The sequence below is a fragment of the Nioella sp. MMSF_3534 genome (assembly GCF_030732985.1).
Taxonomy (GTDB): Bacteria; Pseudomonadota; Alphaproteobacteria; order Rhodobacterales; family Rhodobacteraceae; genus Nioella.
This window is the reverse complement of sequence record NZ_JASHJX010000004.1, coordinates 1-56,660: the sequence shown is the minus strand read 5'-3', so window position 1 is coordinate 56,660 and position 56,660 is coordinate 1. Positions and strand designations below refer to the sequence as shown.

Here is a 56,660-nt window from a genome sequence, read left to right as displayed (position 1 = left end):
CATGATCGAGATGCCCTCGGGCAGCCGCCTGATCCTGCTGTCGGAAGGTCGCCTGCTGAACCTCGGCAACGCCACCGGCCACCCCTCCTTCGTGATGTCGGCAAGCTTCACCAACCAGACGCTCGCCCAGATCGAGCTCTGGACCAAGGGCGACCAGTATGAAAACAAGGTCTACGTCCTGCCCAAGCAGCTGGACGAAAAAGTCGCCCGCCTGCACCTCGCCAAGATCGGCGCCAAGCTGTCGGTTCTGGCGAAAGAGCAGGCCGACTATATCGGCGTATCGCAGGACGGCCCGTTCAAGCCGGAACATTACCGTTACTGAGGGCGGATTACTCTACGGATTTGGAGCACCGGCCAGCGCGAGTTGGCCGGTGTTTTTGTTGTGTTGTTGGGGGGAGTGCAGACCTTCGCCGTGGACGCGAAACTGCCGTCCACGCCCATTCGTAGCGGACATCTGTTTGCCTGATGACAGACAAGGGGACGAACTCAACCACGAGTGCAATGATGCTCTCACGAGTTCATCACGAATCCTTATCGAGGGCACCGCCATGAAGGGCAAGTATCTCACCCTCAAGATCAGGCTCCATTTCCATTCCGGTCATGCACTTATTAAGCCATCCAGTGTCGCGGATGCGTGCGATTGCTGCGCCGTAGGCTTTTCGCGCGGTATCCCCGTAGGCGCCTTCGGCGATATCCCACGCTTCGTCAGGGATCGGTCCCCAACGTGAGATCATCATCGACAAATCGAGAATGTCGCGGTTGAGAACCGCTTTGTCTGCCCAGCGATCGGCATTCGCGAGCAGTTTCTCTGCATACATGTAATCCCGCGTCAAAACAGGGACGCCGAAGCGGTCATCCATTTCACCGGCAAGCTGGATTCGTGCCTCGCGGACGATCTCAAACTTGATTGCTACATCCGCCGCGCCGATCAGAGTGCGGATGCCGTATTGATCAGTTCTAACATCGCGCAATGTTTGTAGTTCCGCGCCTGGGAGCAGGAGGCCGGTGAGGTCAGACTTGCCCCAAAGAGCTTGGCGAATCTTGCGGTATCCCTCCTTAGAGGCGCAGAGGAAGTCGATGTCCACGCTTTCACGATACTCACCAAGGTTTAAAACAATCGCCGTGCCACCGCCGAAATAGCATTCGGCATCGAGGAGCAAATCTCCATTGAGGCATCTGAGAATGCCAAGGATATCGTTATGATGTTTGCGCTTGAACAAGGCCGCACCCTGCGGCTCAGTATTCAAGCGGCCAGAAAGTGCCCGTTGCCGCACTCAGCAACAAGGCGATCCAGAAGCTTCTGTTCGCGTGGTGTGATCGCATCTTGATCGACAAAACGCCAGTTGCGCTCATAGAGAGCGAGCGCAGTTTCGCCGTCCACAACTGCATCGTCGGGACGGTTCCAGCATAGCTGGCGTAGCTGCGGGTATGTGTTCACTCTGACGTTCATAGCATCCTCGGGTATCGCATGATCACCCACACCAGTTAAATATAGGTAACTTTGCGGGAGTTGCAAAGATTCTCCGAGTGTAAGGTCAACGACGAGCACCTAAGCCGATGCTCAACACTAAGGCAGGCCAATGAAAAACTCGCGCCGAGTAACACGGGCGACTCTATACATACAGGATTGCATAACATAATTCCACACGCGCACAGCCGACTTAGCTCCGAAGGTAGCGGTACATGTTGCGACGAATAGCGGCTTCGACAAGCCGCGCTGCAGCATCCTGAGCTGCGGTCGAACGTCCGCACAGGGTTGTTTCCCCCTCAAAAAGCCACGCCCTCGCCGACCCGCGGGGTGGGGAACGACCCCTGAGCGGCGCGCTTTATCTCTCCGCCACGAACACCCCAATTGCTGCGCGGAACCTAACCAATCGTCGCCCCGGGGGCGGGTCGGCGATCGCGCGGCGGCTTCGCCTTGAGTCCGCGCGGGGGCATGACCAACCGCCCCCTCACTCCTCCCCCCGTCGCGTCTTGAGCCACGCATCGCCTTCCTCCATCATCTGGTCCGTCCAGCCCCATTTCGGTCGCTTGCGCGGCCCGCTCTTCTCCTGTTCCTTGAACTGGTCGATGGTCTCATCCCCGTGCAGCAGCCCCATCAGCCGCGCCCGCATGAAGGCCTTCAGCACGTCATTCATCCGGGGGCCATAGTCGGGCCCCATGGAACGGAAGAATTTCAGCACGTCCTCATCCACCCGGATCGTCACCCGCTTCTTCGCGGGGCTGGGTGAGGTCGCGATCCGCACCCAGTCATGCGGCACGCGGTGGTGGATCATGATCCGGTTGTGCAGGTCGTAGTCGATGCGCGCCATCGCGTCGATCAGGTAGTGGTGATGTTCCCGCTGCTTCGCGGTCAGCGGTTTGCCATCCAGGTTCATGGCCGGTCCTCGATTTGGGAAAGTGCCGGGCAGTCTGGCAGGATTTTCCTAAAATCCCGTCAATGGCGCGGCTTTGTCTGCACGGGGGGTGTACGGGGGGTGTACGCCCGGTGCACGGGTGGCGACAGGCCGCCTGCGCCCGCCTTGGGGCGTTTCCGAATCGAGCGGGGGCGTGCTATCCCTTGTGGCATGGCTTATCCCGACCCCAAGATAGGCGGCTCTGCGCGCCCTCGGATCCGTCAGCTGGACGAAACGGTGGTGAACCGCATCGCGGCGGGCGAGGTGGTGGAACGCCCTGCCTCTGCCGTCAAGGAACTGGTTGAAAACGCGATAGATTCCGGTGCCGACCGGATCACCATCGAGGTCGCCAACGGCGGCAAATCCCTGATCCGCGTCACCGACAATGGCTGCGGAATGACCCCCGAAGACCTCCCCCTCGCCCTCGCCCGCCACGCGACGTCCAAGATCGATGGGAAAGATCTGTTGAATATCAACAGCTTCGGCTTTCGCGGCGAGGCATTGCCGTCGCTCGGATCGGTCGGGCGGCTGGTAATCACGAGCCGGTCCGAGACCGGAGGAGATGCCCATACCATCGCTGTAACCGGTGGAAGACATTCGGTTATTCGCCCTGCGGCCCTGTCGGGCGGCACCGTGGTAGAGCTGCGGGATCTGTTCTTCGCCACCCCCGCGCGGCTCAAGTTCCTGCGCACGGATCGGGCCGAGATGCAGGCCATCGGCGACGTGGTGAAACGGCTGGCGATGGCGGAACCCGGCGTCGGCTTTACCCTGCGCGACATGACCGATGGTCAGAACCGGATGATCTTCCGCGCTGATCCCGAACAAGGGGATCTTTTCAATGCGTTAGGGGCCAGGCTCGGGCAGGTGATGGGGCGCGATTTCATCGAGAATGCCCTGCCGATAGAGGCCGAGCGCGAAGGCGTCCGCCTGGTGGGCTATGCCGCCCTGCCGACCTATTCACGCGGCTCCGCGACCGCGCAGTACCTGTTTGTTAACGGTCGTCCGGTAAAAGACAGGCTGCTGGTCGGGGCCTTGCGCGGGGCATATGCGGATTTCCTCAGCCGGGACCGGCACCCGGCGGTGGCGCTTTTCGTCGACTGCCCGCCGGAGCGGGTCGATGTGAACGTGCACCCGGCCAAGGCCGAGGTCAGGTTCCGCGAACCGGGTGTCGTGCGTGGTCTGATCGTGTCGGCCCTGCGCCATGCGCTGGCGGAGGCCGGGCATCGGGCATCCTCGACCGTGGCCGAGGCGACGCTCGGCGCCTTCCGCCCCGAACAGCAGGGACCTGCGCGGGTCTATCAGATGGACCGGCCCTCTCAGGGGTCGCTCCGCGCCGCGCGGGACTGGCAGGCCCCAGCCATGGGATTTGCCGAAGCACCGGAGGATTTCACCTCGACCTCGGCGCGGGTGGAACCGGTCGCCGACGCCCACGAGGCCACAGGAAACCCGCTCGGCGCGGCCCGCGCGCAGGTGCATGAAAACTACATCATCGCCCAGACCGAAACCGGCATGGTGATCGTCGACCAACACGCCGCGCATGAACGGCTGGTCTATGAAAAGCTGAAACGCCAGATGGCGGAGAACGGGGTGGCGTCCCAGGCATTGTTGATCCCCGAGATCGTGACGCTCGGCGAGAACGATGCGGGCACGCTGCTCGACCTTGCCGATGATCTGGCGAAGCTTGGCCTGGTGCTGGAGCCTTTCGGACCGGGCACCATTGCGGTGCAGGCCACGCCCGCGATCCTTGGGCCGGTAAACGCCGAGGCGATGTTGCGCGATATATTGGATGAGTTGGACGATCTGGGCGAAAGCCTGACCGTGAAGGCGCGGATCGAGGCGATCCTGTCGCGCGTTGCCTGTCATGGGTCGATCCGATCCGGCCGGCAGATGCGGGCCGAGGAGATGAACGCCCTGCTGCGCGAGATGGAGGCGACCCCCCATTCCGGCCAGTGCAACCATGGCCGGCCCACCTATGTGGAGCTGAAGCTATCCGACATCGAAAGGCTGTTCGGGCGCACATGATCCAGCTTGGTGAGACCCAGATCAACCTGTCAGACCCGCTGACCCTGCTGGCGCTTGTCGGTGTGGCGGCGGTTGTGTTGCTGCTGATCCTCGTGATGCGCTCGATCGCAGCGGCGAACCGGACCGCGCGGGCGATGGAACCGCTGGCACAGCAGATGGGCGCACTTGGCAACCGGGTGCAGTCGCTGTCGGATGGTCAACACCAGCTATCGGGCGGCATCACCCATGTGAGCGAATTGCAGGCGCGCAGCCAGGCGCAGATGCTGGAGGTGATGGAACGGCGGCTGGAAGAGGTGCAGCGCAGCATGGGCGAGACCCTGCACGGCACCTCGACCCGCACCGCGCGCAGCCTTGGGGAGCTGCAACAGCGGCTGGAACAGATCGACAAGGCGCAGGCCAAGATCGAGAAGCTGTCGGGCGATGTTCTGGGCTTGCAGGATATCCTGTCCAACAAACAGACGCGCGGGGCGTTCGGGGAAATTCAGCTGAACGACATCGTGCACAAGGCGCTGCCGCCCGACAGCTATGCCTTTCAGGCGACGCTGACGAATGGGCGGCGGGCCGATTGCCTGATCCACCTGCCGAAACCTCCCGGTCCCATCGTGATCGACTCGAAGTTTCCGCTGGAACCCTACGAGGCGCTGCGCCGGGCAAAGACGCAACGCGACACGGACGAGGCCGCGCGTGCCCTGCGCACGGCGGTGCGCGGGCATATCAAGGCGATCGCGGACCGCTACATTATCGAGGGCGAAACCGCTGACGGGGCGCTGATGTTCCTGCCGTCCGAGGCCGTCTATGCGGAACTGCACGCGAACTTCCCGGAGCTGGTGCGAGAGGGCTTTGCGGCACGGGTGTGGATCGTGTCCCCCACCACCTGCATGGCCACGCTGAACACGATGCGCGCGGTGCTGAAGGATGCGCGGATGCGCGAACAGGCGGGTGCGATCCGCAAGCAACTGGCGATGCTGCACCGGGATGTGGAACTGGTGGTGGAACGCGTGGGCAAGCTGACCACCCATTTCGGGCAGGCCCGCAAGGATCTGGACGACATCACCACCGCCGCCGAGCGTGCAGGAAAAAGGGCGACACGACTGGACAGTTTCGATTTCGAGGAACTGGGCGGCAAGGACGAGGCCGAGGTTGTGCCACTTCCTCATCGCTAGATCGGGATGAATTCGGGCTGAATCGTTTGGGACGTCATACTCCTTCCCTTTGCTGATTCACCGCCGCCAACCACAAGATAGAGGATCGCGCGGCGGAACGGATGATGTCATTGGACGTGCGTGCACGGGTGGCCAACCTCCGCGCAAGATCGCAGATATCCGCCAGACCTGGTTGCGGGACCGGCCAAGGACGTCCCTTTCCTTGCGAGGGCCGGTGCCGGTGCTGACGGATCGCGATCTACGGGTCGCGCCGCGCTGTCCCGGCTTTCGTGCGCGGCACCGGGCACCCGTTCGAACAATCGCGCTCGCAGAGGCGCAAAACCGCCCCGTCGGGGCCACCGGTCGCCCTTGGCGGGTTGAGAACGGGGCCTCTGGTTTGAACGCCTGCCCGCCCTATCTTCCCGGTCATGGCCCACAAGAAACCTAACCTACCGACAAAGACCTGCGCCACTTGCGGGCGCCCATTTTCGTGGCGGAAGAAATGGGCGGCGGTCTGGGAGGAGGTGCGCTATTGCTCGGATCGGTGCCGGCGGGAAAAGACCGTCAGGCGAGCGTGACGCCTGCCCCGGCCATCCCCTCCAGCGCCGCTGCCAGTGACCCGTCGAAGTCAATCGCGCGGCAGAGGTCCTGGCGAACGGTGACGGTGAACCCCAACCGGGCCGCGTCGACGGCGGAGTAGTTCACGCAGAAATCGGTGGCGAGGCCGACCATGGTGAGCGTGTCGATGCCCCGCGTGCGCAGGTAGCCCTCCAGCCCCGTGGGCGTCGTCTTGTCGTTCTCGAAGAAGGCCGAATAGCTGTCGATGGCGGGGTTATAGCCCTTGCGGATATTGAGGTCCGCCCGGTCGGTCATCAGGTCCTCGTGGAAGGCGGCGCCGTGGGTTCCCTGCACGCAATGATCGGGCCACAGCACCTGCGGGCCATAGGGCATCTCGGTCAGGGTCATCGGTTCGGCCCCGTGGCTGGAGGCGAAGGAGGAATGGCCCGCCGGGTGCCAGTCCTGCGTCAGGATCACCGCGTCGAAATCGCCCATCAACGCGTTGATGCCGGGGACAATTGTATCGCCCTCTGGCACCGCCAGAGCGCCGCCGGGGCAGAAATCGTTCTGGACGTCGATGACGATGAGGGCATGCATGGGCGGGCTCCTTTCCGGGTTCCTTAAGGGGTAGTCAGGCAGGCGCTGCCCGTCAATGCACGTGCGGGGCTGCACCGGGGTGAACAGCGGCTGTGCGCGGGTGCGTCTATGTCGGGGAAGGGGGCCGCCATAGGCTGACGAGCAGACGCACGCAGGAGGACCCATGACCGAAACACCCATCATCGCCGCGAAAAGCCCGGCCAAGGTCGAGCTGACCGAGGGCGAAACCTATACCTGGTGCCGCTGCGGGCGGTCGAAGAACCAGCCCTTTTGCGACGGGTCGCATCGGGGCACGGGGATCACTCCCGTATCGTTCAAGGCCGAGGAAACTGGCACGGCTTTTCTGTGCCGCTGCAAGGCCACAGGGAACGCACCGTTCTGCGACGGGACCCATTCCAAGCTGGAGGGGCTGGAGCCCGGCGACGCCTCGCCACCGCCGAAAGGCGATGCGCCCAAGGCAGAACCCACACCAGAGGAGCCGACCGTCGCCCGTATCCACGCGCTGGCGCGCGATGGTCTCAGCCAGCTTGGCCATCACGGCGAGATGGGGGCCATGGGGGTGCCGCGAAAGGACCTGCCGCATTGGGACGATCTGCAGATCCTGCCTGCGCAAATGGCGCGCAAACCGCTGCTGGATGACGCGCCGGTATCGACCAAAGTGGTGATCGGCCCCCGCGCCGCGAAGCCGCTGGAGCTGGATATCCCGCTCTTCGTGTCCGACATGAGCTTTGGCGCGTTGTCGCTGGAGGCCAAGGTTGCCCTGTCGCGCGGGGCGGAACTGGCGGGGACCGGGATATGTTCGGGCGAGGGTGGCATGTTGCCTAAAGAGCAGGCCGAGAATTCGCGTTATTTCTACGAACTGGCCTCGGCCCGCTTCGGCTGGCGGCCGGAACTGGTGGAACGGGTGCAGGCCTTTCACTTCAAGGGCGGTCAGGGGGCCAAGACCGGCACCGGCGGGCATCTGCCGGGCAATAAGGTGACCGAGAAGATTGCCGAGGTGCGGGGGCTGGAAAAGGGGCAGGATGCGATTTCGCCCGCGACCTTCCCCGATCTGACAACGCCTGCCGATTTCGCAAAGCTGGCCGATGAGGTGCGGGAAAGGTCCGGGGGCATTCCCATCGGTTTCAAACTGTCCGCCAACCATATCGAGGCCGATATCGACTTCGCATTGGAGGCGGGGGCCGATTACATCATCCTCGACGGACGAGGCGGGGGAACGGGCGCTGCGCCTTTGATCTTCCGCGATCATATCTCGGTGCCGACCATCCCGGCGCTGGCCCGCGCCCGGCGGCATCTGGATGCGCGCACCGGGCGCGAGGTGACGCTGGTCATCACCGGCGGGTTGCGGGTGGCGGAGGATTTCGCCAAGGCGATGGCCCTCGGGGCCGATGCGGTCGCGGTGTCGAACTCGGCCATTCAGGCCGTGGGCTGCGTGGCCGCGCGCATGTGCAACACCAACAACTGTCCCGCCGGGATCGCCACGCAAAAGCCAGAGCTTCGCAGGCGTCTGGATGTGCAGGTCAGCGCCGAGCGGCTGGCGCGGTTCTTCAGGGCCTCGGTGGAGCTGATGCAGATGCTGGCACGGGCCTGCGGGCATGACAGCCTGTCGGGGTTCCGCGAGGACGACCTGACCAGCTGGAAGAAAGAGATGGCGGAGCTGAGTGGCGTGCGCTTTGCGGGCGTGGGCGTTTAACTTCGATTGACCGGCGGGCCGCACGCGTGTTCGGTGTCGGGCAGAGAGGTGCCCGACATGATCGCCAACGAACGCCCCGTCATCGCCGACAGCCTGTGGACCGCCACGGCAAACCCCGCGCCCGACTGCCCGCCTTTGGTGGGCGAGGTGGAGGCGGATGTGGTCATCGTGGGCGGCGGGTTCACCGGGTTGTCGGCTGCTCTCCATGCCGCTGAGGCGGGGCTTCGCGCCGTGGTGCTGGAGGCCGAAAGCCCCGGATGGGGTGCATCGGGGCGCAATGGCGGGCAGGTCGATCCGGGGCTGTATATCGATCCGGATGAGGTCGAGGCGCGGTTCGGCCCCGACATTGGCGCGCGGATGGTGGACTACATGGGGCGCTCGGGGCAGATGGTGTTCGACCTGATCGAGCGGCACGGCATCCAATGCGACGCCCGGCCCGTGGGTTGGATCAGGGCGGCGCATAACAAGGCTGCGTTGCAAGACATTCAGGGCAAGGTCGCGCAATGGCAGCGTCGTGGGGCCGATCTGCGGTTTCTGGACCGGGACGCGCTGGCCGGGATGCTTGGCACCGGGGTCTATGCTGGTGGGCTGATCGACATGCGGGGCGGTAACCTGCATCCGCTGAACTACACGCTCGGGCTGGCGGATGCTGCCATACGGGCCGGGGCGGCGGTGCATGGGCAGTCCCGCGTGATCAGCTCCGCGCGCGACGGGGATCGCCACGTTCTGCGCACGGCGCAGGGGTCTGTCCGGGCGGGCAAGGTCCTGCTTTGCACCAACGGCTATACGGACGGGCTGGCCGCACCCTTGGCGCAGGAGGTCGTGCCGGTCCGCTCGGTTCAAGTGGCGACCGACCCATTGCCGCCAGAGGTGGCGGCGAGCATCCTTCCGGGGCGGCAAGCGCCATCGGACTTGCGGCGGCTGCTGCTCTATTTCCGCATGGATGCGGCGGGACGGTTCATCATGGGCGGACGCGGGGCCTATGGTGACCGGGCGACACTGGCGCGGATGGAGGCGCTGCGACAGGTCAGCGTGAAGATGTACCCGCAGCTTGCGCCCTATGGCTGGCGGCATGCATGGGGCGGGTTCATTGCGGTCACGCCCGACCATTACCCGCGTCTGGTACGGATGGGGCCGGGGATGATGGCGGGGCTTGGATATAACGGGCGCGGCGTGGCGCAGGCCACGGCCATGGGCAGGCTGATGGCGGAGTGGGCTGCCGGACGGCCAGAGGCGGAGCTGGATTTCCCCGTGACCGGCCCGCAGCCGATCCCGTTCCACGGTCTGCGGCGGCTTGGGGTGGCGGCAACCGTTCTGAAGTATCGGATGCTCGACGGCTTGGGGCTGTAACCACTCCATCGGGCTATTTCCTTGCCAAATCGCGGGAAGTCCTCAATCCTTTCAAGGAAGGAGATTGAGTCACCCATGCGATTTGAATTCGCCGATTGCCTGCTGGATACCGAGAGCTTCAAGCTCTTTCGCAACGGCGATGCTCAGCCGGTTGAACCGCAGGTGTTCGACCTTCTGCGTGTGCTTGTCGAGAATGCGGGCAAGCTGGTGTCTCGGGATCAGCTGATCGAGGAGGTCTGGGGCGGGCGTATCGTGTCGGAGGCGACGATCAGCGCCCGGATCAATGCGGCCCGCACGGCGGTCGGTGACGACGGCAAGACGCAGGCGGTGATCCGCACCGTGCCGCGCCGGGGGATCGAACTGGTGGTGCCGGTCAGCGATGCCGGACAGGCAAAGGCACACATCCCCGCGCCGGACCCACCCGCTAGCCAGACGATCCGCTACACCACATCTGCCGATGGCACGCAGCTGGCCTATGCGATCTCGGGGAAAGCCGGGACGCCACCCGTTCTGAGGGCCTCGCACCACGTGACTCATCTGGAGATGGATTGGGCCAGCCCGTTCTGGCGGCCGTTTTTCGACGCACTTGGCGGGCAACACCGGCTGATCCGTTATGACATACGCGGCACCGGGCTGTCGGACGGGGCCGGAACCGACCACGACATGGCCCGGCATGTAGAGGATCTGGCCGCGGTGGCCGATGCGGCGGGGTTGGACCGTTTCCCGATCCTGGCCAATCTGAACAGTGCCGCGGTCGCCATCCGCTATGCCGCCGAGAACCCCGACCGGGTCAGCCGGCTGATCATCCAGCAAGGCTATGCGCGCGGGCGGGCCTTGCGGGGCGGCGCGTCCGAGCCGTCGGGGAATGACCCGTTCGTCAATCTGCTGCGCGGCGATGGCTGGGGCGATCCGCAGAACGGGTATATGCGGGCCTGGATGTCGATGACAGCCCCCACTCTGACCTATGACGAGGCCACTGCGATGATCGGGCTGATTGCTGAGGCGTCCTCGATCAGCGACGTGCTGGCCAGCCGCCAGACCATCGACCGCTTTGACGCGCGGCCCTATCTTGAGCAGGTGGAGGCCCCGACGCTGGTCATCCATGCCCGAAGCGACATCGTGCATCCGCTGGCCGAGGGCCGGGTGATCGCCGCCGGTATCCCCGATGCAGAGTTCCGCGTTGTCGAAAGCGCCAATACGCTTTGCGTGCCGTCCGATCCGACCTGGGCAGAGCAGACCGAGGCGATTCTGGATTTTCTCGCTCGCGACTGAGGTCTCAACCGTAGATGTGACCGCCGAGGTATTTCGCCCCGCTGTCGCAGGCGAAGGTGACGACGCGTTTGCCGGGGCCAAGCTCTTTCGCAAGCTGAATCGCGGCGACAACGTTCAGCCCGGTAGAGCCGCCGCCGAACACGCCCGCCTCTGCCGCCAGCCTGCGGCACATGGCAAAGGCGGTCTCCTGATCGATGGTTCGGATGTCGGATAGTCGCGCCCGGTCGAGAAAGGGCGGCTCAAATCCTACACCGACGCCTTCCACCTTGTGTGGGCCGCCCTTGCCGGTGGTCAGAAGCGGCGACTGCGCAGGTTCCAGCGCGATTACCTCGGGGGTTTGCCCTGCTTCGGCCAGCCCGTCGGCGGTGCCCATCAGCGCGGCCCCGGTGCCCACGGCAGAGACCAGAAGATCGACATGCCCCAGATCGTCGGCGATCTCCTGCCCCATGGGGGCGTAACCCGCACGCACATCGGGCGAGCCGAACTGATCGGCATAGAAGCTGCCGGGTTCCGCAGCCAAAGCGTAGGCGCGGGCCTTCATCCTCTGGATCAGCTCGGGTGTGATCGTCCCGTCGGAGGGTTCGACCAGAACCTCGGCTCCGAAGGCCTCCATCGCCTGCCGCTTGCTGTCGGAAAACGCATCCGAGAAAACCGCCGTGAAGCGCAGGCCGAGAACCGCCGCGACGAATGCCAGCGCCGTGCCGGTGCTGCCGCCAGTATACTCCACCACGCGGTCCCCGGGCCGCAGCGCGCCCCGTTCCATCGCGCGGGTCAGAACGGACACGGCCATGCGGTCTTTGTAGGACCCGGTCGGGTTGCCGCCTTCGAGTTTGATCCAGATCTCGGCCCCTGCTTCGGGTTCAAGCCCTTGCAAGCGCACCAACGGGGTTCTGCCGATCGCGCCAAGTGCTGTTTCAGACCGCATGATGTGCCCCTCCGGGTTGGATCGTTAAACTGTGCCCCTTGCGTCCCGCCCGATCAAGCGTGCCGTCTTGAACGCCCCTGCGCAGCGGGTGTATGGGAAGCGCATGTATACCGTTGCCGCGCTCTATCACTTCACCCGGTTCGAGGATCCCGACGCCCTGCGCGCGCCGCTGCGCGACCTGTGCGAGGCTGAGGATGTGCGCGGGTCGCTGCTGATCGCGTCCGAGGGGATCAACGGCACCATCGCAGGGCCGCGCAAGGGCATTGACGCGGTGCTCGCCCATATCCGCGCCCTGCCCGGCTGTGCCGATCTGGAATGGAAAGAAAGCACAGCCACCGATGCGCCCTTCGCCCGCATGAAAGTGCGGCTGAAAAAAGAGATCGTCACCATGGGCGTGCCCGGCGTCGATCCCAAGGCGAAGGTGGGCCATTACGTGCGGCCCGAGGATTGGAACGCGCTGATTTCCGCGCCGGATGTGGCGGTGATCGACACGCGCAACGACTACGAAATCGCGATCGGCACCTTCGAGGGCGCGGTGGATCCCGAAACCGCGACGTTCCGTGAATTTCCTGCCTGGTGGGAAGCGAACAAGGACCGCTTCCACAACAAGCGGATTGCGATGTTCTGCACCGGCGGCATTCGCTGCGAGAAATCCACCAACTACCTGATCGAACAGGGGGTGGACGAGGTCTATCATCTCAAGGGCGGCATCCTGCAATATCTGGAGGATGTGCCGGAAGAGGACAGCCTGTGGCACGGGGAATGTTTCGTTTTCGACGAGCGTGTCTCGGTCGGGCACGGGTTGAAGGAAGGGCCTCATCTTTTGTGCAGGGCCTGCCGTCGTCCGCTGCTGCCAGAGGACAAGACGCGCGCCGAATATGAACATGGCGTGTCCTGCCATCAGTGTCTGTCTGAACACACGGACGCAGATCGCGCCCGGTTCCGCGAGCGGCAGAAGCAGATCGAGCTGGCGAAGGCACGCGGAGAACGCCACCTAGCCGGTGGCCCGGTTTGAGTTCCGGCGCGACCCTGTTTCAAACGACATCCGCGCGCACCGCGCTTGCCCTGCTGATCGGCATCGGATCGGGCGTCTTCGCCTATCTGATCGGCATGCCGCTGCCCTGGATGCTGGGGCCGATGATCGGCAACACCATCGCCGCGATCCTGCATGCCCCGATCGCGCCGCCCGCCCGGCTGCGCCCCATCGTGATCCCCATTATCGGGGTCATGCTCGGGTCTGGCATCACGCCGGAAATCCTGGAGGCGGTTGGCGATTGGGCGATCAGTTTTCTCGTGTTGCCGCCCTTTCTGGTCGTAGCCGCCGGAGCGTCGTTTCTGTTTTACAGGCTGATCGGAAAGTACGACCCCGTCACCGCCTATTTCAGCGCCATGCCCGGCGGGCTGAACGAGATGTTGATCCTTGGCGCCGAACAGGGCGGCGATGAAAAGCGCATCGCGCTGGCCCATGCCAGCCGGATCCTGCTGGTCATCGGCTTCGTGGCACTGTTCTTCGGCTTGATCCTCGGCGTGACGTCTGGCGGGCAAGGTGGGGCCGTCTGGGTCGGGCTATGGGAACTGGACCTGACCGATTACGCGGTGCTTGCGGCTTGCGCGGTTGCGGGGGTCTATCTGGGAAAGGTGCTGCGCCTGCCCGCGGCGGCGGTGCTGGGGCCGATGCTGCTGTCGGGCATTGCGCATTTCTTCCACATCGTCGACGTGCCACCGCCCACGGTTCTGGTGATCGCGGCACAGGTCGTCATGGGCACGGTCATCGGCTGCCGATTCATCGGGGCGAGTGCGCGCGAGGTGGGGCATGACCTGTTCCTGGGCTTCTTTTCGACCGTCGGGATGCTGATGACCGGGGTGGGCTTTGCCGCAGTGGTCGCGGCGCTGACCGATACCGACCTGAGCCAGGCCTTCCTGGCCTATTCCCCCGGCGGCCTGACCGAGATGAGCCTGCTGGCCTTCGCCATGGGCGGCGACATCGCCTATGTCTCGCTGACCCATATCGTTCGGATCGTGATCGTGATCTTTTCCGCCCCGCTGGTCTTTCGCTGGCTTGGGCGTGGTGGCTAAGCCCTTCTCCACTTCCTGAGCTTTCCAAAAACGACATTCTCAGCGTCGCTTTTCTCCTTATTTTCAAGGGTGATGAAAAAACCTTTGACAATTTCACGGGCGCATTGTGAATGTTTCAAGCGAAATTTCACGGGCATCGACCGAACCATGCAACACCCCTCCCTCGGAGCTGACCTCAGATCCCTGCGCAAGCTGCGCGGGTTGACGCTGGAGGATCTGGCCGCACGGTTGGGCAAATCGGTCGGCTGGATCAGCCAGGTTGAGCGCGACATCTCCACCCCCCGCGTCAGCGACCTGCGCGAGATCGCCAGCATCTACGAAGTGCCCCTGTCGCTGTTTTTCGGCAAGGCCACCGGCCCGGAAAACGAGATGGGCCGCGTCGTGCGCGCCGCCAATCGGCGGAAAGTGGGCGAGCAGGATGGCGGGCTGGTCGAGGCGCTGCTGTCGCCGGACCTCACCGATTCCTTCGAGGTGGTGCATTCGACCTTTCAACCCGGTTCCAGCCGGATGGAACGGACCTCCCGCCCCACACAGGAACTGGCCTTCGTCATGTCGGGCAAGCTGGATATCTGGCTCGATGACGACGCTTTCACCATCCGCGCGGGCGACAGCTTTCGCGTGCGCGACCAGTCATACCGTTGGGCCAATCCCTATGAGGAGCCCGCCGTCGCAATCTGGGTGATCTCACCCCCCGTCTACTGAAAGGATCCGCCATGGCCGATTTCCCCACATCCGCAAAGGTCGTCATCATCGGGGGCGGTGCCGTTGGAGCATCCAGCCTCTATCATCTGGCCAAGAAGGGCTGGACCGACTGCGTGCTGCTGGAAAAGAACGAGCTGACCGCAGGGTCGACCTGGCACGCGGCGGGGAATGTTCCGACCTTTTCGACCTCTTGGGCCGTCATGAACATGCAGCGCTATTCGACCGAGCTTTATGCGCGCTTGGGCGAAGAGGTGGATTACCCGATGAACTACCACCAGACCGGGTCGATCCGGCTGGCCCATTCGAAAGAGCGGATGCAGGAGTTCGAACGCGCCAAGGGGATGGGGCTGCAACAGGGCATGAACCTTGAGATTCTGACGCCCGAGGAGGTGAAGGAGCGGTATCCCTTCATCGAAACGCATGACATCAAGGGCGCGCTATATGATCCGAACGATGGCGATATCGACCCCGCGCAGCTGACGCAGGCGCTGGCCAAGGGCGCGCGCGACATGGGGGCCAAGATCCTCCGTTTTTGCCCCGCGACGGGCGTGACGCAGAAAGAGGATGGCAGCTGGATCGTCCATACGGACAAGGGCGATATCGCCTGCGACTACGTGGTGAACGCCGCCGGATACTATGCGCAGCAGGTCGGCGAATGGTTCAAGCCCTATGGCGGGCGCACCGTGCCGATGATGGTGATGAGCCATCAATACGTGCTGACCGAGGAAATCCCCGAGATCGAGGCATGGTCGAAGGAGAACGGCCGCAAGCTGCCGCTTCTGCGTGACGTGGATGTGTCTTACTACTTCCGGCAGGAGAAGCACGGCTTCAACATCGGCCCCTATGAACCGAATTGTAAGGCGGAATGGGCTGGATCGCCCGATGAAGTGCCAAATGACTTCAGCTTCCAGCTTTGGACGGATGACCTGGAACGGATCGAGGAGATCGTTGCGGATTCGATGGAGCGCGTACCGCTCGCCGCCACCGCCGGGATCAGCCGCATCATCAACGGGCCGATCCCCTATGCGCCCGACGGGATGCCGCTGCTCGGGCCGATGCCGGGTGTGACAAACGCGTTCGAGGCCTGCGTGTTTACCTTCGGCATCGCGCAGGGCGGCGGCGCCGGAAAGGTGCTGGCCGAGTGGATCGTCGATGGCGCGACCGAATGGGACATGTGGGCCTGCGACCCGCGCCGCTACACCGACTACACCGACCACGACTACTGCGTCGCCAAGGGGATGGAGGTCTATGGCAACGAATACGCCATGCACTTCCCCTGGCACCGCTGGCCCGCCGCGCCGGACCGCAAGCTGTCGCCTGTGCATGAGAAGGTGAAAGCGCTTGGCGGTGTGATGGGCGACTATAACGGGTGGGAACGGGCCAACTGGTTCGCGCAACCCGGCGACGACACCAGCGAGGAAAGTACCCACACCTGGGGCCGCTCTGGCCCGTGGGAGCAACGGATCAAGGAAGAATGCAAAGCGGTGCGCGATGCCTGTGGCGTACTCGACCTGCCCGGCTTCTCTCGCTTCTGGGTGAAGGGCGACGGCGCGGATGAATGGCTGCGCGGTTACTGCACCGGGGGCATCCCCAAGGTGGGGCGGATCGGGCTGATCTATGTCTCTGACCATCGGGGCCGCATCCTGACCGAGATGAGCTGCATCCGGCTGGAGGAAAACAGCTTCGTCCTGATCACGGCGGCAACGGCGCAATGGCATGATGGCGAGCTGGTGAAACGGTCGGTGCCCGAGGGCGTGACCGTGACGGAAACCACCCGCGACCGGGACTGTCTGATCGTGGCTGGCCCCACATCACGCGATGTGCTGGCGGGGCTGACCGATGCGGATCTGACCCAAGGCTGGCTGACCCATCAGCACGCGACCGTCGCGGGCAAACCCGCTTTCCTCATCCGCGTGTCCTTCACCGGGGAACTGGGGTGGGAGGTGCATGCCGCGAACGAGGATGTGCCCGCGATCTACGAGGCGATCATTGCCGCAGGCGCCAAGCCCTTCGGCATGTGGGCGCTGAACAGCCTGCGGATCGAGAAGGGGTATCGCGCGTGGAAGGGGGATCTTTCGACCGATTACACCCTGTTCGAAGGCGGACTGGACCGGTTCGTCAAACTCGACAAGCCGCAGGATTTCACCGGCAAAGCGGCGCTGATGGCCGAGAAACAGCAGGGCGTGAAGAAGCGCTTCGTCACGCTGATCGTGGACGCGGGCGATTGCGATGCACCTTACATGTCCTGCCTCTGGCATGACGGGCAGATCGTGGGCGAAACCACGTCGGGGGCCTGGGGCTACCGGGTGGGGGCGTCGGTCGCGCTTGGCATGGTGCGGGCCGATCTGGCCGAGCCGGGTAAGGAACTGGAGGTGGAGATCTATGGCGAACGGTTCCGCGCGGTGGTGCAGGAAGACCGACCGCTATGGGACCCGGAAAACGAAAGGTTGCGGGCGTGACCAAGATCACCCTTCTGGACGGGTCTATCGGGCAGGAACTGGTGCACCGTGCCGGGGATCGCCCGACGCCGCTTTGGTCCACATCTGTGATGCTGGACCGGCCAGAGCTGGTGCGCGCTGTTCATGGCGACTACTTCAACGTCGGCGCGACCATTGCCACCACCAACACCTATTCAGCGTTGCGCGACCGGCTGCGCCCGGAGGGCCTTGAGGATCGCTTTGCCGATCTGATCGAGACAGCCTTGCGCGAAGCGGAAGCGGCGCGCGATGCCCATGGCGGTGGCAGGATTGCCGGGTCGCTTGGGCCGCTGCGCGCCTCCTACCGGCCGGATCTCTGCCCGCCGGAAGACGAGGCCGCCGCCGCCTATTCGGAACTGGTGCGCCTGATGGAAGGGCGGGTTGACCTGTTCCTGATCGAAACCGTGTCCTCGATCCTGCAGGCGCGGGGGGCTTTGGCGGGCTGCGCCGGGACCAAGCTGCCGGTCTGGTTGTCGGTGTCGGTCGATGATGAGAACGGCACGCGTCTGCGGTCTGGCGAGGAGTTGAGCAGCCTTGCCCCGGTGATGGATGAATTCCGGCCCGACGCACTTCTGGTCAACTGCTCCCGCCCCGAAGCCATCACCTCCGCCCTGACGATCCTGAAGCCGCTTGGCCTGCCCATTGGGGCCTATGCCAACGGGTTCACGAGGATCTCCGACGGCTTCCTTCAGGACCGCCCGACCGTGGATGCGCTAAGCGCCCGCAAGGATCTCGGCCCTGCCGAGTACGCCGATTTCGCCATGGGCTGGGTCGATGCCGGGGCCACGATTGTCGGGGGCTGCTGCGAGGTTGGCCCCGCCCATATTGCTGAACTTGCCCGGCGGCTGACCGCCGCGGGCCATAAGATCGTCTGAGGAACAAGTAGATGTCCAAGATCCCCTCCCACGCACGTGTTGTCATCATCGGTGGCGGCGTGTCTGGCTGTTCGGTCGCCTATCATCTGGCGAAACTGGGCTGGAAAGACATCGTGCTGCTGGAACGCAAGGTTCTGACCTGCGGCACGACCTGGCACGCGGCGGGGCTGATCGGTCAGCTGCGCGGCAGCCAGAACGCCACCCGGCTGGCGAAGTATTCCGCCGATCTTTACGTGAAGCTGGAGGAAGAGACCGGCGTTGCCACGGGCATGCGCCAGAACGGCTCGATCACCGTCGCGCTGACCGAGCACCGGCACGAAGAAATCCTGCGGCAGGCGACGCTGGCGCGTGCCTTTGACGTCGATGTGGCCGAGATCTCGCCCGAGCAGGTAAAGGAGATGTATCCGCATCTGAATGTCTCGGACATCGTGGGCGCGGTGCATCTGCCGCTCGATGGCCAATGCGACCCCGCGAATATCGCCATGGCCCTGGCCAAGGGCGCGCGGATGCGTGGTGCGCAGGTGATCGAGGGCGTGAAGGTTACTGGCGTGACACAGGCAAATGGCGCAGTCACCGGCGTCGATTGGGAAAGCGGCGGCGATGCCGGGCATATCAACGCCGATCTGGTGGTGAATTGCGGCGGTATGTGGGGGCGCGATCTGGCGGCCCGCTCCGGCGTGACCCTGCCCTTGCATGCCTGTGAACACTTCTACCTCGTGACCGAAGCCATCGAGGGGCTGAACCGCCTGCCGGTGCTGCGCGTGCCGGACGAATGTGCGTACTACAAGGAAGACGCAGGCAAGATGATGCTTGGCGCGTTCGAACCCAAGGCGAAGCCATGGGGCATGAACGGCATCCCCGAGGATTTCGAGTTCGACTCTCTGCCTGAGGATTTCGACCATTTCGAGCCCATTCTCGGCATGGCCATGAATCGGATGCCAATGTTCGAGACGGCAGGGATTCACACCTTCTTCAACGGGCCTGAGAGTTTCACCCCCGATGACCGCTATTACCTGGGCGAAGCCCCGGAACTGCGCGGGTATTGGGTTGCCGCGGGGTATAACTCCATCGGGATCGTATCCTCCGGCGGCGCGGGCATGGCGCTGGCGCAATGGATGGAGGATGGCGAGCCACCCTTCGACCTGTGGGAATCCGACATCCGCAGGGCGCAGCCCTTCCAGAAGAACCGCAAGTACCTCAAGGAACGGGTCAGCGAAACGCTCGGCCTGCTCTACGCTGATCACTATCCTTACCTGCAGGTCACGACCTCGCGCGGCGTGCGTCGGTCGCCGCTGCACGAGCACCTGAAGGCGCGCGGCGCGGTCTTTGGCGAAATGGCCGGGTGGGAACGGGCCAACTGGTTCGCCTTTGACGGGCAGGAACGCGAATACCGATACGACTGGAAAGGCCAGAACTGGTTCGAGAACCACAAGGCCGAGCATATGGCGGTGCGCGAGGGCGTGGGCCTCTTTGACATGACCAGCTTTGGCAAGATCCGGGTCGAAGGGCGCGACGCGCTGGCCTTCCTGCAGCGGCTATGCGGGGCCGATATGGACGTGGCGCCGGGCAAGATCGTCTACACCCAGATGCTGAACAATCGCGGCGGCATCGAATGCGATCTGACCGTGACACGCCTGTCGGATACGGCCTTCTTCCTCGTGGTTCCGGGGGCCACCCTGCAACGCGATCTGGCCTGGCTGCGGCGGCATCTGGGCGATGAGTTCGTCGTGATCACCGACATTACGGCGGCAGAGGCGGTGCTGTGCGTCATGGGGCCGAAGTCGCGCGAGCTGATGCAGGCGGTCAGCCCCGATGATTTCTCGAACGAGGCGCATCCCTTCGGATTGGCGCGCGAGATCGAGATTGGCATGGGATTGGCCCGCGCGCATCGCGTGACCTATGTGGGGGAGCTCGGGTGGGAAATTTACGTCTCCTCAGACATGGCCTGCCACGTATTCGAAGCGCTGGAAGAAGCGGGGGCAGATCTGGGCCTGAAGCTGTGCGGTCTGCACACGCTGGACAGCTGCCGGACCGAAAAAGCCTTCCGCCACTTTGGCCACGATATCAGCGACGAGGATCACGTGCTGGAGGCAGGGCTCGGCTTTGCGGTCAAGACTGACAAGGGCGAATTCATTGGCCGCGACGCGGTGTTGAAGAAGCGCGAGGACGGTCTTCAGCGCCGGCTGGTGCAGTTCCGTCTGGAAGACCCCGAACCGATGCTCTTCCATAACGAGGCGGTGATCCGTGACGGCAAGATGGTCAGCTATCTGACCTCTGGCAATTACGGTCACTATCTGGGCGCGGCTGTGGGGCTTGGCTATGTGCCCTGCGAAGGCGAAAGCGCGGCGGATGTGCTGGCGTCAAGCTACGAGATCGAGATCGCGGGTAAGCGGCACAAGGCGATTGCCAGCCTGAAGCCAATGTATGACCCCAAGGCAGAACGGGTGAAGGCATGAGGCTGACTGCCCGCCACGACAGGTTTGCAGAGCTGCATAGCGCGGGCTGTTTCGTGATCCCGAACCCGTGGGATATGGGCTCGGCGCGGATGATGGCGGCCATGGGCGCGCAGGCATTGGCGACGTCCTCGGCGGCGCAGGCGTTCACCCTCGGGCGGCCCGATATGGGCACGATCACGCGGGACGAGGCGTTGGCCCATGCGGAAGACATCGTCGCGGCGACCGGCCTGCCGGTGTCGGGCGATTTCGAGAATGGCTTTGCCGATGACCCTGACGGCGTGGCGGACACCATCCGGTTGGCGGCGGAGGTGGGGCTTTCGGGCTGCGGGATCGAAGATACGCAGATGGTGGCGGGCAACCCGGCCTATGCGTTCGATCTGGCGGTGGAGCGCATCCGGGCCGCAGCGTCTGCCGCGCGCGCGCTTGGCCGGCCCTTCGTGCTGGTGGCCCGCGCTGATGGCGTAATGAACGGCAGTTACGACCTGGCCGAAGGCATTCGGCGTTTGCAAGCGTTTGAGGCAGCGGGGGCCGATTGCCTCTACCTGCCGGTGCCACCGGGCAAGGCGGAACTGGCGCAGGTGCTGGCCTCGGTCTCTGCTCCGGTTAACGCGCTGGCCGCCGGACCCTTGCAGGACATGACAGTGGCCGAGCTGGCCGCCATGGGCGTGCGCCGTATTTCGACCGGCAGCCAGATCGCCCGCGTGACCCATGCCGCGATCCGCGATTGCATGGGCGCGATGCTGAACGACGGACATTTCGAGCCGCTGAAACGGGCGGCCTCGGGTGACGATATCGACATTCTGCTGAATGGAGGAATGGCAGATGACTGAGGCAATAGAACCCCAAGCGCGTAGCCGCCGATCCGGTGGCCGCGCCGCCCGCAAGGCCCTTCGCTCGGCACCGCCCGCAGAACACGCCCGGTCCATCCGGCCCGGTATGCCCGGCGGCACTTTGAAACCCCTGACGGATGCGAGTATCGAGCGCATCCACAAGGCCGCGCTTCAAGCTTTGGAAACCATCGGCCTGTCGGGCGCACCGGACTCGGGCATCGAGATCCTGACCGGCGCGGGGGCAATCCTGGGCGATGACGGCCGCATCCGCTTCCCGGCTGGCCTGGTCGAAGACACGCTGGCCATGGCGGCGCGTGACATCACCCTGTGTGGGCGCGATCCGCGATATGACATGCACCTGTCCGGCACCAACACCCATTTCGGAACCGCCGGGGCAGCGGTGCATCTGGTCGATGTGGAAACCAACACGTACCGTGAGTCCACCGCGCAGGACTTGCACGACGCCGCCCGGATCACGCAGGCGCTGGACAATATCCACTTCTTCCAGCGGCCCATGGTCTGCCGGGATATTCCCGACAATCTGGATATGGACCTGAACACCATCTACGGCGCGGTTGCGGGCACCACCAAGCATATCGGGACGTCCTTCTCCGATCCCTCCCATGTCGAGAAATGCTTTGAGCTGATCTATATGCTGGCGGGGGGCGAGGCGGCCTATCGGGAACGGCCCTTTATCTCGAACTCCAACTGCTTTGTCGTGCCGCCGATGACCTTTGCAACCGAAAGCTGCGAAACGATGGAAGCCTGCATTCGGGGCGGCATGCCGATCCTGCTGCTGTCTGCGGGCATGGCGGGGGCCACGGCGCCCTCGACCATCGCGGGGGCAATCACGCAGGGGGTGGCGGAATGCCTTGCGGGTCTTGTCTATGTCAACGCCATCGCGCCGGGGCATCCGGCGATCATGGGCACCTGGCCCTTCGGGCTGGACCTGCGCACCGGGGCCATGTCGATCGGGTCGGGGGAACAGGCGCTGCTGACGGCGGGCTGCGCGCAGATGCACCAGTTCTACGGCCTGCCCGGCGGCGCGGCTGCGGGGGCATCGGACAGCAAGCTGCCGGATATGCAGGCGGGATGGGAACAGATGTGTTCCAACGTCATGGCCGGGCTGTCGGGTGTGAACATGGTCTACGAGGCGGCGGGGATGCATGCCTCGCTGCTCGGGTTCTGCCATGAGTCGCTGATCCTGGGCGATGACCTGATCGGTCAGGCCCTGCGCTGCGTGCGCGGGATCGAGGTGGATGACGAGACGCTGGCCCTCGATCAGATGGCCGAGGTCTGTCTGGGCGGGCCGGGCCACTACCTTGGCACCGACCGGACTCTGGCGCGGATGGAATCGGACTTCGTCTATCCGAAATACGGCAACCGGATGAGCCCCAAGGAATGGGCAGAGGCCGGCAAACCGATGCTGCTGGATGCCGCGACGGCCAGGAAACAGGCAATCCTTGCCAGCGCGCCGAACCTGATCTCGCCCGAGATCGACGTCGCGGTGCGGGAGAAATTCAATATCGTGATCTGATCGGCGGCGCGGCCTGTCAGGGATGATAGGCTGCGTCCTGCAACCAGCCTTCAAAACCCGATTGCAAGACGACCACGTTGGTTCGCCCGGCCACGCGCAGCGCGAAAGTAGCCTGAGAGGATCGCGCGCCGGTGTTGCAGAAGAGGATGGTCATCCGGGTTTCGGGGATTTCGTCGATCCGGTCCAGAACCTCGCGCCATTCGATGTGGACCGCGCCGGGGATGGTCGCCTCGGCGTGCTGTGCGGCGCTGCGGGTGTCGACGAAAAGCGCATTGTCGAACACGGTCTGGTCGATCTGCTGCGGCAGGATGATGCCCGCAGTTTCCTCGGCGAACATCAGGTAGTCCTGCATTGCCTCAATGGCGGCGTCCTGTTGCGCGAGGGCAGGGGTGCCGGAGATGAGAGCGAGGCAAAGAGCGAGGCGGAGTGGTCTGATGGTCATGCGAAGCGCTCTCCTTTTCCCCTGGGATCGAGGAATGACAGACAGTTGCGGCCTGGCGGGCAAATTCCTTGCAAGGAATTTGAACCCTCTTGCAAGAGGGTTGGCCCCGCCCGACCGTTCGCCCTCAGAAATCGAGGTTCTCGACGCTCAGCGCGTTCTGCTGGATGAACTCGCGGCGCGGCTCCACCACATCGCCCATCAGCTTGGTAAAGATATCGTCGGCCTCGACCATATCGTCCACCTTCACCTGCAGAAGCGTCCGCGCCTCGGGGTCCAGCGTGGTTTCCCACAGCTGATCGGGGTTCATTTCCCCCAGACCCTTGTAGCGTTGCAGGGTCAGACCCTTTTCGCCTTCGGTCAGGATCGCTTCCAGCAGGTCCATCGGACCATGCACGATCGTCTCCCGATCCTTGCGGGACAGCCGCGCCGGGTCGCGATAGACATCGCGGGTCTGTTTCGACACTTCCGACAGCTTGCGCGCCTCGCCCGAGCGCAGGACAGCGCCATCGAGCGTGCGGATCTCCTCCACCCCTCGCAGCACGCGGGACAGGCGGATGCCGTGATCCTGGGTGATCCGGCCTTGCCAGCCGCGTTCATATTCCAGCGCCACCTTGTCCAGCCGGGCGGCCACATCGTCGGCGACGCGCTGCAGGTCGGCATCCGCACGGCCCGGATCGAAGGCGCCGGCAATGGCGGCCTGTTCCAGAATACGGCGCGGGTAATGGGTCGGGAAGGCCTCCAGCACACGCTTGAAACTGCGGGCGCCCTCGACCACGCGGGCCAGATCCTGCCCGGCGATCTCCTCGCCTGAGACAAGTCGCAGAACAGTGCCCTCGATCCCCATCTGGATCAGGTAATCCTCCAGCGCCGACTGGTCCTTGAGATAGACTTCGGACCGGCCCCGCGCGACTTTGTAAAGCGGCGGTTGTGCGATATAGAGGTATCCGCCTTCGATGATCTCGGGCATCTGCCGGAAGAAGAAGGTCAGCAGCAGCGTGCGGATATGCGCGCCGTCCACATCGGCATCGGTCATGATGACGATCTTGTGGTAGCGCAGCTTGTCGATGTTGAACTCGTCCCGCCCGATGCCGGTGCCGAGCGCGGTAATAAGCGTGCCGATCTCCTGACTGCCGAGCATCCGGTCGAACCGCGCCCGTTCCACGTTCAGGATCTTGCCGCGCAGGGGCAGCACCGCCTGATTGTGCCGCGAGCGGCCCTGTTTGGCAGAGCCACCGGCGGAGTCACCCTCGACGAGGAAAATCTCGGATTTCGACGGGTCTTTTTCCTGACAGTCGGCCAGCTTGCCGGGCAGGCTGGCCACGTCCATCGCTGTCTTGCGTCGGGTCAGTTCGCGGGCCTTGCGGGCAGCTTCGCGGGCAAGCGCCGCCTCGATGATCTTGCCAACGATGGTCTTGGCTTCGTTCGGGTGTTCCTCGAACCATTCCTGCAGTTTTTCGTTCATCAAGCCTTCGACGGCGGGGCGCACCTCGGACGAAACCAGCTTGTCCTTGGTCTGGCTGCTGAACTTGGGGTCGGGCACCTTCACGGACAGCACGCAGGTCAGGCCCTCGCGCGCGTCGTCGCCGGTGAAGTTGACCTTCTCTTTCTTGGCGATGCCGGTCGAGTTGGCATAGAGGTTGATCGTCCGGGTCAGCGCCCCGCGGAAACCCGCCAGATGGGTGCCGCCATCGCGCTGCGGGATGTTGTTGGTGAAGGGCAGAACCGTCTCGTGGTAACTGTCATTCCACCAAAGCGCGGCCTCGATCTCGATATCGTCGCGGATGCCGGTGATGAAGATCGGCTCTTCCATGGCCGAGGTCTTGGACCGGTCCAGATAGCGGACGAATTCCTTCACGCCGCCCTCATAGTAAAGCTCTGACTCCAGCGGTTCGGCGGGGCGCAGGTCGCGCAGGATGATGCGCACACCGGAATTCAGGAAGGCGAGTTCCCGCAGGCGGTTTTCCAGCGTCTTGAAGCTGTATTCGAGGTTGGAAAACGTGCTGGTCGAGGACATGAAGCGCACCTCGGTGCCCTTTTCGCCATTCGCGTCGCCCACAACCTCAAGGTGCTTCACGGTCTCGCCGCGTTCAAACCGGGCGTAGTGCTCTTTCCCGTCGCGCCAGATGCGCAGGTCCAGCCAGTCCGACAGCGCGTTCACCACCGACACGCCCACGCCATGCAGACCGCCAGAGACCTTGTAGGCGTTGTCGTCGAACTTACCGCCCGCGTGAAGCTGGGTCATGATGACCTCTGCCGCGGAAACGCCTTCCTCCTCGTGAATTCCCACCGGAATACCGCGCCCGTTGTCGCGGACCGAGACGGAACTGTCGGCGTGGATCGTGACCGTAACGGCATCAGCGTGGCCCGCCAGAGCCTCGTCAATGCCGTTGTCCACGACCTCATACACCATGTGGTGCAGGCCCGAGCCATCGTCCGTATCCCCGATATACATACCGGGGCGTTTGCGGACTGCCTCCAACCCTTTGAGAACTTTAATGGAATCCGCACCGTATTCGGCGGGTGCCTGCGCGTTTTCGGCCATGTAAGACCCCTGTTTTTCTTGTCGGTTTCTTATACGTGGCGCGGCAGGCAATGTCACGGGTCAGACACAATATTTAGGGGGGGTGGTGATGTTGCGGCAGAGGCGCCAATGCCTTATACCGACATGTGTCGGTAGAATCACGGAGACCCGCCATGCGCGTTCGGAAATCATCCAAAGACAGGGTTGACCAGATTCTGGATGTGGCGCTGAAGCTGTTTCTCAACCATGGCTATGCCGAAGTTCAGATAGAGCATATTCGCGCTGAAACAGGCCTGTCGCGCGGCGGATTCTATCACCATTTTGGGTCGAAATCGGCAGTGCTTCAGGCGTTGGTGGACCGAGAGCAGAAGGCCCTGGCGAAAGCTGCCGGACCGGATCTTTGTGCCTTGCTGACGAAAGGCTCGGCCTATCTGGACGCGCCAGCGGGCGTTGAGGACAGCCTGACCGCACCGGACGATATCACGCTCTATCTCGGCTATCTGGAAACAGCGCAGGACAGGCATCTCGCACCGTTGATTGAAGAGGCCCTGTCACAATCCGGCAATCTGCCGATGCCCGCAGAGCACGCCGCGCAGATCATCCTGTCCGTCAATCACCGCATTACCCGGCAGGTTCTGACCGGGCATTGGACGCAGGACGCGGCGGTATCCTTTGCCCGCAGCGCCCTGATCGGATGTGAAGCCATGCTCGACAAGCCCGGACTGTTCGCCCCGGTCCTGACGGCATTGGACGGAACGCCATGATGGCGCTGACCCCGTTCATCCTGCTGACCTTCCTGATCTCGCTTGTCGCCTTCGCGGGCATCTACTGGGTTCCGGGTGCGCAGTCGCCAGAGTCCGCGCGCGGTCTGCCGGTCTGGCTGCTCGCGGTCTGGGGACCGTCCCTTGCCGCGATCGTTCTTGCAGCCCGATCCGGAGAGCTTGCAGGGCTCTTGCAGCGGGCAGTGATGCTAAGTGATGTGCCGCTACCTGTCTGGATCATGTCCCTGACGCCGATCATGGCCCTGCTGATCGCCGCCTACCGGCATGGGGGCCTGCCTGACGCGCATCTGCTGACAATCGCGATGGCCAGCAAGCTGGTGCTGTTCAACCTGATCCTCGGCCCATTGGGCGAGGAACTGGGCTGGCGTGGCGTGATGCAGCCCATGCTGGCGGGACAAATTGGGTGGTTCTCGGCCTCGCTGGTGGTGGGGGTGGTCTGGTTCATGTGGCACCTGCCGCTATGGCTGGTGGAGTCTCCCCAATCAGAACTGCCCATCCCGCTTTTCGCGGCGCATGTCATGGCCTACGCGGTGATCCTGGGGGGCATGACCCATCTCAGCACCTCCATCGCGCCTGCGATCCTGTTCCATCTTGCCGTGAACGTCACGGCCGGGGTCGCGCTGATTGGCGGCCTCGGCGACTCCGTCAGTTACTTCCGCGCGACGCTGCTGCCCTACTGGGCGATTGCACTGGCTGTCACGGGGTGGGTGACAATCCGCGCCTAGGTCAGCGCGATCACGACCGCCACGCAGATCAGCAGGCCGCCCGCGATCTGGTTGGTCCGCTTCAGCGCGCCGGGTGAGGTGATCAGCCGCCGCGCCCGGTCTACGAAACTGGCGAACATCAGATTGCCTATTACCGGCACACACATGGAAATGGCGGCGATGATCGCGATGTCGATCCGGGTCAGTTGCGAGATGTCAAAGAACCCCGGCAGCATCCCCATGTAGAACAGGATCGCCTTTGGGTTGGCCAGAATGGCTGCCAGCCCCGCGATGAAACCGGCCCAGGCCCCCTTGCGGTTCAGGCGGCTGTTGGCCTCGATCCCCTGGTCCGCATGCCGGATGATCAACAGCCCCATCAGCGCAAAGACCGCGACGGCCAGCCAGCGCAGGACGACCATGATTCCCGAGTAGGTCTGCACGACCCAGCTCAGTCCCAAGATGGCCACAAGGCTCCACGCCACATCCCCAAGCGCGACGCCCAGAATCAGCGGCAACGCCGCGCCGACCCCATGCGCCAGGGTACGCGCGGCCAGCGCCAGCCAGACCGGTCCCGGTGTCAGGAACAGAACGAACAGCGCCCCGGCATAGAGCGCCATGTCAAATGCGGTGATGGTCATCGGGCGCCCCTAGAAACTGGGGCCAAGCAGGTCGATCACAGCCGCGTCATCCCATTCGATGTCCCCGAGTTGAAGAACCTTCAATTTGGTGTCTCTCCCCTCAAGGATACCGGTGCTGTGATCATTCTCGATTCCCATGTGGCGCACGATGTTGTCCTTCGCGGCGAATCCCGTTCCCTCGTATAGCGGGCGCACGCCGAACAGCACGAGAAAATCGGCAAGAGTGGCGCCGGCACGCTCTTTGGTGGCTGTCATCAAAGCCGAGGCAATGCCCTTTCCCCGATGGTCGGGATCGGTGGCCACCTCGCCAATGCCGACGATCTGCACGCGTTCATCGCCCATCCGTATCCACCGATAGGCAAGCGCAAAGTGACCCACCAGCACCCCGTCAAGCCGTGCCAGAAGCCGTAAGTGGTGCCTCTGGTTGTAGAAGGACATGGAGCCATATCCGGCCCCTTCGCCAAAAGCACGGGTGAGCAGCGCGGCGATCTCCGCGTCCTGCCCGCGTGTCAGGTCGATCTCGTGGATGGCTTCAATCTGCATCGCTTGGCCCCGGCAAGGTCAGGCTGCCGTCGTCATTCAGCGGCCAGTAAGGGTTCATCGCCAGTTCCCAGACATGGCCGTCGGGGTCCGCGAAATAGCCCGAATAGCCGCCCCAGAAGACTTTCTCCGGCGCTTTCAGCGGCGCCGCCCCTGCGGCCAGCGCGCGGGCATAGGCCGCATCAACCTCGGCCTCGGTCGCGAAGTTCTGGGCTAGTGTCGTGGCCCCGGTGCCAAGCGCTGCACCGGGCCGCCCCTGATCCTTCGCCAAATCCTCCAGCCCGAACAGCCCGAAGGCAAACCCGTTGGCCTGATAGAACGTCACCGCCTCCTGGCTTTCCGGATGCCGCTCCCATCCAAGCGCTTCGTAGAATGCGCGGGCGCGCGCCATATCGGCAACGCCAAGGGTAACGAGGGTGATGCGTTGCGGTGTCATTGGTTACTCTCCCATTTTCTGAACAGTGGATTGTCCATCCGCTTCCGTGATTTCAAATGCCTGCGCCCTGTCGCCCAGTTCCTCAAACAGCTCCGGCCCCGTGCCGGTCATCCAGGCTTGCCCGCCAAGCGCGCAGATCTCATCGAACAGCGCCGCGCGCCTGCCCGCGTCCAGATGCGCCGCCACTTCGTCGAGCAGAACCAGCGGCGCAACACCGGTCTCGGCCTTCAATGCGCGGGCATTGGCCAGGATCAGCGAAATGAGCAGCGCCTTCTGCTCCCCCGTCGAACAGAGCCGCGCCTCGGTCTGTTTCACGGCATAGACCGCGCCAAGATCGCTGCGATGCGGGCCGATCAGGCTGCGGCCCGCCGCCATGTCGCGGGGGCGGGACTGCATATGCGCGGTGGCGAAGTCGTCGGAGTTGACCAGCCCCTCGCTGCCCTCGCCTTCGATCAGCGACAACTCCGCCACCGGAAAGGCCGTCTCAGCCCCCTTCTGCGCGTCCGTTAACCGTTGCACGGCCTCCGCCCGGTGCCGGGTGATCCGCGCCGCGGCCTCGGACATCTGCGCCTCGACCGCCTCGTACCACATCGCGTCGCGCACCATATCCTTCAGCATCCGGTTGCGTTCGCGCATGGCCTTTTCATGGGTCAGAACCGCCTCGCCGTGATCGGGGAAAAAGCTCATGGTCATCCGGTCCAGAAATCGCCGCCGCCCCTCGGCGCCTTCGATCCAGAGGCGGTCCTGCGCCGGGATCAGCCAGACAATCCGCGCGAGCCCCGCCAACGCCAGTTGCGGCTCGGGCTTGCCGTCGATCTTGAGGCTGCGGGACTGCCCCGCCTCGGCGCCCATCTCCAGCTCATGGAACCGCCCGCCGGTGACCAGCTCCGCCTTGATCTTCCAGCCAAGCGCCTCTGGCCGCCGCGCCATTTCTTCGGCTGCGGCCCTGCGCAACCCACGACCTGGAGACAGCAGCGACACCGCTTCAAGAACATTGGTCTTGCCCGCGCCATTGGGGCCGAAAAGCGCCACGGGCCGCCCGTCCAGCGCCATGGACGCCCGTCTATGCGACCGGAAATGCGAGAGCTGTAGGCTTGAGATGTATAGGTGCATTGCATCGGCTATAGTTTAGGTTTCTGACAACCGCCAAGAAAAAAGCCCCGCAATTGCGGGGCCTTATCTGCATCAGGTCACGGCTTGGTGTCGCCGGAGGGCCTGATGGCCTTGCAATCACAAGGTCTTGAAGCGGATGTTGCCAGTGCCGCATCGACCCGACAGATACGCTTCCCATCACAAAAAGTCAAGGTTGGAAGCCTAGGCCTGCTAGGACGCACCGCTTTACATGAGCGAATGTCTCCTCTGAAACGGTTTTGGTTTGGTACATTCGACGACCGTCTGTGCCGCGCCCAAGATTGAACAAATCCACGCGCTCAAAGTTGAGTGCATAGATCATATCGCCCTTAACCCAGCAGTGGGTTGCGTTCCACCGCTTTGGAAGCTCCATTTCGACTGGTATTTCGCAATGATATGGCATCACGGGGTTTGGTTCTGTCGTACTCAGTGGAACGACAGTGACCAGATTGGGCCGTTGTTTGATACGCTTTGAGATGACAATGCACGGGCGCGACTTAACCATCTCTGGTTGTTTGAATGCCTTGTCAAAACGAACTAATACTATTGTACCCTGTTTCGGGTGGTACCTGAGTGCCAAACTGAGACCTCACACCCGCATGGGCATCACGACATAGACCGCGCTTGTGTCATTGCCCTCGCGCATCAGGGTCGGGTCGCCGGAGGAGTTGAACAGGAATACCGCGTTCTCCCGGTCCACCTGACTGGCAATCTCCAGCAGGTATTTGGCGTTGAACCCGATCTCCAGCTTCTCGTCGCCATAGGCCACGGCCAGCTCTTCCTCTGCCGCGCCGCTGTCGGGGGCGTTGACGGACAGGATCAGCCGGTCTTCGTCGAGCGACAGTTTCACCGCGCGCGAGCGTTCGGAGGACACCGTTGCCACCCGGTCCACGGCCTTGGCGAACTCGCTGGCGTCCACTTCCATCCGGCGGGTGTTGCCCATGGGAATGACCCGCGTGTAGTCGGGGAAGGTGCCGTCGATGACCTTGGATGTCAGGGTGATGTCGGGCGTCGCGAAGCGCACCTTGGTTTCCGACACCGACACAGCAATCGACATCTCGTCATCATCCAGCAGCTTGCGCAGCTCGCCCACGGTTTTGCGGGGCACGATCACGCCGGGCATGTTCTCCGCCCCTTGCGGCAGCGGCATGTCCACGCGCGCCAGCCGATGACCGTCGGTCGCCACACAGCGCAGGGCCGGGCCGTCTTCGCCTTGCGCCACATGCATGTAGACACCGTTGAGGTAATAGCGGGTTTCCTCGGTCGAGATCGCGAATTTCGACTTGTCGAAGAGCCTGCGCAGATCGGGCGCCTTGGCCGAGAAATTGGCGCTGTATTCCGAGGAGGTCATCACCGGGAAATCTTCACGCGGCAGCGTCGCCAGCTGGAAGGAGGAGCGGCCGGCATTGACCTCGAGCCTGCCGGAGGTGCCGTCGTCGGAAAGCTGCACAAGCGCGCCGTCGGGCAGCTTGCGCACGATTTCATGCAAGGTCACGGCGGAAACGGTGGTCGCGCCGGGGCGTTCCACCACGGCGGCGGTCTTGTCCACCACTTCGATATCAAGGTCGGTCGCGCGGAAACTGGCAGTGTCGCCCTCGGCCTCGATCAGCACATTCGCAAGGATCGGAATGGTGTTGCGGCGTTCCACAACAGACTGGGCCTGCGATACGGCCTTAAGCAATGCCGCGCGTTCGATACTGATTTTCATGTCCCTGGCTCCGACGGTATGCGGGGCGGCGAGGGTAGCCTCTTTGCCCGCAAGCACAAGTGTTTTTTCGAGTGTCCCCAATGCCGGGCCAAGGTCAATGGGGCGGGTGGAAAAAACCGGGGAAATGAGGCGAGATGCCGGGTTTCGCCGCCTTACGGCGTCGACCCGGGCGGAGGCGCTGCCCCCGCACCCCCGGAGTATTTTCGCCAAGAAGAAGGAGCGATCAGGCTTCCAGCATCCGCCGCAGCAGTTCCGCGTCCTCGGCGATCTGGCTGTCGACCGAGATCAGTTCCTCGATCTTGCGCACGCCGTGCAGGATCGTGGTGTGATCGCGCCCGCCGAACTTGCGCCCGATCTCGGGCAGGCTGCGGGTAGTCAGCTTCTTGCAAAGATACATGGCCATCTGCCGGGGCCGCGCGATGTTGCGGGCGCGGCTCGGGCTCATCAGGTCGGACTGGCGCAGGTGGTAGTGTTCGCAGGTCTTTTTGATGATCTCATCCATGGTGACCTTGCGGTCAGACGCGCGCAGGATGTCGGACAGGCATTCTTGGGTCAGGTCCATGGTGATCTCGCAGCCGATCAGGTCAGCGAAGGCAAAGAGCCGCGTCAGCGCGCCCTCCAGAACCCGGACGTTGGACGAAATGCGATGTGCGATGAACTCCAGTACGCCCGGTGCGATCTTGAGATCGGGGGTGCGCTCACGCTGTGCATCGACCTTTTGTTGCAGGATGCCGAGCCGCAATTCGTAATCCGTGGGGTGCAGGTCGACGACAAGGCCGCATTGCAGGCGAGAGGCGATGCGATTGTCCAGCTCTTCCATATCCACGGGCGCGCGGTCGCCCGAGATGATGATCTGCTTGCCCAGTTCCACCAGCGCATTGAAGGTGTGGAAGAATTCTTCCTGCGTGGAGTTCTTGCCCGCGATGAACTGCACGTCATCGACCATCAGCACGTCGATCGAGCGGAAGACCTCCTTGAAGGACAGCGTGTCCTGATCGCGCAGCGCGCGGATGAAGCGGTACATGAACTGTTCCGCAGACAGGTAGATGACCTTGAGATCGGGCTTGTTGTTGCGCAGCTCCCACGCGATGGCGTGCATCAGGTGGGTCTTGCCGAGACCGACCCCGCCATAGAGAAACAGCGGATTGAACGAGACCGGTCCGCCCTCGGCCACGCGGCGCGCGGCGGCGTGGGCCAGTTCATTGGGCTTGCCGACGACGAAATCGGCGAAGGTGAAATTGGCGTTCAGGGTCGATTCCGGCAGCTCTTGCGCGGTGGTGGCCGCAGGCGCGGAGCGCGTGCCATTCACGGACGGTTTGGGTGCCGGCTTGGCCACGGGCTCGACCTGGGTCGCGCCACTGGCCCGGCCTTGCGCATCGACGGAAAACTCGATCCGGTCCACCTCGGCCCCGGCGGACATCATGTGCCGCAGGATCACGTCGCCGAAATGCTGGGACACCCATGTGCCGATGAAACTGGTGGGCACGACGAGCTGTGCGGTGCGGCCTTCGATCCCTTCAAAGGTTATCGGATCAATCCAGGCCGAAAAATTGTTCTTTCCAACCGATTTCAGCAGTTCGCCCCGAACGTGTCCCCATTCGTCTTGTGTCATCCTGTTCCCGTCATTCTTAGAACACGGTCCTTTGCGGACCTGTGCGGGCGATCCGTTTGCCGCCCTAACCCTTTGCCTTCACGGTCCCCGCAGTCCGTGTCACCCTGCGCATGACTGATGCGGAACCCGCACCTTGCCCCGCCATGCGCAAGAAAGGGAAACGACCGAGTCCGGCCGATCAGATACCCTGAACCTGACAAACGCGCACTGTCACCCGGCTCTGACGGCCGTGTGGTGATTCGTGCGAATATTCCCAGGTTGGAGGTCTCCGGACATGCGCTTTGGCGTCGGTTGGTCCCGACTGGCCACAGACGCACCCTGAAAATCGTGATACAGTGCCAACTGAACCAGATCTTCAGGCCTCAGGCGCGGCGATAGGGTAAATCCGTCCCCAAGAGAGTTTCCCCTCAGCCTATCCGCGCCCGATGTCCCCCCAGACTATGTGAATCGCTGAGACCCAAGCTAGCGGGACTCACGCGACCCTTTCAACGAAACTTCGCGCTTGACTCTGAGCTATCTGAAAACGAATCCCGCGGGCTCATTCTAAGGGTGCCGAGAACAAGGAAAATTCGGTGAACAAAAAAAGGCGCCCCCAAGGGACGCCTTGTTTTCAAGGTGTTGCAGCCTTGCCTCAGGCGCCGAGCGCTTTCACGCGGGCCGACAGGCGCGACATTTTGCGGGCAACGGTGTTCTTGTGCAGGACGCCTTTGGTAACGCCGCGCATCAGCTCGGGCTGAGCTTCGCGCAGGGCAGCGGCAGCGGCGGTCTGATCGCCGGAGGCGATGGCTTCTTCCACTTTGCGCAGGTAGGTGCGGATGCGCGAACGGCGGGCTTTGTTGACGGCGTAGCGACGCTCGTTCTGGCGTGCGCGTTTCTTGGCCTGAGGCGAATTTGCCATGTGTCGGTTCCCTTCGTGGGTTCAATGTCTAACGATTAGCGCTGAAGGCCCACGACCAAGGGTTCGATACCGGTCGAATCCGGCCAAAGCGGGCCTCACGCGCATGTCTGGCGGCGCTATTAGGCCAAACCTGTCGGAAAGGGAAGACCTAAAGCGGTCAAGCCCGCTAGGGTGGCACAAGTTAATCAGCCGAGGGGATACCGTGCAGCATCTTTCCAATCCGTTCCGTGGCCAGGGCCTGACAAATCTCTCCGGTGCCCCGGCACCGTCCACCGATGCAGAGGCGGTGGCAAAGCTGTTGGCCCAATGCCCGGCCCATGCAACCACGCCGCTGACGTCTGCACCGGATCTGGCGGCGCGGGCCGGAATCGGCGCGCTTTGGGTCAAGGATGAACGGGGCCGGATGGGGCTTGGCAGTTTCAAGGCGCTTGGCGCGGCCTATGTCATTGCCTGCGATGCGGTTGCAACGGGGGCAGAGGATCTGTCGACCGCATTGGCAGGCCGCACCTACATAACCGCAAGCGCGGGCAATCATGGCATGTCCGTGGCCGCAGGGGCGCGGGTCTTCGGGGCGCGGGCCATTGTGCATATCGCCGAAACCGTTCCGGAAAGCTTTGCCGAACGGCTGCGCGCCAAGGGTGCCGAAGTGGTTCGCGCAGGTGCGGAATATGAGGCCAGCATGGCACTGGCGGCCGAATCGGCTGAAACGAACGGCCATATCCTGCTGTCGGACAGTTCATGGCCCGGCTACATGGACCGCCCGCACCGGCTGATGGAGGGCTATCTGCAGATGGCCGCCGAGGCGCTGGATGACTGCCCCGAGCCGCCCACCCATGTCTTCCTTCAAGCGGGTGTTGGCGGGCTTGCGGGTGCGGTCGCGGCCTTGGTGCGCAAGCGTTTGGGCGACGCCCCGCGCGTCGTGGTTGTGGAACCGGACGCCGCGCCTGCAATCTTCAGCTCGATCAAGGCGGGGGGCTTCGTCACCACGACCGGGCCGGTGTCCACCATGGGGCGGCTCGATTGCAAGGAGGCCTCGCTGATCGCGCTGACGGGTCTGTCACGGGATGCCGATGACTTCCTGCTGATCACGGAAGAGGAGGCCGCGGAGGCTTTGGACCCGATGGCTGCGGAAGGGCTGGAAGGCTCCGAATCCGGGGTCGCGGGTGTTGCCGGGGTATTGGCTGCGGACGCGGCGTTGCTTGGCCTTGGCACGGACTCCCGCGTGCTGTGTTTCCTGTCGGAGGGGCCTGCATGACGCGCGGTTTTCCCGAGGCGGAGTTCGCCGCCCGCGTCGCCCGCGCGCAGGCTTTGATGGCCGACCATGACCTGGCGGCGCTGCTGCTGACGACGGAACCGGAGGTGCGGTATTTCACCGGCTACATCACCCGCTTTTGGGAAAGCCCGACGCGGCCCTGGTTCGTGGTGCTGCCCGCCAGCGGCAAGCCGATTGCGGTGATCCCCGCCATCGGCGCGCCCGTGATGGCCCGCACCTGGGTCGAGGACATCCGCACCTGGCGCGCGCCCGATCTGAGCGACGATGGCGTCAGCCTGCTGGCGGACACGCTGCGCGAGGTTGCGGGCGACGGGCCGGTTGGGCTGCCCACGGGGCATGAGACCCATTTGCGGATGCCGCTTGCGGACTACGCGCGGCTTGGGGAATCGGTAAATCTGGTGTCCGACCAAGGGATTATGCGGTCCCTGCGGCTGGTGAAATCCGAAGCGGAGATCGACAAGATCCGCACCGCCTGCACGGTGGCGGGCCGGGCATTTGACCGGGTGGGAGAAATCGCTGCGGCGGGCGTGCCGCTGTCGCAGGTGTTCCGCCGGTTCCAGATGCTGTGTCTGGAGGAAGGGGCGGATTGGGTGCCTTACCTTGCGGGCGGCGCGGGGCCCTTGGGATATGACGACGTGATCTCGCCTGCCTCTGACACGCCGCTTGCGGAGGGGGATGTGCTGATGCTGGATACCGGGCTGGTCGTGGACGGGTATTTCTGCGACTACGACCGGAATTTCGGGATCGGGGACGTCGATCCGCGTTGCCTTGACGGGCACCGGAAACTGATCGAAGCCGTTGATCGCGCAATGGAAATCGCGCGCCCCAGTGCCACGGCAGCAGATCTGTTTCACGCGATGGACAAGGTTCTGACCGGCGGCGCGGGCGGGTCAGAGGCGGGGCGCTATGGCCATGGGTTGGGCATGCAGCTGACGGAATGGCCCTCTCTCATCCCCGATGACCACACGGTTTTGCAGCCCGGAATGGTGCTGACGCTGGAACCGGGGGTGGAGATTGCGGACGGTCAAGTCCTTGTTCACGAAGAGAATATTGTCATTCGAGAGGCAGGGCCAGAGCGGCTCTCCCCCTTTTCGGACCCAGAGTTGAGGATCCTGTGATGCAGTTCACCTACGACCTTGCCCCGCAACTGGGCACACGCGCGACGATCGGGCTGATCAGCCTGCAATCGGATGAGACACTTGAACATGACATGCGCCGGATTTTCCCTTTGGATGGAGTGGCTTGCTATGTCACTCGGGTGCCAAGCGGGCAGGAAGTGACCAATGACACATTGGCCGAGATGGAGGGAAAGCTGACCGGTGCGGCGCGGCTGTTTCCGGTGCCTGCGAAATTCGATGTCGTGGGCTATGGCTGCACCTCGGGCACCTCTGTCATCGGCGCCGATGTGGTCGCTGGAATGGTGAAAAAAGGCTGCAAAACCAACGCTGTAACGGACCCGCTTACAGGGCTGATCGCGGCGTGCCGGCACCTTGATGTCAAGCGTCTGGTGGTCCTGTCGCCCTATGTGGCAGCGGTGAATTCTTCGCTGATCACGGCGCTTGCGCGCGCCGAAATCGAGGTGGCCTTGTTGGGCACGTTCAACGAGGAACGCGAGGAATTCGCCGCCCGGATCGCACCGGATTCCATCGCCGACGCGGCACAAACCCTTGCAAAACAAGGGGAATTCGATGCGCTCTTCCTGTCCTGCACCAATCTGCGCACGCTTGATGTGATCGACCGGATCGAGGCCGCGACGGGCCTGCCGGTGCTGTCATCCAATCAGGTCATGGGCTGGCACATGACGCAGCTGGCGGGGGTGGAGCCGCTGGCGCGGTTCGGGCGTCTGATGCGCTGAGAACCGGCGAAAACAGGGGGGGCACCCCCCGTACACCGGGCGTACACCCCCCGTACATACGAAACCGCTATTCGAAGCGGCAGGCGCAGGCCGTCCGGTGAAGGGTGCGGAAGTCGGTGCGGATGCGGGTGAGCTCGGCCTCCAGCCCCTCGTAGCGGTCGCGCAGCTGTCGCAGATAGGCCGCGAGCTCGACCCACCCAAGGGCCGCGCCCATCTGGATGCGGACGGTCTGATAGCTTTGGATTTCGCTTCCCGTATTCCAGACCGAGGTGGCGATGCTGACCGGGCCGAGAAGCGACCGCGTTGCCTGCGCCCGCGCGGCGTGGCTGGTGATCGACAGCAAACCGTAGAACCCCGCGTTGTAAATCGCGCGGTAGATCGGAACGAAGAGCCGTTCGCCGGGATAAAGTTCTTCGCCGAACCGGTTCGGGTCTTCGGGCATGTCGATATGCCGAAGCAGGCCGCCCTCCTCTGCCCCGGACTGCGCAAGCGCCTCGTAGAAGGCGCGCGATTGCTGGTCACGCTCCCGCGCGGCGGCGTCATAAAGCGCCTCGATCTCGGCGCGGGCTTCGGACACGGCGCGGAAAAGCTGCTCCAGCTCTGACAGTTGCACGGCGACGACGGGGATATCCTCGGAGGAAGCGGGGCAGGCACGGTCGAAGCTGCGCAGCCCCTCCAGCGCCGGGCTGTTGGCGGCGATCATCCGGCCGATCTCCAGCAGGCGGTTGTCGGGGCCCCGGTTGGTGGCGGCCTGCCGGGCGATCAACGCGGCCTGTTCCCGTGGGCCAAGGTCTTCGAATTCGGGCGGCGGCGTGGGGGCGGGCCAGCCGTTCTGCAGGATCTCGGCCAGTGATGGCCCGGCCCGTTGCGGCAGCGGCGCGCGGTAGGTCAGCCGCCCCGGAAGGTCGGGGCGCGGCGCGACATGGGCCAGCACCGCCAGCCGGTGGGACCAGTTGGCAGGCGGTGCCGGATCTTCGAAGAAAGCGGCCAGCCCCGCGGCCAGCGCCGCGTTGCAGGACCGGAAGGGCAGCGCGATTGAGGCAGGCGGCAGGTCGATCCGGGTTTCTCCGGGGGCGGTGGCGGTGCCGGTGACGGAGATTGTGACGTCCCGGTCATAAGGCGCGGGCAGGGTTTCGGGCGCGGTGGCAGGACGCAACGGGATGATCAGGCGGAGCGGTGCCCCGGCAGGAAGGTCTGCGTCGCACTCCATGCGGTCTGCGTGCGGGACGCAGCGGGTGGTGGCCGCGGCGTCGGGAACCGGTTCAAACACCACGCCGGGGGCGGAGAGCTGAAGCGATACGCTCATGCCTTGCGCGCCCGTGGGATTGCCAATTTCCAGCATCGCCGCTGGCGCAACGGCAGAGGCAGGCCAGGACCATGCCAGCGGCAGGGACAGGTCCGGCGGATGGTGCAGGGTCAGCGCCACGGTGGCCTGCAATCCGGGCAGGCGAAAGGGTTCTGGCCGATCCTCGATCATGATCTGCACAAGGTATCCGGCGGGATCGAGCCCCGAGGCATCCACCGCCTGCTGCGTCGGTTGGTGAAGCTCGAACGGGAACGGGAAAAGCGGCGCCCCCTGCCAGTTCGCCTCTGCCTGAAGATGGGCCAGGATCTCGGTCGCTTCGCGGATGCGGGCGACCATCGGGCGTAGGGTCTGATCGTAGTCTGCATAGGCCGGACCGGGAAGGCTGTCGCGGGAGGCATAGAGCAAGGCATTTGCCTCGATCATCTCGCGCCAGGCGGCAAGATAGGCGTCGGCGGTGGCCGGATCGGGAAAGGCGGCGCGGAAGCTTTCCAGGTGGTCGAGCGCCTGCGAGAGACCGTCGAGCTGGTAGAGCAACCTGTCGGTCTGAGCGCCGCTCGGTGGGATTTCATCCGCAGCGGTCGGGGCGGCAAGCCAGAGGATCAGAAAAAGCGCGCGCCACAGCATAGGGTGGGTCCGCCGGTCATCAGCATCAACGAGAGCATATCATAGCCAGCGGAGATCATCAAAACCCGGCATCGCGTGGCCACCCGATTCCGGGCCGGATGTCAGCGGGCGCGGGCCTGCGCGAAGGACAGCAGGCGGCGGCTTTGTTCATCCCAAAGATGCAGCCGCGCATTGGCCAGGCTTTCACGGATCGTCATCCGGTTGCGGCCCGCCAGTTCGGCATGATCGCGCAGCACCTCGGGCAGCCGGTAGAACGGGATGCGGCTATAGAGGTGATGAACGTGGTGAATGCCGATATTGGCGCTGAGCCATTGCAGCGGCGCGGGCATCACGTAATGAGAGCTTCCGTTCAGCGCGGCGTCATGCACCTGCCAGTTTTCCTCGGCATCCCATTGGGTGGTTTCGAACTGGTGCTGAACATAGAACAGCCACATACCCGCAGTTGCCGCCAGCAAAGTCGAGGGCAGGAAGATCAGCAGGATGGGCATCACCCCGCCGAAATAGAGCATCAGCCCCAGACCGATCAGAATCGCCGCGTTGGTGCCCATGGCGCTGATCCAGTATCTGGCGCTGGCCATCAGCCCGAGCGGCAGGCGGTTTTGCAGGAAGAACAGGTATCCCGGCCCAAGGCCGAACAGCACCACCGGGTTGCGGTAGAGCCGGTACATCAGGCGACCCATGGGCGACAGGGCGCGATATTCCGCAACGGTCAGCGTGTGGACATCGCCGATGCCGCGCCGTCCCAGATTGCCGGAATTGCTGTGATGAATCGAATGGGTGCGCCGCCAGACGTCATAGGGCGTCAGCGTCAGCACCCCCAGAACCCGGCCAAGCCAGTCGCTGACCGTGCGATTGTTGAAAAACGCGCCATGGCCGCAATCGTGCTGGATGCAGAAGAGCCGCAGCAGGAAGGCGGCATTGACCGAGGATATGGCAAGGGTCAACCAGTAGCTGACGGATAGCGACCACCAGGCCAGAACCCAGAGCGACAGGAACGGACCGATAGTAATGCCAAGTTCATAACTGCTGCGCAGCGCGTTCGGTTCGCGGTATTGCGCGAGGACCTTGATCCAGTCCCGTGCCGCGCGCGGTTCAGGCTGATGCCCGGTAAGTTCAGTGTGATCGGACATGAGCCTGCATATTTTATTTATGTCTGCGGACCCCATACACGAGGAACAGGGGTTCGCCTATGACACATTACGACCGGGGCGCGAAAATACGTACCGGTCCCCGCTTTCGCGGCGTCGCCCGTTGTTCAGCGGTCGCGGAACTGGGCTTCGCGCTTTTCGAGGAAGGCGGCCATGCCTTCTTTCTGGTCTTCGCTTGCGAACATGGAATGGAACAGGCGGCGTTCGAATCTCAGCCCTTCGGCCAGCGTGGTCTCATAGCTGCGGTTCACCGCCTCTTTCGCGGCCATCGACGAGATCAGCGATTTTTCCGCGATCTTGGCAGCGGCACTCATGGCCTCGTCCATCAGCTTCTTGGCGGGCACCACGCGGCTGACGAGGCCCGAGCGTTCTGCTTCCTCGGCATCCATGAAACGGCCGGTCAGGTTCATGTCCATGGCCTTGGATTTGCCGACGAAGCGAGTCAGGCGCTGGCTGCCGCCCATCCCGGCGATGACGCCCAGATTGATCTCGGGCTGGCCGAACTTGGCGGTGTCGGACGCGATGATGAAATCGCAGGCCATGGCCAGTTCACAGCCACCGCCAAGCGCGTAGCCCGACACGGCGGCGATGATCGGCTTGCGGATGCGGATCATCCGGTCGGAGGCATCGGCGAACAGGTCTTCGGTGAAGACTTCGGTAAAGCTCTTGTCCGACATTTCCTTGATGTCGGCCCCGGCGGCGAAGGCTTTTTCCGACCCGGTGATGACCACGCAGCGGACCTTGTCGTTTCCATCGGCGCTTTCCAGCGCATCGCAAAGCTCGGCCAGCAGCTTGGTGTTCAGCGCATTCAGCGCGTCAGGCCGGTTCAGCTTGATAAGGCAGATATGCTCTTCGATCTCGACGATCAGGGTCTCGTAGGCCATTCGGTGCGTCCCGGTATTGTTGTCCCTCGGATGCGCAGGGTTATCAGCCCCGGCGCGCGGTTCAAGCTATCTTTGACAGGTGGGGCAATAGAAGCTGGACCGCCCCGACTGCACGATCCGGCGGATGGTCGCCGAACAGCCGGGGGTGGCGCAGGGGGCGTCCTCGCGGCCATAGACCTGAAAATTATGTTGAAAATAGCCCAGTTCCCCGTCGGTCTGGCGATGATCGCGCAGGGAGGAGCCGCCCGCCTCGATCGCCTCTGACAGCACATCACGGATGATCGGGACCAGCGCCTCGCAACGTTGCGTCGCGATGCGGCCTGCGGCGCGTTTGGGGGAAATGCGGGCGCGATACAGCACTTCGCAGACGTAGATATTGCCCAGGCCCGCCACGATTCGCTGATCCAGAAGGGCGGATTTGATCGGCATCTTGCGGCCCTTGAGACGTGCCGCCAGATAGGGGCCGTCGAAGGTATTGCCGAGGGGTTCGGGGCCGAGAACGGACAGCAGCGGGTGGCCGTCCTGCGCGGATGTCTCCATCAGGTCCATCGCGCCGAAGCGGCGGGCGTCGTTGAAGGTGATCCGGGCACCATTTTCCATATCCAGCACGACGTGATCGTGTTTCTCGGGCGCGGGGTGGTCGTGGTGAAACTGGCCAGGCATGTCGCGGCCTTGCGCGCCCGAGACCAGCATGCGGCCCGACATGCCCAGATGGATCAGCAGCGTTTCGCCCGTGGACAGATCGGCGAGGATGTATTTCGACCGCCGCCGAAGGCGCAGCACGGTCGCCCCGGTCAGCCGGGCGGCCATGTCGGGCGGGAAGGGCCAGCGCAGGTCGGGGCGGCGCACCTCCGCTTTCGCGATCCGTTGGCCCTCCATCACGGGGGCCAGCCCGCGACGGACTGTCTCGACTTCGGGCAGTTCGGGCATGGCGGGCCTTTCCTTGGGGGGCGGCGCATTGTAACGCCACCGACAAGCCCTATAAGAAGGGAGAGTTTCTGGCGAGGGCAAGACCCCCGGAAAGGATGACAGGATGAGCGACGCAGACGGACGCACCACGCATTTCGGGTTTCAGACCGTGGCCGAGGACGAGAAGGCCGGGAAGGTCCACGGGGTCTTTACCAATGTCGCCTCCAAATACGATGTGATGAATGACGTGATGTCGGTCGGAATCCACCGGGTCTGGAAAGACGCGATGATGGATTGGCTGGCGCCGCGCGATGGGGTGAAGCTGCTGGATGTGGCGGGGGGGACCGGGGATATCTCCTTCCGGTTCCTCAAACGCGCGCCGGGGGCCCATGCCACGGTTCTGGACATGACGGAATCGATGCTGATCGAGGGGCAGAAGCGGGCGGAAGCCGAGCAGATGGCCGAGAAGCTCGACTGGATCGTCGGCGATGCCATGGCGCTGCCGTTTGAGGATAACAGCTTTGACGTTTACACGATCAGTTTCGGCATCCGGAACGTGACTCGGATTGGCGATGCGTTGTCGGAGGCCTACCGGGTTCTGAAACCCGGCGGGCGGTTGATGGTGCTGGAATTCAGCCAGTTGCCGAATGAGGGGATGCAGAAGCTCTATGACCTCTATTCCTTCAACGTGATCCCGAAGATGGGGAAGGTGATCGCCAATGACGCGGACAGCTATCAGTACCTTGTCGAGAGCATCCGTAAGTTCCCCGATCAGGAGATGTTTGCCAGCATGATCCGCGAGGCGGGGTTCGACATGGTCAAATATCGCAACCTGTCCATGGGCATCGCGGCGCTGCATTCGGGCTGGAAGATCTGAGATGCGGGGACCGCACAATATCTGGCGGCTGATCCGCACCGGCGCGACCTTTGAACGGACCGGTGCCATGGCCGAGGCGCTGGAGGCGATGGATGCGCCGCGTAGCGTTCGGTTGGGGCTGCGGATTCTGGCATGGCCGTTCAAATGGCTGGGTTTGCGCGGCGATACCAGCCTGCCGCCGCTGGTCAGGGCGCTGACCGCGCTTGGCCCGGCCTATATCAAGTTCGGGCAAATCCTGAGCACGCGCCCCGATGTGGTGGGGCCGGAGCTGGCGACGGAACTCAGGGTCTTGCAGGACAAGCTGCCGCCCTTTGACAGCGCCATTGCCAAGCGCACCATCGCGCAGGAGCTGGAGATTTCGGTCGAAGAGCTGTTCACCGAGTTTTCCGAACCCGTTGCGGCGGCCTCGATCGCGCAGGTACACCGCGCCCGGCTGCGCGACACCGGGCAGGAGGTGGCGGTCAAGGTGTTGCGCCCCGGCATCGAGCGCGCCTTTCGCAAGGATATCGACGCCTTCTACCTGATGGCGAGCTGGATCGAGACGCTGTCGCCTGCCTCGCGCCGCTTGCGGCCTCAGGACGTGATCGAGCATTTCGAAGGTGTGGTGATGCGGGAGTTGGACCTGCGCATCGAAAGCTCCGCCGCCGGGGAATTTGCCGCCAGAACCGAAAACGACGAGGGCTTTACCGTTCCGGCGGTCAACTGGTTTCTCTGTTCGCGCCGGGTGATGATGCTGGACTGGGCCGAGGGCGTGTCCTTCAGCGATATCGAGGCCATTGACGCGGCGGGCCATGACCGGACGGTGCTGGCCGAACGGGTCTTGCAGATGTTCCTGCGCCACGCGCTGCGCGACGGGTTCTTCCATGCGGATATGCATCAGGGCAACCTGAAGGTCGCGCCGAACGGCGATATCGTGGCGCTGGATTTCGGCATCATGGGGCGGCTGGATGAATATACCCGCCGGGTCTATGCCGAGATCCTGATGGGCTTCATCCGCCGTGACTATCGCCGCGTGGCCGAGGTGCATTTCGAGGCGGGTTACGTGCCCGCCGACCGCGATATCGACGAATTCGCGCAGGCGCTGCGCAGCGTGGGGGAGCCCATATTCGGCATGGATGCGAGCCGGATTTCCATGGCGCGGCTTCTCTCGTATCTCTTCGAGGTAACGGAACAGTTCGGCATGGAAACCCGGACAGAGCTGATCCTGCTGCAACGCACCATGGTGGTGGTGGAGGGCGTGGCCCGCTCGCTGGACGAGAATATCAATATCTGGAGCACGGCGCGCCCGGTGGTGGAGCAATACATCACCGAAAACCTCGGCCCAAAGGCGATGCTGCGCGACCTTGTGCGCACGGCGCAGGTGCTGTCCCGTTTCGGCCCGCGCCTGCCGCAGATGGCGCAGGATGCGCTGCTGTCCCACGCCAATACGCTGCCGCCGCCGCGCCGGTCGCGGGTGGCGGAGCGGCTGGCCTATCTGGTGGGCGGCGTGCTGCTGACCTTTGCCTCGGTCGCGGTTTGGGAATTCTGGTTCTGAGACCCTTGCGGGTTACGGGATGGACAGGGGGACGGGGCTTTGGGAAGGTTCTGCCAACCTTTCCGCTTGAGCGATCCCCATGGCGCATGACGCGATCCGATCCGAACTGACCGAGCTTTTCATGGCCGGTGTCGCCGCCGCCGACCCGGTGCGGGCCGTGGTTGAGGCCCTGAAGGCGCGCCCGGTCGAGGTGCCTGAGGGCGGAACGCTGATCCTGTTGGCCGTGGGCAAGGCCGCGAACGGGATGATGAAGGCGGCACTGTCTGCGGTGCCGGCGGGCGTGCCGACCCGCTGCCTGATCGTCACGAATTACGAGAACCACCGGGATATCGCGGGCGTGGCCTGCTACGGGACCGGGCATCCGCTGCCCGATGGCAACGGCGTGATTGCCGGGCTGGCGGTGGAGAAGCTGCTGCGCGAGGCGGGTGCGCGGGACATGGTGCTGGCGTTGATCTCGGGCGGGGGGTCGGCCTTGCTGCCGGGGCCGGTCAAGGGCCTGACACTGGCGGACAAGGCCGAAGTGAACCGGCTGCTTCTGGCCTCGGGTGCCGATATCCAAGAGACCAACATCGTCCGGCAGGCCCTGTCGCGCTTCAAGGGTGGCGGGCTGTTGCGGTTGGCGGCCCCTGCCCCGGTGCGCAGCCTGATCCTGTCGGATGTGGTGGGCGATGATCTGCGGGTGATTGCCAGTGGTCCGACGGTGGGGCCGATTGCCGATCTGGCCACCGCGCGGGACGTCGCGCACCGGCTTGGCATTTGGGAGCGGATGCCAGAGGCTGCGCGGGAGGCGATGGCGCGGGAGGCGCTGCGCGATCCACTGCCCGACCCTGACGCGGCGCTTGTCGGGTCGAACGCGATCAGCGTCGCGGCAATGGCGGCTGCGGCGGCGCGCCCCGTTCGGGTGGTCGAGGCCCCCCTGATCGGCCCGGTAACGACGGCGGCAGAACAGGTGCTGACCCTTGCCGCGACCACGCCCCCCGGCACGGCGCTGCTCTTTGGCGGGGAAACCACGGTCGTCTTGCAGGGCGACGGGCGCGGCGGGCGCAATCAGGAACTGGCGCTGCGGGTGGCGCTGCTGGCCGAGGAACGGGGCCTGACGGGCGATTGGCTGTTCCTGTCGGGCGGCACGGACGGGCGAGACGGACCGACCGACGCCGCAGGGGCCATCGTGGATCAGGACAGCCTTGGCCGGATGCGCATGGCGGGGGCCGACCCGACGGCCCTGCTGGCCAACAGCGACAGCTACGCGGCGCTGGCGGCGTCGGGCGATCTGTTGATGACCGGGGCAACGGGAACCAACGTGGCAGACCTTCAGATTTTCCTGACGCTTTGAACCTTTGCTTTGGCCGAACCGACAAAAAAGAGTCGGCGGATCGGAAATTTCCGGTCATACTATGCCGCATTAGGTTTGTGATTTTGGGAGACTGGACGTGGTGCGCCCCCGCGGGTTTCTGGCTCATAGTCTGCTGGTTGTTCTGACGGCTCTGATCGGGCTGTCCCTGCCCGGGCAGCTCAGGGCGGAACGGGTTGCGCTGATCATTGGCAATTCCCAATACTCCTCCAGCCCGCTGATCAACCCCGTCAACGACGCCACCGACATGGCCGAACGGCTGACCGAGATCGGCTTTCGCGTGCATGGCGACGGGCCGATGCTGGATCAGGATCTGCACGGGATGCAGGTGGCGATCCGCGATTTCACCCGCAGTCTGAACCCCGGCGATCTGGCGGTGTTCTACTTTGCCGGGCATGGGGTTGAATACAAGGGCACCAATTACCTGATCCCCACCGATGACGAAGAAATCGCCTTCGCCGAGGATGTGCCGGACTGGGCCTATCCCGCGCCGCGCCTTCTGGAACGGCTGGCCGCGACCGGGGCCACGGGGGTGATCATCCTCGATGCCTGCCGCAACAACCCGCTGCCCGAACGCGGCGGCGGGCGCGATCTGGGGATCGGCCTGTCGGCGATGGATACGCCTGCGGGCGCGTCCGCCTTCATCCTTTATGCCGCCGCGCCCGGCCAGACCTCGTCCGATGGCGAGGGGCGCAACGGGCTCTTTACCGGGGCGCTGTTGCAGGCGCTGGAACGGCCCACGCGGCGGATCGACGACATCATGTACGAGGTGTCCTTCGCGGTGCGCAACGCCACGCAGGGCCGCCAGGTGCCGTGGCTGGAATTTGCCTTTGCCGGAGAGATTCCACCGCAATTCCAGATCGGCGACGGGCGCGCCGACACAAACGAGGTGCCGGTGCAGGTGGAGGAGGCCGGTCTGCCCAGTGCCGGCAAGCCCGGCCGGGGGATCGAGGACGAGGGCGAGCCCCTGTACGGCACGATTGAGTTGGCCGCCGGCCCGCCGGACACCGCCATGGCGCTGGATATGCTGGCAGGCGGGTACGAGGATGCCTCGCAGCTTGGCGGCAATTGTTATGGCTTCGTGGCCAGCAGCCCGGATTTCCAGCTCGACTGGCAAGAGACGATTGGCCCGCTCAGGATCACGACGCTCAGCGATGAGGATACGGTGCTGGTGATGCGCCGCCCCGATGGTACATGGCTGTGTCGTGGCACCATGTCCGATGGCGCGCCGCCGGTTCTGGCCCTGTCAGACCTGAGCGCGGGCAGTTACCGCATCTGGGTCGGCACCGAACGCGAACTGCCGGTTGCGCCCGATGCCGAACTGATCGTCGAAGCGCTGTTGCCCGAGCCGGTGGCCGTCGCGCCGGTCGTTCAGGATGACGCAGGTGCGGGCGTCGGGTTCATCGTCACCTCGCCCTCGGAAACGCCGCCCGCCATCGCATTGAACCCCGAGGCAACGATCGAGCGGGCAATAGACTAGGTCATTTCGCGGCCCGCATTGGACCACGGGCCGGACAAACAGGGTATGAAAGGATGAGCCATATGAGATCTCTGACCCTTGGTGCCGCCCTTCTGACGGCCGGTTTCTTCGCAGCCCCCGATGCCGCCGAGGCGCAGGAGTTTTGCTCGGGCGACCGGGTGATGGGCGGCTGTGCCGTGTCGATCAGCGATTTTCCCTGGATGGTGTCGCTGAACCAGGCCAATGCACGCAGCCGGTTCGACGGGCATTTCTGCGGCGGTACCGTGATTGCGGACAGGTGGGTGCTGACCGCGGCTCATTGCGTCGATACGGTCGCCCCCAACAATCCGAGCGGGCTGGAAATCTACGCCAACACCTCCAGCCTGCAGGGCGGGGGCACGGCCTTCGACGTGTCTCGTGTCTATCTGCATTCCGGGTATCAGGGGGTTGGCGTCAACGACATTGCCCTGCTGGAGCTTGCCCGCCCCACGGGCATCACCCCGGTGCGCCTGTCGGATGCGGCGCTGGCCCCGGTGGTGGAACAGATTGGCGATCAGACCGTGATCATCGGCTGGGGCCTGACGCCGCCACCGCATATCTCGCGCGGCCGCGGACCCCTGACCCAGGCAGAGCGCGCGACCTCTTCACCGCCGTCGATGTGGGACACGTCGCAGGTGCTGCTCGGCGCGGCGGTGCCGATTGTGCATAACCAACTGTGTTCGTCGAACGCGGGTGCAGGTGTTATCTGCGCCGGTTTCCAGGAGGCCGTTGCCGATGCCTGCCGGGGCGACAGCGGCGGGCCGCTGCTGGCCGCTGACACGCAGGGATATGTACAGGTCGGGCTGGTGTCGGGCGGCAATTACTGCCACCAGGATGGCGACCACTACGGCACCTATACCCGTGTGTCAGCCTATCAGGACTGGATCGCGGCGACCATGGCGGGCGAAACCCCGCAGGTCGATCTGCGCCCGAGCGAGCCCAACTACAACCTGCCGCCGACCTTCGGCAATGTAACCCTGTCGAGCGGCTTCTCGCCTGATCCCTACCTTCAGCATCTGTTGGCCGGCGGTCTGTTGGAAGCCTCCAGCGCCGGGCAGGGCTGTGCCGGTCACGTGGCCGAGGCCCCGGATTTCCAGGTCTATTACCAGGGCGTCGGCGCGCCCTTGTCCTTCACGGTCGAGTCGCAGAGCGACACCAGCCTGCTGATCAACGGACCGGACGGGCAGTGGTATTGCGACGACAATGGCGCAGGCGGGATCAACCCGAGCCTCGTCTGGGGCGCCCCGCCGCAGGGCCGCTACGATATCTATGTCGGCACGATCCAGACATATGACGAGGTGGGCTACCCAGAGGCGCAGCTGATCATCGGGGGCGGCGGTGGCGCCGGGTCCGGTGGCGGCACCGCCCCCGTGGATGACGGCAAGTAAGTCTGCCCAAGCGGCGGGCCTGTTGCACGGGCCCGCCCGTCAGATCGGATCGCGCACCGCCTGCACGAGCGACGCATTGACCTGCACGCCACCGGGCATCGACAGCCAGATATCGCCATTCACGATCTGCGCCTCCTCGATCCTTGCGTAACCCTGTGCCGGTTGCGTGTCGATCGGTTCGTCATCGCGGAAGTATTCCACGTGGAAGCCGTAGACGCCGCTTGGCAACGGCTCGCCATCGGTGGTCACACCCGCCCAGGCAAAGGCGGTTTCGGTGGCCGGAATGGCCACCCGCTGCAATGTCTGCCCGTCGGCATCCGTCACCACGAGTTCCATCCGATCGGCCAGCGCGTTGTCGCTGGCATAGAGCGTCAGCGGCTCTCCATCGAAGGCCATCGGCATCTCGGCACGGGCATCCATGCCGATCCAGCCCGCGATCTGGCCCATGCTGGACAGCGCCATGCTGTCTTGGAGGCTGCCAAGCAGTTCATTCGTGCGAACCTGTTGTTCGACACCCGAGAAGGTGGCCAGCTGTGTGGCGAATTCGGTCGATTCCATCGGGTTCAGCGGATCCTGATTCTGCATCTGGGTGGTCAGCATCGTCAGGAAGGTCTGGAAGTCGGAATTGATCATGGTGCGATCTTCCGACGCCGCCGATGTGCCGGCGGTCTGGCTGGTCTGGGGTATGGTGGCGACGTCCATGTCTGTCCTCCGTTAAAGGCGAATATCCAGGCCCGATTGCCCTGTCCGTGCAGAGGCGACCGGCGATCGGTCCGGGATGTGGGACGGGTGAATCTGCGCGTCGTCTTCGCGCACCACAGGGGGCGGCGCATCGGGCCTGTGCTGCTGGCCACCCGGATCGCGGCCCGAGAAGCTGAACCCGGCATGATCGAGGCCCTGACGCTGGAGTTCCTGCATCAGGGCGGCGCCGTTGCGACGGAGCAGATCCAGTGTTTCGGGCAGATCGGCCTGAAGATGCAGGACCATGCCTTCGGCTCCCCGGCTGACAGACACACGAATGGCCCCAAGCTCTGGCGGATCGAGCGTCAGTTCCAGCGGGGCATCGCGATCGGTCATCATCGGCACAGCGGCGATCCGTTGCGCAAGCTGCGTCGGCACCGGATCGGGGCGCGGGATGGGTGCGGGCTCCGTCGGTCGGATATCGGCATGGGCAGGGGCGGGCAATGGGGCATCCGGGATGCTGACCGGATCGGCCAGACTCGGGGCGAAATCCCCTCTGGCGGTCATGTCCGGCATCGCTTGACGCGGCGCGGGGGCGGTGACTGCCGCCTCGGATTTTGGCCGGGTGACCTGTGGGACTGACGGTTCCGGCGTTGCGGTCGGGATCGGTTGCCGGGGGGCCACCTCAATGGGTCGCAGTTGTGGGGAGGGCACCGCAACGGAACGCGGTTGAGCGGGCTGTTGGGTCATTGCCGACGCGTCGGCCACCGAACCTGAGGGCATGGAGACAGACACAGGTGGCACTAAGGGCTGCGGCTGCCGGGAGGGTCGGAGTGGCGCTGGAATCACGTCCGCGCGGGCCGATTGGAGGGAAGTGTCAGCCATTCGGGTCGGATTGTGCGGCATTGGCCGTTCGGCTGGCTTGGACGGTTCCGCGATTTCGGCCCCGGCCGCGGGTTCGCCGCGAGATGGGGTCACCACCGCCCGCGGGGCCAGCCAATGAGATCTGCCTGGCGTCTCTTCTTCTTGCTTGGCGAAAGGCGGGGGGGACGATCGGCCGGCCGCCTGACCCATGGTTTCATGCTGCACCGGGGCGACGGGGTGTGGAATCTCGCGCGGTGACGGATCAGTGGGGGGGAGGGAGACAGGCTCTACCCTGGCTTGAGTCTCCCCAATGCCTCGGGGCGCTGGTGTCTGCGCCATTGGCGGCGCTGCATCCCCCGAGGGGTGGCCATCGCGGGACCGGAGCACCGTGGCGGGATTCGGGAGTGATTTGCCCTCAATCGAGGGCCTTGCGCTGTCCGGTGAGACAATCCGATGCGATTGGACCGGGGAGGCCAACGTCGCGGCAACGCGCAGAGGTGATGGAACCTCCGGTTGCTGGAGGGCCGTGCTGCGGTCATTTTCTGAACCGGAAGATGCCGAACTGCCCTGTCGCGGCGTGGCAGCCTGATTGCCTGCCGGACGGGGGGGCGTTGCCGCAGGGATGGCCTTCGCGGTGCTCGGGGCGGATTTCTGAGCTAAAACCGGCGTGCCGTCGCGGGACTTCGGCATGGCCTCTTGGGCGGTATTCGGTGGCTGGGCCGTTGATCCTGCCCCGTGGGACGGCGCAGGCAGCGCCGGGCCAAAACGACCTTCCGCAATGCTGTTCTCCATGCTGCTCGGTCGATATCCGGTGCCCACATCTTGCGCCGATTGGGAGGGCATTGCGTCCGGCAGGGGCACCGGGGTGTTTTCCGTGCGCGAGATCGGGAGCGCCTGGCCGTTTTCGTTCGGGTCGCGTGCGACGGGCCGCGGGACGGGAGGGGCGATTTCAGATCCCAGGCCGCGGACCGGCACGCGTTGCGCGGGCACTTCCTGCTCCGGGACGGGGGGGATTGCCTGTGTGGTGGTGCGACTATTGGCGGTTTGCCCGGCTGCCGGCGGGAGTGAATGCGCCACTGGTTCCGACATGAGCCGACTCGACGGCAAGCGTGCCTCGCCTGACGGGAAATGACCGCTGAACGCGGGCGCAGGCGTTTCAGGAGACATGACAGAGGGTGTCATAGGCTCGGTCGGGACCACGACTTGCAGTTGCAGGGATGGCGCGGGTTCGGGGGTGTCACCGGGTGGTTCGGGCACCAGCGTTTGGAGGGCAACAAGCTGATCTGCCACTTCACGATCCGATGAATCACCAGACAAGTCATGATCGGTCATCACGACCGGCGCGGGTGGAATCGCGCCGTCGGCTGGCGTCGCACCCTCTGACCAGACCGCACGCCACGGACCCAGGCCCGGACCGGGCAGCCCGGATACGGGAAGTTCGTTATCCTGCCATTGAAACTCCGCAGCAAACTCCACCCCGGTCAGATCTTCGGACCGCCCTGCGCCACGGGAGGCGGCGGGGGGGGCAAGCGGCTGCACGATCTGCACTATTGAATGCATGGAACCTTCCAGATTTCTTCCGGGTCGATCCGCAGTTTCCGCGCCAGAACTTACCAATTCTTTACTTCCGCGCACGATAGTCGCCCCGAATACGGAGAATTGGAAATGTCTGACCTCACCCTTTCGCCTGTCACCCAAAGCCCCCTGACGCCCCGCCGCGAGGCGGAGCTGCGGGGGGCTGCGCAGGAACTGGAGGCGGCATTTCTGTCCGAAATGCTGCGCCATGGCGGGCTTGGCACCCCGCGCGACAGCTTCGGCGGTGGCCATGGGGAGGATCAGTTCGCCTCGTTCCTGAGGACCGAACAGGCGCGCGCAATGGCGGCGGGTGGGGGAATCGGGTTGGCCGAATCGTTGTTCAATGCGCTGGCCGCGCGTGAGGAACCGGCCCGATGATCTGGCGGTCAGGCGATTCTCTGGCCGCTGCCGACCGGGCGCTGTCCGGAGTGGAGGCGCTCTTGCGCAGCCAGCGATTCTCCGATCTGCCCACAGCCATGATTACGCTGGAACGAGCGATGCACTCACTTCAAGGCGACGGCATTGACAGATCCGCCACCGCCCGGCTGGCCGATATGCGCCAGCGCGCGGGACAGGTGAGCACGCTTTTGCGCGCAGTCATGGCAGGGATGCGGGATGCGCGTAACAGCCTGTCAGGACCATCGGGTTTTTCCAGCTATGACGCCCAGGGGCGCAGTGGTCATATCGGGCAGGCGCAGACCCGGTTCGAACGCCGCCGATAACCTGCCGAATTTCACTAAAAACCAGCGGAAAAGCCCCGTGATCTTAGGAGCTTGTTAGAGCTTTCGGGCAATGGTTCCCCTGCACCGTACTGGGTGGCGTGTCGGGCCGCAAAGGCCCGCCGCAGGCGTCAGAAGACGTTTTGGGCTGACCTGCGAAGGCAGGTCTGAAACGGGCGCGGAATCCAGGCGCCGATCTAACTGAGGAAGGACAAGACATGTCCAGCATTCTGACGAACACCAGCGCTATGGTCGCGCTGCAGACCCTGAAATCCGTCAATTCGAACCTGAACAAGACGCAGGAGGAAATCTCGACCGGCAAATCCGTGGCCACGGCCAAGGACAATTCCGCGGTCTGGGCCATTTCCAAGGTGATGGAATCGGATGTGAAAGGGTTCAAAGGCATCTCGGAAAGCCTGTCTTTGGGCGAATCCACCGTCGCGGTGGCGCGCAATGCATCGGAAACCGTGACCGACCTGCTGACCGAGATCAAAGGCAAGATCGTCGCCGCGCAGGAAGAAAACGTCGACCGCGCCAAGATCCAGACCGACATCAGCGCCCTGCGCGACCAGATCACCTCGGTCGTCAGTGCGGCGCAGTTCAACGGGCTGAACCTGGTGCAGGGCACCGACGACGTGAATGTTCTGTCCTCGCTCGATCGGGCGTCGAACGGGACCGTGACGGCCAGCAACATCACCGTTGCGCGGCAGGATCTGACGACAAGCTCCGGGGTTTATGGCAGCGGCGCATCGCTGGCCACCAACATCACCGCAGGGGCGGCATCCATCGACAGCACCGGGGCGGCGAACTCTGTCGCGCTGACCTATGCCAACACGTCGGGGGCCGATTCGCTGGAACTGACGATCAACGGATCGACCATCACCGTGGCCTTCGATACGGATGCGGCGACGATGATCGACAATGCCGAGGGGCAGATCAACGCGCTTGGCCTGACCGGGATCAGCGCGTCGTCCAATGGCTCTGGCGTTTTGACCCTGACGAACACCAATTCCTTCGACGAGTTCACCGTCGGCTGGAATTCGGGTGGCACCGATACCATCGCCATGACCAACAACGGCACGGGTGATAGCGCCGTTGCAGCGACCGGGTCCGACAGCACCACGCTGACCTACCGGGCCGAGGAAGTGGCCCTGTCTACCAGTGCCACGGTGAACGAGGGCGACAGCTATCGCATCTCGGTCAACGGCAATGACTATGACTACATCGCTGGCAAGGGTGAAACCATGGAGGACGTCGCGCGCGGCCTGAAGACGGCCGTGGATGCGGGCGGGGAAACCGGGGTGACCACCCAGGTAACCGGCAATGCCACCGATGGCTGGAAGGTTCTGGTCGACTATGACGGCACCGATGCCACCGCGGGTGCCACGATGACGCTGGCGGACAATGGCCAGGCAGGCGGTACGGCCTCTGGCGGGCTCTTCGGGCTCGACAATATCGACGTGACCACGGACACCGGGGCCGATTCCGCGCTCGATAACGTGGAAACGCTGATCCAGAACTCCATTGATGCGGCGGCCAGTTTCGGCTCGGCCCAGGGCCGGATCGAAACCCAGTCGAACTTCATCGACAGCCTGGTGGATTCGCTGAAAGCAGGGATCGGCACGCTGGTCGATGCCAATATGGAGGAGGCCTCGGCCAAGCTGCAGGCGCTGCAGGTGCAGCAGCAGCTGGCGACGCAATCGCTGTCCATCGCCAACCAGGCGCCGCAGTCGATTCTGTCGCTGTTCCGTTAACACCGGACCGGGCCGGGGGGAACGCCCCGGCCCACCCGTCACCAGACCCCCTGACCTGACATTCCGGAAGGAACACCACCGTGACGACATCCTACCTGGCGCAAAGCGCCTACAACCCGGTCCGATCCGCCGTAAAAACCGAGCGTGGGACCGAACATGCCGCCTTCGAACGGGTCACTGTGCAGCTGTCGCGCGCCAACCGCCCCGAGGCCAGCGTTGCCCAAAGGGCCAGCGCATTGCATGACAACCGCCGCCTCTGGACGCTGTTGGCCGCCAACGTGGCCGATTCCGCCAATGCCCTGCCGCAGGCGCTGCGGGCACAGATATTCTACCTCGCCGAATTCACCCTTCAGCACAGCCGCAAGGCCCTGTCCGGGGACGCGTCCCTCGCGCCCCTTATCGACATAAACACCGCCGTAATGCGCGGATTGCGGGGGGAGGCGCAGGCAGCATGAGCGGTCTTGTCCTCAAACTGTCCCCCAAGGAGCGCGTGCTGATCAACGGTGCCGTCATCGAGAATGGCGACCGCCGGTCGCGGCTGTCCATTGTCACGCCAAATGCCAATATCCTGCGCCTGCGCGACGCCATTCACCCCGAAGAGGTGACCACGCCTGTTCGTCGGGTCTGTTATATCGCGCAGCTCGTTCTGTCGGGCGATGCGGAGGAAGAGGAGGCGAGACTACAGATCCTGCGCGGGATCGAACAGCTGAGCCAGGTCTTCACCGATCCGGACAGCCGGTCGCAGCTTGCCATTGCCACCGATCAGATCGTGGCGGGCAATGCCTATCAGGCGCTGAAGGCGCTGCGCACCCTTCTGCCGCGCGAAGAGCGGCTGATGGCGGCGCGTCCACAATGAGCTTTACCCCCGTCATCCCGATGGGGGGATACGCCGGCTGGCGTTTCCTGAACCGCACCATGGATCAGCAAAGCGCCAGCCTGGCCGCCAGCCCGTCGTTGCAGCGGGATATGGCATATTTCCGGGAAACTATCGGCAGCGTGACCAGTGCCGAAGACCTGGTGAAGGATTACAGGTTGTTGCGCGTGTCGCTGACCGCCTTCGGGCTGCAGGACGACTTGCCCAACAAGTATTTCATCCAGCGTATTCTGGAGGATGGCGTTGTCGAGGAGGACGCGCTGTCCAACCGGCTCGCTGACAAACGCTATCGGGAGTTCTCGGAGGCCTTTGGCTTCGGCACCGGCCTGCCGCCCCTGTCGCGGCTGCCGGGATTTGCCGACAGGATTCTCGACCGGTTTCAGGCCCAGAGTTTCGAGCAGGCCGTGGGCGAGGTGGATGGCGACATGCGCCTCGCCCTCAACGCGGCACGGGAGCTGCCGGAACTGGCGGCGGAGGGCGGCAAGAACTCCACGCTCTGGTTCCGCATCATGGGAAACACGCCGTTGCGAGAGGTTTTCGAGACGGCGTTTGGCCTGCCGTCTTCGGTTGGCACGCTCGATCTCGACCGGCAACTCGGCATCTTTCAGGAACGGGCAGAGGACATGCTGGGATCTTCCGATATTGCCCAGTTCACGGATCCCGAACGCATGGACGAGTTGATGCGACAATTCCTCGCCCGCGCGCAGCTTAATCAGGTGCCGGCATCCACCACATCTGCCTCCATCGCCCTTGTGCTGCTTCAGGGCGGGGGCTGATCTGTCGGAGCTCCGGGCTCCAGCACCTCTGCCAGGCGCATAAACGCATCCGCCGCGCCGGAACTGTCGCTGGCGAGGAATGCGTCGAGGCCCGGCCAGACCGAAATCGCCTCGTCGATGGCCGGATCCGACCCCGCCGAATACAGACCCGCCTGCAACATCAGCTCGGCCCGGTCATGGACCCCAAGATGACGGCGGGCGGCGGCGATCAGGCGGTTTTCCTCGGCACTGGCAGCGCGTGGCAGGCTGCGAGAGACAGAGCGCAGCAGGTCTACCGCCGGAAAGCGTCCGCGCTCGGCGATTTCACGGTCGAGCACAACATGGCCGTCCAAAACGCCGCGCAGCGTGTCTGCCACCGGTTCCTCCATATCCGACCCGGCGACCAGCACCGACAGAACGCCCGTGATGTCCCCCTGCCCCGGCCCGCCCGGCCCCGCCCGTTCGCAAAGC

General features: G+C 64.1%; 52 protein-coding genes and 1 pseudogene (1 of these 53 running past the window's edge). 31 read left to right on the top strand and 22 right to left on the bottom strand.

All coding sequences use genetic code 11. The features are described 5' to 3' along the window. Positions 1 to 322 carry the 3' portion of an adenosylhomocysteinase gene (ahcY, locus tag RBB16_RS02755; RefSeq protein ID WP_306044685.1) on the top strand. It extends 1,070 nt beyond the left edge of the window, so the window shows 322 of its 1,392 coding nt (coding positions 1,071-1,392); its start codon lies beyond the left edge, outside the window; it ends in the stop codon at positions 320 to 322. Positions 323 to 521: 199 nt separating this feature from the next. Here ahcY and RBB16_RS02750 read toward each other — a convergent pair whose 3' ends face one another. From RBB16_RS02750 to RBB16_RS02740, 3 genes are all read right to left on the bottom strand, one after another. Beyond that, a complete protein-coding gene (locus RBB16_RS02750; protein WP_306044684.1) occupies positions 522 to 1,220 on the bottom strand; it encodes a nucleotidyl transferase AbiEii/AbiGii toxin family protein in 699 nt (232 codons plus the stop codon). 23 nt (positions 1,221 to 1,243) lie between these two features. Next, positions 1,244 to 1,438 (bottom strand): hypothetical protein, encoded by a 195-nt coding sequence (locus RBB16_RS02745; protein ID WP_083431342.1) that lies wholly within the window; start codon positions 1,436 to 1,438, stop codon positions 1,244 to 1,246. A gap of 514 nt (positions 1,439 to 1,952) precedes the next feature. Further along, the gene (locus tag RBB16_RS02740; RefSeq protein WP_306044683.1) at positions 1,953 to 2,378 is read right to left on the bottom strand and encodes a BrnA antitoxin family protein; all 426 of its coding nucleotides are present in this window, start codon (positions 2,376 to 2,378) and stop codon (positions 1,953 to 1,955) included. 189 nt (positions 2,379 to 2,567) lie between these two features. Here RBB16_RS02740 and mutL point away from each other — a divergent pair, with 189 nt between their 5' ends. From mutL to RBB16_RS02725, 3 genes are all read left to right on the top strand, one after another. After that, positions 2,568 to 4,418 (top strand): DNA mismatch repair endonuclease MutL, encoded by a 1,851-nt coding sequence (mutL, locus tag RBB16_RS02735; protein ID WP_306044682.1) that lies wholly within the window; start codon positions 2,568 to 2,570, stop codon positions 4,416 to 4,418. Further along, positions 4,415 to 5,581, top strand: a complete 1,167-nt coding sequence (locus RBB16_RS02730; RefSeq protein WP_306044681.1) for a DNA recombination protein RmuC — start codon at positions 4,415 to 4,417, stop codon at positions 5,579 to 5,581. The genes mutL and RBB16_RS02730 overlap by 4 nt, the downstream gene beginning before the upstream one ends. A 407-nt stretch (positions 5,582 to 5,988) precedes the next feature. Next, entirely contained in the window at positions 5,989 to 6,138 is a 150-nt protein-coding gene (locus tag RBB16_RS02725) for a DUF2256 domain-containing protein (RefSeq protein ID WP_306044679.1), read from the top strand. Here RBB16_RS02725 and pncA read toward each other — a convergent pair. After that, positions 6,125 to 6,715, bottom strand: coding sequence for a bifunctional nicotinamidase/pyrazinamidase (gene pncA / locus RBB16_RS02720; protein WP_306044678.1), 591 nt, complete (start codon positions 6,713 to 6,715; stop codon positions 6,125 to 6,127). The two genes, RBB16_RS02725 and pncA, sit on opposite strands and share 14 nt — an antisense overlap. A 163-nt stretch (positions 6,716 to 6,878) precedes the next feature. Here pncA and RBB16_RS02715 point away from each other — a divergent pair, with 163 nt between their 5' ends. From RBB16_RS02715 to RBB16_RS02705, 3 genes are all read left to right on the top strand, one after another. Then, positions 6,879 to 8,408, top strand: coding sequence for a glutamate synthase-related protein (locus RBB16_RS02715; protein ID WP_306044677.1), 1,530 nt, complete (start codon positions 6,879 to 6,881; stop codon positions 8,406 to 8,408). A 57-nt stretch (positions 8,409 to 8,465) separates the two neighbouring features. Continuing rightward, positions 8,466 to 9,758, top strand: coding sequence for an FAD-binding oxidoreductase (locus tag RBB16_RS02710; protein WP_306044676.1), 1,293 nt, complete (start codon positions 8,466 to 8,468; stop codon positions 9,756 to 9,758). Between the two features lie 75 nt (positions 9,759 to 9,833). Then, complete coding sequence (locus RBB16_RS02705) at positions 9,834 to 11,030, top strand: alpha/beta fold hydrolase (RefSeq protein WP_306044675.1); 1,197 nt, start codon at positions 9,834 to 9,836, stop codon at positions 11,028 to 11,030. A gap of 4 nt (positions 11,031 to 11,034) precedes the next feature. On the opposite strand, the gene RBB16_RS02700 is transcribed toward RBB16_RS02705, so the two are convergent. Further along, positions 11,035 to 11,955: a cysteine synthase family protein gene (locus tag RBB16_RS02700; protein WP_306044674.1), complete on the bottom strand. Its 921-nt coding sequence runs from the start codon at positions 11,953 to 11,955 to the stop codon at positions 11,035 to 11,037. Positions 11,956 to 12,058: 103 nt separating this feature from the next. On the opposite strand from RBB16_RS02700, the gene RBB16_RS02695 reads away from it, so the two are divergent. The 8 genes from RBB16_RS02695 (at position 12,059) to RBB16_RS02660 (ending at position 22,908) form a co-directional block, all read left to right on the top strand. Further along, positions 12,059 to 12,970, top strand: coding sequence for a rhodanese-related sulfurtransferase (locus tag RBB16_RS02695; RefSeq protein ID WP_306044673.1), 912 nt, complete (start codon positions 12,059 to 12,061; stop codon positions 12,968 to 12,970). Next, positions 12,967 to 14,031 (top strand): AbrB family transcriptional regulator, encoded by a 1,065-nt coding sequence (locus RBB16_RS02690; protein WP_306044672.1) that lies wholly within the window; start codon positions 12,967 to 12,969, stop codon positions 14,029 to 14,031. The genes RBB16_RS02695 and RBB16_RS02690 overlap by 4 nt, the downstream gene beginning before the upstream one ends. A gap of 147 nt (positions 14,032 to 14,178) precedes the next feature. Further along, entirely contained in the window at positions 14,179 to 14,733 is a 555-nt protein-coding gene (locus RBB16_RS02685) for a helix-turn-helix domain-containing protein (RefSeq protein ID WP_071689470.1), read from the top strand. A gap of 11 nt (positions 14,734 to 14,744) precedes the next feature. Further along, positions 14,745 to 17,192, top strand: a complete 2,448-nt coding sequence (locus RBB16_RS02680) for an FAD-dependent oxidoreductase (RefSeq protein WP_306044671.1) — start codon at positions 14,745 to 14,747, stop codon at positions 17,190 to 17,192. Next, complete coding sequence (locus RBB16_RS02675; protein ID WP_306044670.1) at positions 17,189 to 18,085, top strand: homocysteine S-methyltransferase family protein; 897 nt, start codon at positions 17,189 to 17,191, stop codon at positions 18,083 to 18,085. Before RBB16_RS02680 ends, RBB16_RS02675 begins: the two co-directional genes overlap by 4 nt. 11 nt (positions 18,086 to 18,096) lie before the next feature. Beyond that, positions 18,097 to 20,541, top strand: a complete 2,445-nt coding sequence (locus RBB16_RS02670) for an FAD-dependent oxidoreductase (protein ID WP_306044669.1) — start codon at positions 18,097 to 18,099, stop codon at positions 20,539 to 20,541. Next, positions 20,538 to 21,371 (top strand): isocitrate lyase/phosphoenolpyruvate mutase family protein, encoded by an 834-nt coding sequence (locus RBB16_RS02665; protein ID WP_306044668.1) that lies wholly within the window; start codon positions 20,538 to 20,540, stop codon positions 21,369 to 21,371. Before RBB16_RS02670 ends, RBB16_RS02665 begins: the two co-directional genes overlap by 4 nt. Further along, positions 21,364 to 22,908: a trimethylamine methyltransferase family protein gene (locus tag RBB16_RS02660; RefSeq protein ID WP_306044667.1), complete on the top strand. Its 1,545-nt coding sequence runs from the start codon at positions 21,364 to 21,366 to the stop codon at positions 22,906 to 22,908. Before RBB16_RS02665 ends, RBB16_RS02660 begins: the two co-directional genes overlap by 8 nt. Before the next feature lie 16 nt (positions 22,909 to 22,924). Here RBB16_RS02660 and RBB16_RS02655 read toward each other — a convergent pair whose 3' ends face one another. Then, complete coding sequence (locus RBB16_RS02655; protein WP_306044666.1) at positions 22,925 to 23,350, bottom strand: rhodanese-like domain-containing protein; 426 nt, start codon at positions 23,348 to 23,350, stop codon at positions 22,925 to 22,927. 124 nt (positions 23,351 to 23,474) lie between these two features. After that, positions 23,475 to 25,892 (bottom strand): DNA topoisomerase (ATP-hydrolyzing) subunit B, encoded by a 2,418-nt coding sequence (gene gyrB / locus RBB16_RS02650; RefSeq protein WP_306044665.1) that lies wholly within the window; start codon positions 25,890 to 25,892, stop codon positions 23,475 to 23,477. A gap of 152 nt (positions 25,893 to 26,044) precedes the next feature. Between gyrB and RBB16_RS02645 the strand changes: the two genes are divergently transcribed. Both RBB16_RS02645 and RBB16_RS02640 read left to right on the top strand, forming a co-directional pair. Beyond that, positions 26,045 to 26,635, top strand: coding sequence for a TetR/AcrR family transcriptional regulator (locus RBB16_RS02645; protein ID WP_306044664.1), 591 nt, complete (start codon positions 26,045 to 26,047; stop codon positions 26,633 to 26,635). Then, positions 26,632 to 27,378: a type II CAAX endopeptidase family protein gene (locus tag RBB16_RS02640; RefSeq protein ID WP_306044663.1), complete on the top strand. Its 747-nt coding sequence runs from the start codon at positions 26,632 to 26,634 to the stop codon at positions 27,376 to 27,378. The genes RBB16_RS02645 and RBB16_RS02640 overlap by 4 nt, the downstream gene beginning before the upstream one ends. On the opposite strand, the gene RBB16_RS02635 is transcribed toward RBB16_RS02640, so the two are convergent. The 8 genes from RBB16_RS02635 to rpsT all read right to left on the bottom strand — a co-directional run bounded on the left by RBB16_RS02635 (position 27,375) and on the right by rpsT (position 34,320). Then, positions 27,375 to 27,995, bottom strand: coding sequence for a LysE family translocator (locus RBB16_RS02635; RefSeq protein WP_306044662.1), 621 nt, complete (start codon positions 27,993 to 27,995; stop codon positions 27,375 to 27,377). The two genes, RBB16_RS02640 and RBB16_RS02635, sit on opposite strands and share 4 nt — an antisense overlap. Before the next feature lie 9 nt (positions 27,996 to 28,004). Then, complete coding sequence (locus RBB16_RS02630; RefSeq protein WP_306044661.1) at positions 28,005 to 28,538, bottom strand: GNAT family N-acetyltransferase; 534 nt, start codon at positions 28,536 to 28,538, stop codon at positions 28,005 to 28,007. After that, positions 28,528 to 28,971: a VOC family protein gene (locus RBB16_RS02625; RefSeq protein WP_306044660.1), complete on the bottom strand. Its 444-nt coding sequence runs from the start codon at positions 28,969 to 28,971 to the stop codon at positions 28,528 to 28,530. Before RBB16_RS02625 ends, RBB16_RS02630 begins: the two co-directional genes overlap by 11 nt. 3 nt (positions 28,972 to 28,974) lie before the next feature. Further along, entirely contained in the window at positions 28,975 to 30,084 is a 1,110-nt protein-coding gene (recF, locus tag RBB16_RS02620) for a DNA replication/repair protein RecF (protein ID WP_306044659.1), read from the bottom strand. 187 nt (positions 30,085 to 30,271) lie between these two features. Next, positions 30,272 to 30,682 carry a type II toxin-antitoxin system PemK/MazF family toxin gene (locus RBB16_RS02615; RefSeq protein WP_306044658.1) on the bottom strand — a complete coding sequence of 137 codons (411 nt, stop codon included), beginning with the start codon at positions 30,680 to 30,682 and terminating at the stop codon, positions 30,272 to 30,274. A gap of 9 nt (positions 30,683 to 30,691) precedes the next feature. Then, a complete protein-coding gene (dnaN, locus tag RBB16_RS02610) occupies positions 30,692 to 31,810 on the bottom strand; it encodes a DNA polymerase III subunit beta (protein WP_306044657.1) in 1,119 nt (372 codons plus the stop codon). A gap of 223 nt (positions 31,811 to 32,033) precedes the next feature. Beyond that, positions 32,034 to 33,422 (bottom strand): chromosomal replication initiator protein DnaA, encoded by a 1,389-nt coding sequence (gene dnaA, locus RBB16_RS02605; protein ID WP_306044656.1) that lies wholly within the window; start codon positions 33,420 to 33,422, stop codon positions 32,034 to 32,036. 631 nt (positions 33,423 to 34,053) lie between these two features. Continuing rightward, complete coding sequence (gene rpsT, locus RBB16_RS02600) at positions 34,054 to 34,320, bottom strand: 30S ribosomal protein S20 (RefSeq protein ID WP_071689485.1); 267 nt, start codon at positions 34,318 to 34,320, stop codon at positions 34,054 to 34,056. A gap of 202 nt (positions 34,321 to 34,522) precedes the next feature. On the opposite strand from rpsT, the gene RBB16_RS02595 reads away from it, so the two are divergent. From RBB16_RS02595 to RBB16_RS02585, 3 genes are read left to right on the top strand one after another with little or no spacing between them, the layout of a single operon-like run. Further along, entirely contained in the window at positions 34,523 to 35,575 is a 1,053-nt protein-coding gene (locus RBB16_RS02595; RefSeq protein WP_306044655.1) for a pyridoxal-phosphate dependent enzyme, read from the top strand. After that, positions 35,572 to 36,711: a Xaa-Pro peptidase family protein gene (locus RBB16_RS02590; RefSeq protein ID WP_306044654.1), complete on the top strand. Its 1,140-nt coding sequence runs from the start codon at positions 35,572 to 35,574 to the stop codon at positions 36,709 to 36,711. Before RBB16_RS02595 ends, RBB16_RS02590 begins: the two co-directional genes overlap by 4 nt. Beyond that, a complete protein-coding gene (locus RBB16_RS02585) occupies positions 36,711 to 37,448 on the top strand; it encodes an Asp/Glu racemase (RefSeq protein WP_306044653.1) in 738 nt (245 codons plus the stop codon). The genes RBB16_RS02590 and RBB16_RS02585 overlap by 1 nt, the downstream gene beginning before the upstream one ends. 67 nt (positions 37,449 to 37,515) lie before the next feature. Here the strand turns inward: RBB16_RS02585 and RBB16_RS02580 are convergent, their stop codons facing one another. The 4 genes from RBB16_RS02580 to mutM form a co-directional block, all read right to left on the bottom strand. Beyond that, on the bottom strand, positions 37,516 to 39,378 hold the full coding sequence (locus RBB16_RS02580; RefSeq protein WP_306044652.1) for a hypothetical protein: 1,863 nt from the start codon (positions 39,376 to 39,378) through the stop codon (positions 37,516 to 37,518). 101 nt (positions 39,379 to 39,479) lie between these two features. After that, a complete protein-coding gene (locus tag RBB16_RS02575; RefSeq protein WP_071689490.1) occupies positions 39,480 to 40,508 on the bottom strand; it encodes a fatty acid desaturase in 1,029 nt (342 codons plus the stop codon). 125 nt (positions 40,509 to 40,633) lie between these two features. After that, entirely contained in the window at positions 40,634 to 41,410 is a 777-nt protein-coding gene (locus RBB16_RS02570) for an enoyl-CoA hydratase (RefSeq protein WP_071689491.1), read from the bottom strand. Positions 41,411 to 41,476: 66 nt separating this feature from the next. After that, positions 41,477 to 42,340 carry a bifunctional DNA-formamidopyrimidine glycosylase/DNA-(apurinic or apyrimidinic site) lyase gene (gene mutM / locus RBB16_RS02565; RefSeq protein ID WP_306044651.1) on the bottom strand — a complete coding sequence of 288 codons (864 nt, stop codon included), beginning with the start codon at positions 42,338 to 42,340 and terminating at the stop codon, positions 41,477 to 41,479. A 103-nt stretch (positions 42,341 to 42,443) separates the two neighbouring features. On the opposite strand from mutM, the gene ubiE reads away from it, so the two are divergent. From ubiE to RBB16_RS02540, 5 genes are all read left to right on the top strand, one after another. Next, positions 42,444 to 43,196 (top strand): bifunctional demethylmenaquinone methyltransferase/2-methoxy-6-polyprenyl-1,4-benzoquinol methylase UbiE, encoded by a 753-nt coding sequence (gene ubiE / locus RBB16_RS02560; RefSeq protein ID WP_306044650.1) that lies wholly within the window; start codon positions 42,444 to 42,446, stop codon positions 43,194 to 43,196. Between the two features lies 1 nt (position 43,197). Continuing rightward, positions 43,198 to 44,730 (top strand): 2-polyprenylphenol 6-hydroxylase, encoded by a 1,533-nt coding sequence (ubiB, locus tag RBB16_RS02555; RefSeq protein WP_306044649.1) that lies wholly within the window; start codon positions 43,198 to 43,200, stop codon positions 44,728 to 44,730. 79 nt (positions 44,731 to 44,809) lie between these two features. Further along, the gene (locus RBB16_RS02550) at positions 44,810 to 46,063 is read left to right on the top strand and encodes a glycerate kinase (protein ID WP_306044648.1); all 1,254 of its coding nucleotides are present in this window, start codon (positions 44,810 to 44,812) and stop codon (positions 46,061 to 46,063) included. Between the two features lie 97 nt (positions 46,064 to 46,160). Continuing rightward, a complete protein-coding gene (locus RBB16_RS02545) occupies positions 46,161 to 47,561 on the top strand; it encodes a caspase family protein (RefSeq protein ID WP_306044647.1) in 1,401 nt (466 codons plus the stop codon). A 62-nt stretch (positions 47,562 to 47,623) separates the two neighbouring features. Beyond that, positions 47,624 to 48,967, top strand: coding sequence for a trypsin-like serine protease (locus RBB16_RS02540; RefSeq protein ID WP_306044646.1), 1,344 nt, complete (start codon positions 47,624 to 47,626; stop codon positions 48,965 to 48,967). Between the two features lie 39 nt (positions 48,968 to 49,006). Here RBB16_RS02540 and RBB16_RS02535 read toward each other — a convergent pair whose 3' ends face one another. Next, positions 49,007 to 49,669: a flagellar hook capping FlgD N-terminal domain-containing protein gene (locus tag RBB16_RS02535; protein WP_306044645.1), complete on the bottom strand. Its 663-nt coding sequence runs from the start codon at positions 49,667 to 49,669 to the stop codon at positions 49,007 to 49,009. Between the two features lie 12 nt (positions 49,670 to 49,681). Then, positions 49,682 to 50,215 (bottom strand): flagellar hook-length control protein FliK, encoded by a 534-nt coding sequence (locus tag RBB16_RS02530; RefSeq protein WP_306044644.1) that lies wholly within the window; start codon positions 50,213 to 50,215, stop codon positions 49,682 to 49,684. Positions 50,216 to 52,177: 1,962 nt separating this feature from the next. Between RBB16_RS02530 and RBB16_RS02525 the strand changes: the two genes are divergently transcribed. From RBB16_RS02525 to RBB16_RS02500, 6 genes are all read left to right on the top strand, one after another. Continuing rightward, complete coding sequence (locus RBB16_RS02525) at positions 52,178 to 52,465, top strand: rod-binding protein (protein ID WP_306044643.1); 288 nt, start codon at positions 52,178 to 52,180, stop codon at positions 52,463 to 52,465. Further along, positions 52,462 to 52,809 carry a hypothetical protein gene (locus RBB16_RS02520; protein ID WP_306044641.1) on the top strand — a complete coding sequence of 116 codons (348 nt, stop codon included), beginning with the start codon at positions 52,462 to 52,464 and terminating at the stop codon, positions 52,807 to 52,809. Before RBB16_RS02525 ends, RBB16_RS02520 begins: the two co-directional genes overlap by 4 nt. Positions 52,810 to 53,024: 215 nt before the next feature. After that, positions 53,025 to 54,560, top strand: a complete 1,536-nt coding sequence (locus RBB16_RS02515) for a flagellin (protein WP_306044640.1) — start codon at positions 53,025 to 53,027, stop codon at positions 54,558 to 54,560. 80 nt (positions 54,561 to 54,640) lie between these two features. Continuing rightward, positions 54,641 to 55,015, top strand: coding sequence for a flagellar biosynthesis regulator FlaF (gene flaF / locus RBB16_RS02510; protein ID WP_306044639.1), 375 nt, complete (start codon positions 54,641 to 54,643; stop codon positions 55,013 to 55,015). Further along, positions 55,012 to 55,416 carry a flagellar biosynthesis repressor FlbT gene (gene flbT / locus RBB16_RS02505; protein ID WP_306044638.1) on the top strand — a complete coding sequence of 135 codons (405 nt, stop codon included), beginning with the start codon at positions 55,012 to 55,014 and terminating at the stop codon, positions 55,414 to 55,416. The genes flaF and flbT overlap by 4 nt, the downstream gene beginning before the upstream one ends. Continuing rightward, a complete protein-coding gene (locus RBB16_RS02500; RefSeq protein WP_306044637.1) occupies positions 55,413 to 56,210 on the top strand; it encodes a DUF1217 domain-containing protein in 798 nt (265 codons plus the stop codon). The genes flbT and RBB16_RS02500 overlap by 4 nt, the downstream gene beginning before the upstream one ends. Here the strand turns inward: RBB16_RS02500 and fliI are convergent. Beyond that, positions 56,195 to 56,660 (bottom strand): annotated as a pseudogene (fliI, locus tag RBB16_RS02495) (flagellum-specific ATP synthase FliI); the annotation flags it as partial. The gene RBB16_RS02500 and the pseudogene fliI sit on opposite strands and share 16 nt — an antisense overlap.

Excerpts from the sequence above, each read along its gene's own strand:
- RBB16_RS02740 (WP_306044683.1), bottom strand. The coding sequence starts at position 2,378 with ATGAACCTGGATGGCAAACCGCTGACCGCGAAGCAGCGGGAACATCAC.
- mutL (WP_306044682.1), top strand. The coding sequence starts at position 2,568 with ATGGCTTATCCCGACCCCAAGATAGGCGGCTCTGCGCGCCCTCGGATC.
- RBB16_RS02730 (WP_306044681.1), top strand. The coding sequence starts at position 4,415 with ATGATCCAGCTTGGTGAGACCCAGATCAACCTGTCAGACCCGCTGACC.
- RBB16_RS02725 (WP_306044679.1), top strand. The coding sequence starts at position 5,989 with ATGGCCCACAAGAAACCTAACCTACCGACAAAGACCTGCGCCACTTGC.
- pncA (WP_306044678.1), bottom strand. The coding sequence starts at position 6,715 with ATGCATGCCCTCATCGTCATCGACGTCCAGAACGATTTCTGCCCCGGC.
- RBB16_RS02715 (WP_306044677.1), top strand. The coding sequence starts at position 6,879 with ATGACCGAAACACCCATCATCGCCGCGAAAAGCCCGGCCAAGGTCGAG.
- RBB16_RS02710 (WP_306044676.1), top strand. The coding sequence starts at position 8,466 with ATGATCGCCAACGAACGCCCCGTCATCGCCGACAGCCTGTGGACCGCC.
- RBB16_RS02705 (WP_306044675.1), top strand. The coding sequence starts at position 9,834 with ATGCGATTTGAATTCGCCGATTGCCTGCTGGATACCGAGAGCTTCAAG.
- RBB16_RS02700 (WP_306044674.1), bottom strand. The coding sequence starts at position 11,955 with ATGCGGTCTGAAACAGCACTTGGCGCGATCGGCAGAACCCCGTTGGTG.
- RBB16_RS02695 (WP_306044673.1), top strand. The coding sequence starts at position 12,059 with ATGTATACCGTTGCCGCGCTCTATCACTTCACCCGGTTCGAGGATCCC.
- RBB16_RS02685 (WP_071689470.1), top strand. The coding sequence starts at position 14,179 with ATGCAACACCCCTCCCTCGGAGCTGACCTCAGATCCCTGCGCAAGCTG.
- RBB16_RS02680 (WP_306044671.1), top strand. The coding sequence starts at position 14,745 with ATGGCCGATTTCCCCACATCCGCAAAGGTCGTCATCATCGGGGGCGGT.
- RBB16_RS02670 (WP_306044669.1), top strand. The coding sequence starts at position 18,097 with ATGTCCAAGATCCCCTCCCACGCACGTGTTGTCATCATCGGTGGCGGC.
- RBB16_RS02665 (WP_306044668.1), top strand. The coding sequence starts at position 20,538 with ATGAGGCTGACTGCCCGCCACGACAGGTTTGCAGAGCTGCATAGCGCG.
- RBB16_RS02660 (WP_306044667.1), top strand. The coding sequence starts at position 21,364 with ATGACTGAGGCAATAGAACCCCAAGCGCGTAGCCGCCGATCCGGTGGC.
- RBB16_RS02655 (WP_306044666.1), bottom strand. The coding sequence starts at position 23,350 with ATGACCATCAGACCACTCCGCCTCGCTCTTTGCCTCGCTCTCATCTCC.
- gyrB (WP_306044665.1), bottom strand. The coding sequence starts at position 25,892 with ATGGCCGAAAACGCGCAGGCACCCGCCGAATACGGTGCGGATTCCATT.
- RBB16_RS02645 (WP_306044664.1), top strand. The coding sequence starts at position 26,045 with ATGCGCGTTCGGAAATCATCCAAAGACAGGGTTGACCAGATTCTGGAT.
- RBB16_RS02640 (WP_306044663.1), top strand. The coding sequence starts at position 26,632 with ATGATGGCGCTGACCCCGTTCATCCTGCTGACCTTCCTGATCTCGCTT.
- RBB16_RS02635 (WP_306044662.1), bottom strand. The coding sequence starts at position 27,995 with ATGACCATCACCGCATTTGACATGGCGCTCTATGCCGGGGCGCTGTTC.
- RBB16_RS02630 (WP_306044661.1), bottom strand. The coding sequence starts at position 28,538 with ATGCAGATTGAAGCCATCCACGAGATCGACCTGACACGCGGGCAGGAC.
- RBB16_RS02625 (WP_306044660.1), bottom strand. The coding sequence starts at position 28,971 with ATGACACCGCAACGCATCACCCTCGTTACCCTTGGCGTTGCCGATATG.
- recF (WP_306044659.1), bottom strand. The coding sequence starts at position 30,084 with ATGCACCTATACATCTCAAGCCTACAGCTCTCGCATTTCCGGTCGCAT.
- dnaN (WP_306044657.1), bottom strand. The coding sequence starts at position 31,810 with ATGAAAATCAGTATCGAACGCGCGGCATTGCTTAAGGCCGTATCGCAG.
- dnaA (WP_306044656.1), bottom strand. The coding sequence starts at position 33,422 with ATGACACAAGACGAATGGGGACACGTTCGGGGCGAACTGCTGAAATCG.
- rpsT (WP_071689485.1), bottom strand. The coding sequence starts at position 34,320 with ATGGCAAATTCGCCTCAGGCCAAGAAACGCGCACGCCAGAACGAGCGT.
- RBB16_RS02590 (WP_306044654.1), top strand. The coding sequence starts at position 35,572 with ATGACGCGCGGTTTTCCCGAGGCGGAGTTCGCCGCCCGCGTCGCCCGC.
- RBB16_RS02585 (WP_306044653.1), top strand. The coding sequence starts at position 36,711 with ATGCAGTTCACCTACGACCTTGCCCCGCAACTGGGCACACGCGCGACG.
- RBB16_RS02580 (WP_306044652.1), bottom strand. The coding sequence starts at position 39,378 with ATGCTGTGGCGCGCGCTTTTTCTGATCCTCTGGCTTGCCGCCCCGACC.
- RBB16_RS02575 (WP_071689490.1), bottom strand. The coding sequence starts at position 40,508 with ATGTCCGATCACACTGAACTTACCGGGCATCAGCCTGAACCGCGCGCG.
- RBB16_RS02570 (WP_071689491.1), bottom strand. The coding sequence starts at position 41,410 with ATGGCCTACGAGACCCTGATCGTCGAGATCGAAGAGCATATCTGCCTT.
- mutM (WP_306044651.1), bottom strand. The coding sequence starts at position 42,340 with ATGCCCGAACTGCCCGAAGTCGAGACAGTCCGTCGCGGGCTGGCCCCC.
- ubiE (WP_306044650.1), top strand. The coding sequence starts at position 42,444 with ATGAGCGACGCAGACGGACGCACCACGCATTTCGGGTTTCAGACCGTG.
- ubiB (WP_306044649.1), top strand. The coding sequence starts at position 43,198 with ATGCGGGGACCGCACAATATCTGGCGGCTGATCCGCACCGGCGCGACC.
- RBB16_RS02550 (WP_306044648.1), top strand. The coding sequence starts at position 44,810 with ATGGCGCATGACGCGATCCGATCCGAACTGACCGAGCTTTTCATGGCC.
- RBB16_RS02540 (WP_306044646.1), top strand. The coding sequence starts at position 47,624 with ATGAGATCTCTGACCCTTGGTGCCGCCCTTCTGACGGCCGGTTTCTTC.
- RBB16_RS02535 (WP_306044645.1), bottom strand. The coding sequence starts at position 49,669 with ATGGACGTCGCCACCATACCCCAGACCAGCCAGACCGCCGGCACATCG.
- RBB16_RS02530 (WP_306044644.1), bottom strand. The coding sequence starts at position 50,215 with ATGACCGCCAGAGGGGATTTCGCCCCGAGTCTGGCCGATCCGGTCAGC.
- RBB16_RS02525 (WP_306044643.1), top strand. The coding sequence starts at position 52,178 with ATGTCTGACCTCACCCTTTCGCCTGTCACCCAAAGCCCCCTGACGCCC.
- RBB16_RS02520 (WP_306044641.1), top strand. The coding sequence starts at position 52,462 with ATGATCTGGCGGTCAGGCGATTCTCTGGCCGCTGCCGACCGGGCGCTG.
- RBB16_RS02515 (WP_306044640.1), top strand. The coding sequence starts at position 53,025 with ATGTCCAGCATTCTGACGAACACCAGCGCTATGGTCGCGCTGCAGACC.
- flbT (WP_306044638.1), top strand. The coding sequence starts at position 55,012 with ATGAGCGGTCTTGTCCTCAAACTGTCCCCCAAGGAGCGCGTGCTGATC.
- RBB16_RS02500 (WP_306044637.1), top strand. The coding sequence starts at position 55,413 with ATGAGCTTTACCCCCGTCATCCCGATGGGGGGATACGCCGGCTGGCGT.